We start from the raw sequence: 57,671 nt of genomic DNA on the forward strand, positions 1-57,671 counted from the left end.
GCGCCAGCGGCGACTGCCGGTCCTCGGGGAAATATTCGAGCACCCGCGCCCGCGCGCGCTTGCCGGTCTCGAGCAGCTCCGCGCTGTACTCGCCGCCAGTGCCGTCAAACAGCACTAGCGAGCGGCCGGGCGCGAGGCGCAAAACCTTGACCAGGTGGCGTGAGGCGGACTCGTCCAGTTCAACGGTGTCGCGGCCCGCCAACGGCTCGGGACAAAATATACGCGGGATGCGCATGGGTGCGAATTCCTGTGGGAAACATCGATATGAAAACGCCGACACGAGGTCGGCGTTTTCAGCGGAGCGGGATCTAGTTTAGGCCTTTTCAAGGGAAACCGGCAATTCCCCCTCGCTGCCACGCTTGCCGCGAATCTTGACCCGCAGCATTTCGACGATCTTGTACAGGTTCGGCACCAGGATCAGCGTGACCACGGTGGCGCAGAGTACGCCGAACGCCAGACTCACGACCATCGGGATCAGGAACTGCGCCTGGATAGAGCGCTCGAACATGATCGGCACCAGCCCCAGGAAGGTGGTCAGCGAGGTCAGGATGATCGGGCGGAAGCGGTCGCGGCCCGCCTGCACCACTGCATCCATTACCGCCACACCCTCGGAACGCAACTGGTTGATGCGGTCCATCAATACCAGGTTGTCGTTCACCACCACGCCCGCCGCGGCGAGGAAGCCGAGCATGGACATGATGCTGATGTCGTAACCCATCAGCAGATGACCCAGGATCGCACCGAGGAAACCGAAGGGCACTGCGGTGAGAATCAGGATCGGCTGCGAATAGGAGCGGAAGGCAATCGCCAGCAGCGCGTATATGCCGAACAGTGACAGCACGAAGAAAGCGACGAGGGAGCCACTGAACTCCTCTTCCTCCTGCATTTCACCGGCGGTTTTCAGCGAGAAGCCCTGGAACTGCTTTTCCCACTGGGGCACGTCTTTGTCGCGCAGCTGCTTGAGGATTTCATGGGCATCGGCCGCGCCCGGCGTCAGTTCCGCGGTGATCTGTACCGTGCGCTCGCGGTCGTGGCGGCGGATGGTGGTGTAGCCCGGCACGTAGACCGCGTCGGCCACCGCGCTGAACGGAATCTCGCCCTGACCGGTGCGGATTCGCATGCGGTCGATCTGGTCTTCGTTGGAGCGCTCATCTTTCGGATAGCGCACCATCACGCGTACATCCTCGCGGCCACGGGGAATACGCTGCACCTCTTCACCGTAGAAGCCCTGGCGCACCTGGCGCGCCACGTCGGCGAGGCCGATACCGAAGTTGTTCGCCTGCGGCTTCAGCTGGATCTCGATGTCGCGGCGGGCGCTGACCAGATTGTCGCGCACGTCGTAGACGCCGGCGTATTTATCCAACGCATCCTTCACCTTGTCGGCGGCACGGCGCAGCTCGTCCATATCGCCGGAGGCAGTACTCAGGTTCAGCGACATACCGTTGCCGCCGTCGTTGATGGTGTGCTGGATATCCATCTCTTCCACACTGGCCGGCAGCTCGCCGATATAGTCGCGCCAGCGGTGGGCCAGGGTCTCCGAGGTGACATCGCGCTCTTCGCCATCCGTCAGCTGCAGCAGCACGTGAATATTGCCGCGCCACAGGAACACCATGGTGTTCTTGACGAACGGCTGGCCGCCGTTTTCTGCCAGCAGTTCCTTGTCCGCCGCCAGCTTCTCGCCGGCGTGCTCGAACTGCTCCATGACCCGCTTGGACTCCTGGAAGGATTCGCCCGGGGCCATGGTGGTATCCAACTGCAGCAGGTCGGAAGGCACCTTCGGTGAGAAGGCCGTGCCGATGTAGCCGCCCTTGAACAGCACCACAGCAGCCACCAGCGCCATCACGAACATCATGATGGTGGCGCGGCTATTGGCCAGGGATTTTTCCAGCAGCGGCAGGTAGTACTTTTCGCTGGCGAGGTGCATGCCGCCGGCAAACTTGGCGCGCAGCTTCTGCAGCTTCAGTCCCAGGCCGGATTTCGCCGGCTGCTCCGGTTTCATCTTGACCAGGTGGGCCGGCAGAATCAGCAGCGACTCGATCAGGGAGAAGCCCAGGGCCAGCAGCACAACCACCGGCAGTGGCATCATCATCTGCGATGTGTAGCCCGGCAGGAACAGCATCGGGATAAAGAACACCATGGTGGAGACCACGGCGAAGATCACCGGCGCGGAGACCTGCTTCACCCCCTCCTCAGCGGCGGCGAGGCCGGTGATACCGCGGTCGTGCGCGGCGTGCACCGCCTCGCCGACAATGATCGCGTCATCCACCACGATCCCGAGGATCAACAGGAAGGCGAACAGCGACAGCATGTTCAGCGTCACCCCGGTGGTGGGCAGCAGCCAGAAGGCGCCGAGGAACGCAGTGGCGATCCCCACGGTCACCCACACTGCCAGCGCCGGGCGCAGGAACAGCATCAACAAGATGAACACCAGCAACAGACCGCCCAGGGCGTTGTTGGTGAGCAGGTTCATGCGGCCCTCATAGGCCTTGGAGAAATCGAACCAGATCTCGAACTCCATGCCCGGTGGCAGCTGTTTACGCGCCTCGGTCATGAAGTCGTTGATTCGCGCCGCTGTGTCCACCACATCCAGCGGTTCGCCCTGCATCACGCGCAGGTTCATCGCCGGCTTGCCGTTGAAGCGGATAATCGAACCGTCTTCTTCAAAGCCGTCGGTGACCTTGGCCACGTCGCCGACCAGCAACTTGGTACCGTCCTTGCGGCTGACCAGCGGGATACGCTCGAAATCCGTGGCGGTATAGGCCTGGCCGCGAGTCTGCACCTGGATATCGCCGCGCTCGGAGCGCACCATACCCGCAGGCAGGTCCAGCGACGATTCGCGCACTGCCTTGGCCACGTCGTCGAAGCTCAGGTTGTAGCGGCGCAGGTCGACTTCGGACACTTCGATAGAGACTTCGTCGGCGCGGTCGCCCCAGACGTCCACCCGGCGCACACCGGGCAGCAGCGTGAGCTTGTCGCGCAGGTCCAGTGCCGTGTCTTTGAGCTGCCGCGGCGAGACGGGACCGCCGATGGCGATCATCATCATCTGCTGCTCCCACTCCTGCAGCGCGATGATCGGGCGTTCGATATCGGCGGGGAAGGTGTTGATACTGTCCACCTGTACCTTGATATCGTTGAGCAGGCGCAGCTCATCATAACCGTCCACGGCCTGGATGTTGACGGTACTGCGACCGCGCGCCGACCAGGAGTTGACCTCCTTGATGCCCTTCACCTCGGAAATCGCCTGCTCCACCCGCTGGGTGACCTGCTGCTCGACTTCCGCCGGGCCGGCACCGCGATAGGTGATACTCACCTGCACGACGCCCGGGTTGATGGTCGGGAATACTTCGCGGCCGATATGCTTGATGCCGAAGATGCCGCCGATGATGATCATGATCATCAGCAGGTTGGCGGCTTTGCTGTTACGCGCAAACCACTGAATGATGCCCTGCATGATCAGCCCTCTCCCTGCGCCGAGGCGCTGGCACTGCTGTCGGTAGTGGCGGCCGCGCTGGCAGCCTTTTCGCCTTCGGCGGCATCGCCTTCATCGCCCAGCATCAGCCCCGACGGCTTTTCGTTCAGGGGATTCGGGGTCAGCACCATGCCCTCGCGGGAATAGCCCAGGCTGGACACGATCACGCGTTCGCCGGTGGTGAGGTCGCCGCGCACCCAGGCTTCATCGCCGGCGGTCTGCAGCAGCTGGACTTTGCGGTAATGCAGCTTGTTCTCTGCATCCAGTACCAGCAACTGGTTACCCTCGTGTAGCGCCTGGCGCGGCAGGCGGGAGATATCGTCAAATGTCTTGCCGGCAATATCCGCCTCGACGAACAGGCCGTTGATCAGCGGTGCATCGCCTTCATAGGGGTGCTGCACCTGGGCCACGGCGTAAACGAAACGGCTGTTGGGATCTACGCTGGCCTCGGTGCGTACCAGCTGGCCGCGCCACTCGCGTTGCTGGCCCGCCACCTGTGCGCGCAGGCGCACGGAGGGCCCGTTCTCGATCGACTTGCCGAGCGGCAGGTTCAGCAGGTAGAGCTGGTGATCGGTCAGCGGCAGGCGCACTTCCGCAACACCGGTGCTGTGCACCGTGGCCAGCTTGGTGCCCGGTGTGACGTACTGTCCCAGATCGGTAAAGGCTTCCACCACGCGACCGGCAAACGGCGCTTTGACCTGTGTGCGCGCCAGGTTCAGCTTGGCCTGGTCGCGGTCGGCGCGCGCGGCATCCACCGCGGCTTCGGCGGCCTGCAGCTGCGGCTTGCGCAGGAACAGCGCATTGGCGGATTCGCTGCCCAGGTCGCGCCACTCGCGCTTGGCCTGCTTGGAGCGGCCCTGCTCCTGGGCCAGGGCGGATTTTGCATTGGCCAGCTGTGACTCGGCGCGCGTCAGCTGATAGCGGTAATCCGCCGGCTCAATCTGCACCAGCGCGTCGCCATCCTTGAAGAAACCACCGGCCACGAAGGCGTCATTGACGCTCTGGATCACGCCGCCGACCCGAGCCACCAGCTCGATCTCGTGGCGGGCGTGTACCGTACCCTGACTCGGTACCAGCAGGGTGTGACGTCCCGGGGTCGCATAGACCACATCGGCCACCGGCGGCACGGTCGCCGCGGCAACTTTTTCCTCGGGTTTGGGCCTGAACAGGTAAAGCGCAGTCGCCAAAGCCACCCCAGAGACAACAACAATCACCAGAAGCTTGTTTTTATTGGACAGATTCACAATTACTTCCATTGGTTAAAAAATAACTAGCTGTGCATTCTACTGAAGTTCGACGACGAATGGAGGCGTTTGGGATGCAGACCGTCGCAATTGGATGCACTTTGCCGCAAACGCCTGTCAAACCTTTCTCGGCGCGCCCGGCTCGCGCATAATGCTCCACCGAATTGATCCCGCCGGCCGGTTCCCGAACCGCGCCCGCAGAAGATGTAGCCCGCTGAACGGATGTAGAAAATAAGATGCTGGATATCAACGTTCGAATCGCCGAAGAACTCAACGTACGCTCGCAACAGGTGGCCGCCGCGGTGGCGCTGCTGGACGAAGGCGCCACAGTGCCGTTTATCTCCCGCTACCGGAAAGAAGTGACCGGCGGCCTGGACGACACCCAGCTGCGTAACCTCGAAGACCGCCTGCGCTACCTGCGCGAGATGGAGGAGCGCCGCGCCACCATCCTCAAGAGCATCGATGAGCAGGGTAAACTTACGCCGGAACTGGCCGAGCAGATCAACGCCGCCGACACCAAGAACCGCCTCGAAGACCTCTACCTGCCGTACAAACCCAAGCGCCGCACCAAGGGCCAGATCGCCATCGAGGCCGGCCTCGAACCCCTCGCCGATGCGCTGTTCAACGATCCGGCCCTGAATCCGGAGGAAGAGGCGCAGCAATACCTCAACACTGACAACGAAGATGCCTCCCTGCACGTCAAGGACATCAAGGCCGCCCTCGACGGAGCCAAGTTCATCCTGATGGAACGCTTCGCCGAAGATGCCGAGCTGCTGGGCAAACTGCGCGACTTCCTCAAGCGCGACGGCCTGGTCAAATCCAAGCTGCTGGATGGCAAGGAAGAGGAAGGCGCCAAGTTCCGCGACTATTTCGAATACTCGGAGAGCTGGGCCAAGGTGCCGAGCCACCGCGCACTGGCGATCTTCCGCGGCCGCAACGAGGGCATCCTGGCGATCAGCATTGGCCTGGAGGGCGATGACGAGCGCCCGGCGACCGCCGGCCACCCCTGCGAGACGATGATCGCAAAACAGTTCGACATCAGCGACCAGGGCCGCGCCGCCGACAAGTGGCTGGGCGAAGTGGTGCGCTGGACTTGGCGCATCAAGCTGCTGACCACGCTGGAAACCGACCTGCTCGGCGAACTGCGCGAGAAGGCGGAAGAGGAGGCGATCAAGGTCTTCTCCCGCAACCTGAAAGACCTGCTGCTGGCGGCACCCGCCGGCCAGAAGGCCACCATCGGCCTGGACCCGGGCCTGCGCACCGGGGTGAAAGTGGCCGTCGTCGACGCCACCGGCAAAATCCTCGACCACACTGCCATCTTCCCCACCCCGCCGCAAAACCGCGCCCGCGAGGCGGCCGCAGTGATCGCCGCCCTGTGTGAAAAACACAATGTCGGCCTGATCGCCATCGGCAATGGCACCGGCAGCCGCGAGACCGATAAGTTTGTCGGCGACACCATCAAGCAGTACAAGCTGTCCGCGCAGAAAGTCATGGTCAACGAGGCCGGCGCATCGGTGTACTCGGCGTCTGAATTTGCCGCGCGGGAATTCCCCGACCTGGACGTGACCATCCGCGGCGCCATCTCCATTGCGCGCCGCCTGCAGGATCCGCTCGCCGAACTGGTGAAGATCGACCCGAAATCCATCGGTGTCGGCCAGTACCAGCACGACGTATCCCAGACCCAGCTGGCGCGCTCCCTCGACGCGGTGGTGGAAGACTGTGTGAACGGCGTTGGCGCCGAGCTGAACTCCGCCTCCGCACCGCTGCTGTCGCGTGTATCCGGCCTGAGCGCGTCCATCGCCGCCAATATCGTCAGCTATCGCGACCAGCACGGCGCCTTCAAAAATCGTGAACAGCTGAAAGACGTCTCACGCCTCGGTCCCAAGGCGTTCGAACAGGCCGCCGGCTTCCTGCGCATCACCGACGGCGAAAACCCGCTGGATAAATCCGGTGTGCACCCGGAAGCCTACGTGGTGGTGAAGCGGATCGCCGAAAAGAACGGCCGCGAGATCAACAGCCTGGTCGGCGACTCCGCTTTCCTGCGCAAGCTGAATCCGGCGGACTACACCGACGACAAGTTCGGTGTGCCGACGGTGATCGACATCATTGCCGAACTGGAAAAGCCCGGCCGCGACCCGCGCCCGGAATTCCGCACCGCCCAGTTCGAAGAGGGCGTGGAAGAAATCAAAGACCTGCGCCCGGGCATGGTGCTCGAGGGTACCGCCACCAACGTCACCAACTTCGGTGCCTTCGTCGATATCGGCGTGCACCAGGACGGCCTGGTACATATCTCAGCGCTATCGGAAAAATTCGTCAAGGATCCGCACGAAGTGATCAAGGCCGGCGATATCGTCAAGGTGAAAGTCATGGAAGTGGATGTAGCGCGCAAGCGTATCGGCCTGTCCATGCGCCTGTCCGATGAGCCGGGCGAGCAGGGCAGCGGCGGCGTCAAAAAGGGCGATCACCGCGAGAGCCGCCAGGCCCAGAGGCACAATAACCGCAGCCGTCAGCAACAAGGCGGTGGCAAGAGCCAGGGCAGTATGGGTGACCTGCTGATGGCGGCAATGAAAAATAAAAAATAACTGTGAAAAGGGCGATCAATTGATCGCCCTTTTTTCTGCCCATTCGCAAACTTTTAAGCAACAGCCAGGGCGGTCGCGATCGATCAGGTTACCCGCGTCCGGTACGCTGTCGGCGCATCGCCGAACCATTCACGAAATGCCCGGGTGAATGCCCCCGCATCGCAATAGCCGAGCATAAAAGCAATTTCCGTAACGTTGTAGCGCTCATCCCGTATGTACTGCCTGGCAAGTTTGATACGGACTTCCCTCAGCAGTTGACGAAACGAAGTTCCTTGCTGGCTCAGCTTGCGGTGTAAGGTTCGCGTTGGGAATTGGACAACTTCAGCGATCTTTTCCAGGGCCACATCTCCCGTGGGTAACTGCCGCTGAATTTCCGCCCGTACTCGCGCAACAATATCCGAGTCTTCCAGCTCCGCTCTGGCCTGGGCAAGCGTCGCGTGATGCCGTTCAAAAATTTCCGTGTGCGCCGTTGGCAAATGCCGCTCCGCAAACTCCCGACCCACAAACATAGAGTTATCGGGAGCATCAAATTGAACCGAAACACCAAAATAGTCATCCCAGATGGCGCGATTCTTTGGCACTGGTCGACGCAGCGAAACCGATAGCGGCGTAAAAGACTCGCCGAATTGAAAACGGCAGAAGCGCGCCAGCCCGCCAATTTCGCAGTCCGCATCAATTCCTGGAAACGGCGAATTGCAGTGGCGCAGGTACACCAGACCGACTCGATTCGAGTCCGCCGATAGATGCACGCACAGATCACTGTTAAGCACACTGAGACAGTCCTGCGTCATATGAAAGCCCGCAAGCAGTGTGGGAGCGGCCATCCAGGCATGACCGAAGATGTCGAGGTGGCTGGGGTGCAAGACCGAAGCCGCGCGAATTCCCACCGCCTCATCATCGATCACCTGGAGCGCTCCTGCGATAACGCCATAGTACTCATCGGCCGGGATGAAACTGCGTATCGGCTCGGCTCGTCCGGGCCGGTATAACGATTGCTGGATTAGATCACATGGATCAACCTGATAGGTTTCGAGCACCCGCCATACAAGACCGAACAGCGAGGGGTTCACAGACGAAGCATTATTATTTTTAACTGCGCGGAAATGGCCGAATTCATCAATGCCATGTCCTTTACTGCACAGCGCATCAAGGCTTTCTTTCATAGTCTCTCTCCACCGGAGTAACACAACGGCGTTCGCCCATTATTGCCGGTAAACCATTTCGTAACCAAGGAATACCACACGAATTGGGAAACTCAGGGATGACCCGATCTGGATAAAGAGTCCATTCAATAATAATGAAACCTAAACAGGAGGTCTCTGTGACCAACGCAAAACTTTGTCAGTTTCGCGGTTTCGCATTTCTTGTCTCCATCGTCATCACGATGTTGAGTATCAGTGAAGCGCATGCAAACCAAATGAAAAAACAAAATCTCCTCGAACTGATGAGGCATACCGAATCGATTATTGTCGGTACGGTGTCGAAAAAAGAGGACGGATTTCAAGACGGACTCCCCTACACCGAAATCACCATTGAAATCGGCCAGAACATCAAAGGGGATAAAGGTTCGACATATAGTTTCCGTCAATTCGGCCTCATAAAGCCCAAGCCCACTGGCGATGGTCGTATCAACCTGATGGTCACACCGGCTGGCTGGCCGACCTATAGCGTTGGCGAGAACGTCATGCTCTTCCTGAACAAGCCCGCGTCAAAAACCGGCTTCCAGACAACCGTTGGCCTGACCCAGGGCAAATTCGTTATTCGGGGCGACAAGATAAGCAACGGTCTTAACAACGACGAGCTGTTTGCGCGCATCAAATTCAATGGTCCTCTAAAGCCGACCCACCAGGACCTGGTCAGCCAGCCCAGTGGTGCCTATGCGGCGGAAGCATTCCTCTCGCTGGTAAGAACAGCAGTGCAGGAAAACTGGATTGCAAAAGGAGTGATGACCGATGATCAATAATAAAAAGATATTCCTGAAATCAGCACTGGCTGCCTGTGTGCTTGCGGGCACTTCTTCCGCACTGGCTTACGGCCCCCTGTATGTATTTGACTACGAGAAGGGCACACCCTACCGCTGGGACGTCAGCTCTCCGGTCAAGGTCTACACCGATGGCGGTAACTTCGCATCCGGCACCGTCAAACTCTATAAGAGTACTCCCGAAACCTGTAATGAAGACGGCGGCTGGGCGTGTGGTCATTATGAAGATCTCTACGTCGAGTTCACCAACGAGCAGGGCGTCGCGCGCGTCAAGGATGCATTGGCGTCTTGGACAAACGTGCCTACCTCATCCTTCCAGGCCGAGGTTGCCGGTAGCTTTGCCGATATCGGCATCGGCGGAGAAGATGGCGACATCACCGGCGCAGCGGAAGAGTTCAGTACCGATAGCACAGGGAATGTGATTCACGAAATCATCGGCACCGTTAACAATGGCGGTATTCACGTGATGTTTGACGAGACCGGTTCGGTCATGCGAGACGTGATGGGTGCTCCCGCCGGTGTACTCGGTATCGCCTCACCGGAATGGGCCGATGAAGAGACCGGCATCATTACCGAGGGCTGGGCGGTCATCGGCGGCGCCAGTACTTACTACAATGACACCGACCTGCGGCAGATAAACGGGGTGATTACCCACGAGCTGGGTCACTCTTTCAACCTCGCGCACACACAGACCAACGGTCACATCATCATGTACGGTAATTATGCTGCACTGACCGCAGGTCCCCGGGACTGCTCGGCGCATCCACTTACTGGGGGCGACTACCGCTTGCCGTTCCCGCAGGATTCTGCTCCGGCACTGTCTGATATCTCGGTCATGTATCCCTATATCAACACCAATCCGACCAGCAGCGGTGCAACCGGAGATCAACAGGCAACCGCCACAACGAAAGAGGATTACGCGGCGATTTCCTCGCTCTACCCCGCCAACAGTTTTGCCTCGCAAACGGGCACCATCAAGGGAAGTGTCACCTACGCGTTCAGCAAGGAAGGTGTCATTGGCCTGAATATTGTCGCTCGCAATATCGACGATCCCTGGCACGATGCGATCACCGCCATGACCGGTGACTGGAATGACGGCGATCCGGAGGCAATGCAGGGCACCGGCGACTTTATCCTGCAGGGCCTCACCCCCGGCGCGCAGTATGTGATCCATGTCGAAAAGATTTTTGCTGGCGGCTTTCCGACACCGCAGTTCGGAATGCCCGGGCCCTCCGAGTACTACAACGGTAGCGGCGAAAGCGACGACGCGGTGCAGGATGACGCCTGTGACTATGTTCCCGTCGTGGCAGGTGCCGGTCAGGTTGTCGAGCATATCGACATCCAGATGAACGGAATGAAAAACACCCCACAGCTGTTCACCTCGCCTGCCCCGAACGGCAGCCAGATCACCGAGAGTGGACAGACAACGGCAGGAACTATTGCCAACTCTTATGGTGACGCGCTGAGCTGGATCTATCAGGAAGGCAATGAGGAATACACCATCTTGCCGATGGGCGGCATTGCCATGAGTGACAACGGCTCCGTCATCAGTGGGCGGGTCAGTCAAAACAGTTCCTACCTGCCTGCTCGCTACACCGAAGGCCGCGGTATCGAAGTACTACCGAGTGCCGGTAACACTGGCTGTGATCAGGGCGGCGGCATCCTGGAGATGTACTCCAACTTCGCTATTTCACCGGACGGTCGCACCATGGGCGGCTTCCTGTGGAACTGCGATAACGCTGCGGAGTACAGCAACTACCGTGTTTCTGCAGTGACCTACAACGATGAAGATGGCTGGACTATCCTCGATAGCCACAAGGACGACAACAGTTCGCGAGTCAACGCACTGTCCAACACTGGTGTCGCTGTCGGCTGGGAATCTGACTCCGTCGGCTGGTGGGAGGGTCGCGTCTGGAAAGACGGCAAGGAAATCAATCTGAAGGATGCGGCTCCGTCCGATATCGACTACGTCGGTCAGGCCACGGCGGTGAGTACGAATGGTACCTGGGTTGCCGGTATCGACACCTATAACGCGCAACTCGAACCCAATCAGTACCTGTACAACACCCAGACCGGCGAATTCAAGTTGCTGGATATCAAGGAAGCCTGCCCGTGGTGGGACTGGTTCTGCTGGGGCGAAAAGCCGTTCAGGCCCTATGACATCGCCGATGACGGTACACTGGTTGGTGCAATGGGCACAGCCTCCGGCGCCGGAGCAATGATTGTCTCTGATACCCTCGGCGGCGAATACCGACTGGCTGATTTCCTCAGGGGCCAGGGTGTGATGAACGCTTCGGATCTCGAGGTTGTTTCGACCGCAACCAAGATTTCATCGAACGGTAAACACATCGTCGGCTGGACCGCACTCGAGGGCTACTTCGGTTCCTTCAGGCTCACCCTGGATCAGCTCTTTGTATGCAACAAAGATAAGACTCTGAAGGTGGGATATCCTGTCGGCGTTACTACACAGTTACGCAACGGCGCCACACTGGGTATGTGCGAAGCTGACCTTCCAAAGCAGTACAAGTAAGCCCTAGAGACTACTCTGGGTAGCAGAAAAAAGGTGGCCACTGGCCACCTTTTTTTATTGATGGGTGAGAGAACTATCGAATACCCGCAAGCCCTCCTGTGCACAATGCTATCCGTCTTATCAACTGGGCCCCCTGAGGGTACTGGTCGATGACCTTGGTAACATCCTTGACCTGCAGTATCTTACACATCTGATCACGAAGGATTCCAGGCAACATAATGACAAGTACAGGAATGAAACCGATGCGCAACCGCCGCAATTTCCTCAAAGCTGCCGCGACAATTTCTGCCACCGCGCTGTTGCCGGCCGGTACTGCTTTCGCCGGTGAACGGGAATCCTGGTTCCGGATCTCCCTGGCGCAATGGTCCCTGCACCGGGCGTTTCGCAACGGTGTCGCCAATCCGAAGAATTTTGCCCGACTGGCCCGACAACTGTTCGGCGTACAGGGTATCGAGTACGTCAATCAGTTTTATTTTGACAGCTACAGCGATGCGCTGATTCGCGACCTGAAAGGTCAGGCAGATGGCGAGGGGATTCGCAGCTTGTTGATCATGGTCGACGGCGAGGGCGACCTGGGCGCGGATACCGCGGCCGAACGCCGGGCAACGGTGACCCGGCACCACCGCTGGGCGCAGATGGCAAAGGCTTTGGGCTGTCATTCGATTCGCGTCAACGCACACAGTACCGGCACATTCGATGAGCAGATGCGCAAGGCGGCCGATGGCCTGCACCAGCTCGCCGAATACTGCGACGGCCTGAATCTCAATGTGCTCGTGGAAAACCACGGCGGCCTGTCATCCAACGGTCAGTGGCTCGCCGGTGTCATGGAGATGGCAGACCACCCCCGTGTCGGCACCCTGCCAGACTTTGGCAACTTTGTAATCGACCGAGAAAGCGGTGAGGAATACGACCGCTATCGCGGTGTCCGCGAAATGATGCCCTGGGCCAAAGCCGTCAGCGCCAAGACCCATGACTTCGATACCGACGGTGAGGTGGTGGAAACCGACTATCACCGCATGCTCAAGATCGTGCGCGAGGCCGGCTACCGCGGCTGGGTAGGTGTTGAATACGAGGGCGAACACCTCAGTGAAATCGAAGGCATCCAGCGCACGCTGCAGCTGCTACGACGCATTCAGCACGTCAGCTAGCCTATGGGACCCCACTTTCCAGAGAAGCGATCAGGCGGGCATTTTCCAGTGCTGCAGTGCGGTGCATGGCCAACTGCTGGTATTCCGAATTCTTGACCATGTCGACAAACTTCTCGATGGACGGATAGCGCACCAGCAGTATTTCATCCCACACCTCCTCCGCTGGGGCAATCAAGGCTGTCCGGGCCTCGCCGCGCCAGACCAGTTCCGCGCCGACGCGCTTCAGGTGCGCGATCGCCTGTTCGCCGTAGCGCTGGTAAGCCTCGCGGCCACTGCAGTCCGACTCGACGCCGTCGTACACAGCCCTGTCGCGAAACCTGAGCAGGTTGAGCATGACTACCGGCTGGTCGCCCGGAATCGACGCGAGCGCTTCGGCAAACTTGCCGGGATCTGGATCAATCGTTTTCATCGTGCAATTTCCACTTTTGCAAAGGAGTGCGACTAGTGGCGCTATAGCGCAAGGGCTTCCAGCGCTCGACGGATGTTTTCCGGAATCGGCACAGACCTATTGCTAGAGCGCTCGACAAAGACATGGGTGAAGCTGCCCGCGGCGCAGGCCTCGGTCTCGCTACTTTTGAAAATGGCCACGGCGTAGGTCACCGAGCTGTTGCCCAGCCGTTCAACCCGAATTCCGGCTTCAATCGCTTCCGGATAGGCGATGGGCGCACGGTAATCACAGCTGGAATTCACCACGAATCCAACCACCGGTGCCGCCTGAATATCCAGGCCACCCTCCTCGATCAGGTAGCGGTTTACCGCACTGTCAAAATAGGAGTAGTAGGTCACGTTGTTCACGTGGCCGTAAATATCGTTGTCCATCCAACGCGTGGTAATCGGATAGAAGACCCGGTAAGCGCTGCGGCTGCTCGTTGGTGCTGTACTCATTTTTTACTCTTCAGTAGGCCGCGCGGTAAATGGCCGCGGCATCCTTTTCGGTAACCGGGCGGGGATTGTTGACCAGTAGGCGCTGTTGCTCCATCGCATCGGCGGCGAGCCGCTCTATCGACGCTTCCGGTACGCCACAGTCGCGCAGTCGCAGTGGCAGGCCGACAGTTTCGGTCAGTTGCTCTATCCAGCCGATCAGGCTGTCCACTATCTCCGCATTGCTGCCCGGCGCGAAATCGCGGCCCATGATATTCGGCGCCAGCTCCGCATAGAGCCCGGCGCAGGCCGGTGCATTGAATCCCATTACATGGGGCAGCACCAGCGAGTTGCTGAGGCCGTGGGGAATATGGAAATGACCGCCGAGCGGGTAAGCCAGCGCATGCACGGCCGCCACCGGTGCATTGGCAAAGGCCTGACCGGCCAGCAAGGCGCCGAGCAACATGTTGCCGCGAGCTTGCAGATTGCTGCCCTGCTGTACCGCGGTCACGATGTTGCGTGCGAGCAGCCCCAGCGCCTCCCGGGCGAGCATATCCGATAGCGGGTTTTTCCTGTGTACCGAGGTGTAGGCCTCGATCGCATGCACCATCGCATCGATGCCGGTGGCCGCGGTGACCTTTGGCGGCAGGCCGACCGTCAGTGCCGCATCCAGCAGGGCAATGTCCGGCTGCAGAACCGGCGACACGACACCGGCCTTGGTGGTCTCGCCGGTGGTAACAATGGCGATGGGTGTCACCTCGGAACCCGTGCCCGCCGTGGTCGGGACCTGGATCAACGGCAATCGTGTACCGCGGATATTGTCGACGCCGTAGAGTTCCGCCAGTGCCTGTGTGCAGCTGCCACAAGCCAGTACTGCCACCAACTTGGCCACATCCATCGAGCTGCCACCGCCGAATCCGATCACCAGTTCCGCATCGATTTCCTGCGCTGCAGCCAGCGCCTTGAGCACGGTGTCGTCGGATGGATCGGCTTCCACCTGATCGAAAACGCCGAGGCGGATACCGGCATTCCGGAAGCCGGGCGCGACACCGTCCAGCAGCCCGGCCCCTACGATGCCGGCATCGGTGACCAGCAGCACCGAAGTCACACCCCGGTCCGCACACAGCGACCCCAGACGCTCGGCGGCGCCGGGTTCATTGATGATGGTTCTGGTGGTGGAAAAAGTAAACGCGCCCATGTTCATTTCCCATTTCGGTGGATCTTCAATATTTACCACTGGGAAAGGCGGGATACCATTACGTCGGAGTTCGTTTAATCGCAAACCCTGCGCGCACAGCGTGGATTTTCGGGGCTAATCCACCAGCTCGATATCCAGCACCTCCAACAGGCTCAGGGCCTCGTAGCGGCTAAATTTGGCGCCGGCCAGCCTGTTTTCAAAAATATCGATATGGAAATCATGGGAACCGCTAAGATCGGCGCCCTGCATGTCCGTACGCATAAACTGGCTGCCACTGAAGTCACACTGCGTCAGTTGCGCATCGACAAGAGTGGCCTCCCGGAAATCGACGCCGTGCAACTTGCATTCGTCCAGCACCAGATGACTCAGGGAGAGCCCGAAGAAGGAGCTATCGGTCAGGATACTCTTTTTGAAGGAAAGCCCGAGATCCAGATTCAGCGACGGGAAACTGGCTCTGGTCCAGTCAACGCCGACCAGTTTGCACTCGATGAACGCCACCTCGGAAAGCCGCGTGAGCGGCAGCTTCAGCAGGCTCAGGTTGCACTGGTGAAATTCGCAGTCAATGAATTTACAGCGCTCGAATGCAGTTTCGGAAAAATCACAGCCATAAAACCGGCACGCCTCGAACTCCACCTCTGCGAAATCCATCGAAGCCAGCTCCAGCTTTGTAAACGATTTATCAAAGTATTGAGTTCCGCTTTCTATCTGGACCATGCTTCGTACATCCCCCGTTTGGGTCAACACCCGGCAAGCCGCAGGGCGGCACTGGAAAATCACTGTAAGATATAGGTCTTACCCTCGCGAAATAACGCCAGGCGTTTTTCCATACCGGCAACCGTTTCTTCCGTTGCTTCCGCGGCCCGCGCCAGGTAAATCGCGTATTCCTGCGTCTGCACCGCCTTGTCGAAGGTGGATGAACGGGCATAGATGGCGGCCAGCGTATCGAGATAGGCCCAGTCACTCCAACGCGACTGCATATTGAGTCGCTGAGCCAGTTGCGCAGCCCGTTGGATATCCCGATCGGTAGCCGTGGGCCTGATTGCCAGTGCCCAGGCGAGGTTATTGATGGCACGGAGGTTGTCGGGCTCGCGCTCCAGCAGTGCTTCCAGCATGGCCTCACCCAGTGGTAAGGCACCTTTGTTGATAATCTGCTCTGCCTGATCGAGCAACTGGAAGTGTCCGATACCCGGCAATACCGCATCGCCTTCCCTCTTGTAGAAGAACGCCAGCGCGGGCAGATCCAGTCCGGGGGTCCGCATTGCCTCCATGACAATAAATCCGGAGTCCCATTCACCGATCACGCGCAGATCTTTTTCCCGCAGCAGTGCCTTGAAGTCTGCAACGGGAATGGCGGCATCAAACAGCGGCATACCCTTGACGATTGCCAGTGTCCGATCCTGGTCTTTGTCTGCGACCCCACCCTGGCGCACCGCCCGATAGGCCTGCCAGTACTGATGTTTTTCGGGACAGCCCTGCAGTTGAGCGGCGTATTCATCGCACAGCGCCAGTATCCGGTCGGGCGCCGCGGCGTTGGCCGGCACTGCTGTCTCGTATAGCTCCATGGCCTTGCCGACATCGCGCGCCACATACTTGCCATCGCGGTAGAAATCGCCAAGATTCAGGGCAGCGCTGATATTGCCCTGCTGCACGGCCTCCGCATAAAGCTTCAGCGCCCTGTCCGGATCCGCGGCGACGCCGCTCCCCTGCTCGTACAAGAGCGCAAGCTTTTCTTGTGCGCCCGCGTGTCCCGCATCGGCCGCAATCTGGTACATATTCGCGGCGGCCTCTGTTCCCTTGTCGTTGCCCATCTGGAACAGTTTGCCCAGCTCGAAGTAGCACTCCGTATCACCGCCCTCCGCGCAAAGGAAATACCAGGCCATGGCCTTGGACAGATCCCTCGGGATGCCGTTGCCTTTCAGGTACGCCGCAGCCAGAGCGCGTTGCGATCGTGGCATCAGCGAGCTGCGCCGGTAGTACTCCATGGCCTTAGCACTGTCGCTTTGGCCGAAAGCGCCGTAGGCGTAGATCCATGCCAGCATATTGTTGGCATTCTGGGACGAAAGGCTCGCCGCGGATTGCAGATATTCCATTACCTGTTCGGCGTCGTCCTTGGACCTGTGATCACTGCGCAGAATCAGGCTCGCATACGCCACCCGGGCGGGGACATATCCCCCGTCGGCCAGTTTTTTCATCGCCGGGATAATCGACGTCATGTCCGCCTGCTTACCCTCAAGCTGTCGCTGCAGCAAACGGTATTCGGCCTTGACCGAGCCCTGCTCAGCAGCCTTCGCCAGCGCCTCGTCGCGGGCCGCCGTGTTTTCCGCCCCGGCATCTCCAGCGTAGAGATCGGCGAGCTTCAGCCAGGCTTCACCCGGCGGCAGCTTGCCCGCCGCAGCCCGCATTAGCTGGTTGAATCCCTGCTCACTCTTTTCAACCCCGAGCCCCTCGCGCTGTACATAGGCGGCGCCAACCAGCGCGTCCATATAGCCATTTTCCGCGGAGGAAATCAGGAAATCCGCACAATCGGTACGGGAAAATTTTTGCAGATCGGTTTTCAGGCAGAGCAAGCCCAATCGATACTCGGCAACCTGACTGCCGTTGCCCACGGCTTCGAGATAAATGTCGGCCGCCTGCTCCGCCTTGCCGGCATCGTCGAGCAGTATGCCCTTGCCGACCTGTGCCGCCAGATCCTGATCGGACAGCGGTTCAATCACACGCTTCACATAGGCATTTGTCACGCCAGCGAAGGGAAAGCTGATACCCAGCAACTGGTGAATGGCCCGCTGATTCTGGAAGTAGATTTTTTTCTGCTGGCCACTCTCGGTGTCGTTCGCTACGACAACGTAGTACAGCCCCTGACCGGCCCCGGTCACTTTCAGGTAGGCATCGACCACCTCGTATCCAGCCAGCGTGACAATATCCCTGGCGTCGTCCCACATGGCGATTTCGTAGGCCGTGTCGTAGCTCTCGCCGTCAGCGCTGCCGAGAATACCGCTGAGCAGGTAGCGCACCGCGCCGGCCTGGAAATCTGCTGCCGCTTCGTTACCGGAGGATTCATAGCAGGCCTGGGCTGACAGGTGCGGTTCCAGCGCGGCAAAATTCTGCTCGGTCAGTGTTTGCCAGTCGACGCCTGTACAGGCCAGGTCCCCGGCATCCACTTTCGCCATTTGTTGCAGGTAAGCCTCATGCTTGCCCGCGGTATCCTCGATCTGGGAACTGGCGAGATATGCCTCCCAGAAACCTGCAAAGGGCACCGAGTCCGGCTGCTGCTTGTACTGGCGCAACAGAGCGGCGAAACGGGCATCACCAGTGGCGGCGACGTCGCTTCCTGTACTGCCCGTGGGGCCGGCCGCACATCCGCCCAGCAGGCTCCCCGCCAGTATCAGTGTGGTGATGGCTCTCACTTTGCTGACGGCTCTCACTGCGCTGATGGCTCTCACTGTGCGCCTCCCTTCTTGTTCATCAGGTTTCGCGCCAGATCCTTGAGGCGCTGCTGGCGGTTCTTCCGCGCGTCGCTTCCTACGTTCGATGAGAACCAAACCGAGTAAGCCAGTTCACTATCCAGCTGGTCGAGATCACTCAGGTATGTGGCGAAGTCTTCACCGGGTATCGATTTCGCCAGTGAGTTGTAATTGAATTCCACCTGAATTGTATTTTTTTCAGCATCGACATTGCGGGTGAACTTGAACCACTGGTTTTCCGATGCGTAGCCACTATTTTTTTCATACCACAGGATATCGTCGGGACTTTTTGCCTCGATACGCAACTTCTGGTGGATGGTGAATTCGCCCGGGAGCTGAAAGGGGTGCTTGCGCTGACGTGTCGCCGGCAGACTGAAGTTATCGGCGACATTCGACGCGACAAACTTGACGACATTTTTTCCTTTGCCGGGCTTACCGACTTTTGGCAGGAAATATTTCTCTGTCACGACCAGGCGATTGTGGCCATCGGATTCAGTCACTTCGATCGGTGCGCTGGATTCGATCGCCGGGAAATACTTGGCGTAATACTGCAGAAAATTGTTCGCTACCTCTTCACGGCTGTAGTAACCGAAATAGCTGCGCATCTGTTCGGCCTTCCAGCCGGTATAGGTGGTGCTGACATTGAAGTGCGCCGAGTCCCTGTCGTCACCCAGGGTAAAGACCTCCTCGATGTCGGTTGACGCCTGCCGCTGCCCGGGAACGGCAGGCGCAATTTCCGTAAGCCGATCCGACTTGCCGTCGACAACCAGCGCCCAGTGGAAGTCGGGCAGCGACATTTCCTCGATCGGGCCGCGCTGGCTGTTATCGGTGGGATCCACCCAGTAACGCTTGCCACCGTAGCGGAAAGTCGTGATCACGTGGTTGAAGAGCCCCGGTGACGGCAGATTTTTATCCAGGTTCAGGTTGGACTCGGTCGAGACGAGGGCCGGTTTGGCGTCGATGCCAATGGCGTGCAGCGCGGCGACCAGCAACACCGTCTTGTCCTTGCAGTCGCCGAAGCGCCGGCTCAGGGTTTCCGCGGGCGGACTCGGCATATGGGAGTTCACCCCGTGTTCGATACCGAAGTAGCGCACATTCTTCTGAATCCACTGGGTGATGCGGGCGGCCTGCACAAGCTTGTCGCCGTCGCCCTGGCTGCGCAGCACCTTCTGGAAATCCGCCGGCAATGTATCGTCGAGTTGGTACAGGCCGGCGGCCCACTGATTGACGCCGGACCAGTTGCCGTACTCGGTATATTCGACATACGGATAGATCGACAGCCAGGAAGGCGTGCCATCTTCCGACTTGATCGCCGCGGTATCGAACAGCTCAACCGAATGGCGGCGCAGATCGCCCTCTGAGGTTTCGCGGATCTGCGCATCGGAACCCTTGATGCGGAAATGGATATCCAGTTGCTGCGGCCGCAGCAGGCTGACAAACAGGTGTTCCACCGGCGCGCCCCAGCCCAGTGCCTCCCAGCCAAAGTTGCGCCCGCCGAGTACCGGGTTGGATCCGCGCACGGTGTAGCTGTACTCGACCACGTCGTTGACCCGCACATCCTTCAGGATCGACAGTGCAGTCCAACCCTCTACGTACATGTCGCTCTGCAGCTCGTTCTCCTGCTGGAACAGCTTGATGTCGTCCATATCCAGGCGACTGGTTTTGCGGCCGTTGCGGTAGACGCTGATATCGTGGATTACCAGATCTTCATAGGCGGGAAAGAAGCCGATGCTGATATTGGAAACCTGCTGCAGCCCCTGCTGGTTCAGGGGTTGTACCGCCAGGTGTACGAACCGCTGCATTTTTTTGCCGGTGAGGTTGATCTGGGTATCGGAGAGCACAAAACGGACGCTCTGGTCGCCGCCCGCGACCTTGTCCAGATCGACAGCGACAGGCTTCACCCAGTCCGGGCGCGGCGCCTGGGAGAAGTGGTCGGCTCCGTTGACCGGCGCATCCGCAGAAGACAGCGGCGAAACAACCCACATCACCAACGCAGCGGCGGCGACAATTCCCCTGGAGATTAACTGCATTATTCTTTTCTCTGTTTTTCCATTGCCCGACACCGGCCGGCAAACATGACGACAGATTTCATCATATAGATTTGGCCGCGCCGGATCTATCGAGGGAAATGAGGGATGCGGCACGCGGCCGCACCCGAATGCAATGTTCGGGGCGCCGCGACCAGAAAGCGGTTACTGGGCGGTGGCCGTTCGGGCCGAACGCTCCCCGGGCTGCCTGGCAAAGACCCGCCGCAGCAGCGGCAGCCCCTTACGCCAGCCGAGAATACTCTGCGCGGTGACCAGGCCGCCGAACATGGCACCGGCGACGCCACAGCTCATGATGTCCTGGCCAGTCAGGTAAAGGCCCTTGATGCGGCTCTTCGGTCGCAGCCAGGGCTGCTCGAAACGATTGGGATCGTGATCGAGACCATAGATTTCACCGCGGGAATAGCGGCAGAAATAGTCGGTCGACAGTGGTGTCGACAGTTCGCAGTAGTCGATCTGGCCGCGCAGTTGTGGGAAGTACCTGTACAGCTGCTCCAGTAAGCGCTGGCTCAGGTCCTCTTTGAACGCCTCGTAATCGTCGCCGCGCTTGCCCCAGGGTTTGTCGTGCCAGTCGGCAAACCATTCGTACTTGCCGGGGGCGACAATTTCGATGGTGGCGCGCCCCGGATAACGCTGCGTAAAGCTCGGATCCTTCGCGGACGGGAAAGAGATATAGACCAGCGGAACTTCCCCATCGCGGTCGTCGAGGAACCGCTGCATATCGCCGTCGTAATCGGTACTCGGATACAGCCAGTAGTTGGTTTTGGGCAGGCCGAGCTCGTCAGCGGTGCGCTGCAGGCCGATATACAGGCAGATATGCGCCATCGAGCGCCGCACCGTTTCCAGATCCCGGCTGTAACCGGCATGCTCGCTGGCACTGCCCGGTAACAGTTTTTCAAAGGTGTTGAACACACCCGCTCCGGAGATCACCAGCGGCGCCGAGATTTCGGTGCCGTCGGCCATCCGTACACCCCGGGCGCGATTGCCGTCGAGAAGAATGGTATCCACGTCCGCATAGGTGAACACCTCGCCACCGGCAGCCTGAATCTGCGGAATGATCGTTTCGGCAATTTTGCTGGCGCCGCCGACCGGGTAATAACCGCCGTACAGGTAGTGCTTCACGATCAGCGCGTGAATGATGAAGCTGCCGGTCTTCGGCGTCATGCCGTTGTCGCCCCACTGACCAGTGAGCACGGCAATCAGTTTTTCATTGTCGGTCAGTTCGCGCAGCACCTCGTAGGTGGTCTTGTTCAGGTAGGCGGGCAGGCGCCACTTTTTCAGCAGCGACACCAGTGGCGCGCACCAGCCCGGCAGCAACTTTTCCATGGTCAACAGTGGCATGGCGCGACCGACGGCAGCGACACGTTCCAGGTAGGCTTCGATGGCCGCGCGCTCGCCGGGAAAATGTCGCAACAGTTCAGCAACAAAGGCTTCGCGACCGGCGCGCAGGTCGAACTGTTCGTCGCCGATACAGATGCGATCGTAGGTCGCGTCCATCGGTGCCCACTGCAGCTGGCCCGCGGAGAGGAAATCAAACAGCTGGCGGGTCATGGTCGGGTGCTTGCCCACGTCGCCGATATAGTGCACGCCCACATCCCACTCATAGCCGTTGCGGTCGTAGGCGTGGGTAAAACCGCCGGCCGTGTAGTGCTGCTCGAGGACCAGGACTTTTTTGCCGGTGGCACTCAGCAGGGCGGCAGTGGTGAGGCCGCCGATACCGGAGCCGATCACCACGGCATCGTAGGGGCCCTCGAGCCGGTTGGCCCGGTAGCGCCGGCCGATACGCAGGCGGCTGGGTTGAGGGGCATTGCGCTTTTGCGCCGGTGCAGATGCGGTCACGGGGCGACCTCGTGTTTTTCCTGTTGTTATCAGTTCACCTTAACGCCGAGCAGCCTGCTATGCAATAAGTTGCATAGCAGGAATCAAACCTCCGTCGCGCCGCGACAGGAATATACATTTCATATATGCTTCGTATATCCTTCTTGTTCGTATAGCTCCGGAAAAGGAAGACAAAGGCCATGGGTATCCTGAAAGTATCCGACCAACTCCACGACGAGATACGCCGGGCCAGCGCCGTGATGGCGCGCTCAATCAATGCGCAGGCGGAGTTCTGGGTGCGCATCGGCATGCTCGCCGAACTGAATCCGGAGCTGACCTACAACCAACTGTGCAAAAAGCTCCTGCGCGACCCGGCGCCGACCCTCGAATCCCTCGTCAATGAATAACATTCTCCGCAAGACGCCGGCGGAACAGCGGTTGATGCGCGAGTCCGGCCAACTGCTCGCGCGGGTTTTCGCCATGCTGGACGAGTTTGTTGCACCGGGCGTATCCACCATGGACATCGATCGCCGCGTCGAGGACTTTATCGTCAACGAGCTGCGCGCGCGCCCGGCGAGCAAGGGCCAATACGACTACCCTTATTCCCTCAACACCTCGGTCAATGAAGTTGTCTGCCACGGCATGCCGCGGGATTCACAGGTATTGAAGAGCGGCGATATCGTCAACCTGGATATCACCCTGGAGAAGAACGGCTTTATCGCCGACTCCAGCAAGATGTATATGGTCGGCGACGTGTCTCCGGCGGCGCGGCAACTGGTGCAGACCACCTACGAAGCCATGTGGCGGGGCATCGAGACGGTGCGTCCCGGTGCGACCCTGGGCGATATCGGCCATGCCGTGCAGCGCCATGCGGAAGGGCGCGGTTACAGTATCGTGCGCGAATACTGCGGCCACGGTATCGGTCGCGAGATGCACGAGGAACCCAGTGTGCTGCACTACGGCCGCCCCGACAGCGGCGTGGTACTGCAAGAGGGCATGACGTTCACCATCGAACCCATGGTCAACCAGGGCAGCCGCAAGACCAAAGTGAAGAAGGACGGCTGGACAGTAATCACTCGGGACAGAAAGCTCTCGGCCCAGTGGGAACACACCATTCTGGTAACGGCGGACGGATTCGAAGTGCTGACACTGCGGCCGGAAGAGGCGCAGGGGCAGTAGACGGCGGGATGGGATGACCCCGCGGGAACCTTGCGGCTCCCGCGGGGTGGCGATCAGAAGTTATAGCGCGCTTCTGCACCAAATGTGCGCGGCTCGGAGATGGAAGTGTAGGGCGTACCGAACACATCCAGCGTGCGCCCGCTGGGAATACCGGCGCGCTCGTTGTCCAGCAGGTTGCGGCCCCACAGTGCCAGCTCGTAGGTGCCGCTGTCGCTCTGCCAGGACACGCGGCCGTTCAGGCGCTTGTCATCCACGCCGACACCATCGATGGCACTGAAGCTGGCCAGGTAGCCCGGTTCCAGCTCGTCGGTGTTCTCCGCGAAGATGTAATCCATGTGCACATTGACGGAACCGACCGGAATGACCGGCGCCCAGTCCATTGCCAGCGTATAGGCGGTGTTAGTGGAGGACTTGTCGCGGTCTTCCTGCAGCTCGCCCTGGGCATCGTAGAAGGGATCCCACTTGGAGTCCTGGTCGCGGATGGTGGTCACCAGCCCCAGACGCAGGGTGTCCAGCGGCAGCCAGTCGACGGTGACTTCAAAGCCGTTGAACTGCTGGTCGCCGTTGATCACCCGCGGCAGGGCGTTGGCTGAACCCGGCGCCTTACTCTCGACACCGCGCTGGCGATTGTCCACCGTCATATCGAAATAGCTGAGCTGTACCCGCAGGGTGTCGAGCAGATCGCCCTTCACACCCAGCTCGATATTGTCCACTTCCTCCGGCTCGATCGGGGTGTCGGCGGTCAGCAGGTTGAGGGAATCGAAGCCGCCGGATTTGTAACCGGTGGAGTAGGACAGGAAGGCCATTGCCGTTTCACTGAAGTGATACTGGCCCACCAGGCGCCCGGTGGTCGCACTCCACTCGTCGCTGGCCTCGCGCAGGCCCTCGCCCACGTTGTAGTTGTCGGCGCTGGAGAAGATCACCTCTTCAACACCCGGACGGATGTCGCGATAGCTGGTGCCCGGCGTCAGCCAGGTAAAGGATTTCTTGTCGGTGCTGTAGCGCAGGCCGGCGAGCACGTTGATCTTGTCGGTCAGCGCGTAATCCATATCGAAGTAGACGCCCCAGTTGGTGAAGTCGCCGGTATTCTCGACGCGCTCCACCCAGTTCTGGCCGGCGTAATCGGGTCCAAACAGCATGCCGGTGCCGAGCACGTTGTAGGCCAGCAGGTCGTACATATCATTGGTCTGTGGCAGCGGACCACTGCCGCCGATAGCCGGGGAGATCAGGCTGGTAAAGGTCGCCCAGTCGTCCGGTTCCCACAGGTGATCGACCGTATCCAGCGCCGCCAGCGCCTGGCCAGCAGCCATATCGCCGATACCGCCGTCTCCCGGGTAACCGCCGACCGACAGCGCCGCACCACCGGCGATCTGTTCACGCAGGGCCGGGTCGTTGACGATATCGGCAGTCACCAGCCGTGTTACCGAGCTGGCTGTCGCGGTGACATCGGTACTCTGGTAAATATTCTCGCGGGAGTAGTTCGCGCCCATCACTGCCGTCAGGCGATCGCCGGTGAAATTCACCTGCAGTTCGTGATAGCTGATATCCGAGTCAAAGATATTGTTGGTATCCAGGTAGCGGCTGACATCCGCGGTACCATCCTCCTCCTCGATATTGGAGGTTTCCCACTGGCGATAACTGGACACCCATTTCAGGCTCCAGGTGTCATTGAAGGTGTGCATCAGCTTGGCATTGACCGCAGACATGGAACGGGTTTCCTCGCCGTTCATCACGTCGTTTTCAACCTTGCCGGAGAAGGGATCGAGGTTGTAACTGTAGGGGCTGACGCCGATGGCCTGGCGCGGCGCATTGTCCACGTCGTCCCAGTCATAGGAGAGCTGTGCGGAAGTGTTGTCGCTGATATCCCACCAGGCCGACACGCGTCCGGTGAGAATGTCCTCGGAACCGGAATCCACCCCGCCGGGGTATACGTTCTCGACAAAGCCGTCGCGCTGGTAACTCATCAGGTTGCCGCGCAAAAATAAGGTATCGCTGACCGGCGCATTGACCATGGTCTCGAGCTGCTGCAGGCCATAATTGCCCACGCGCGCGGAGACAAATGCATCGAAATCCGCCTGCGGCCGGTTGGGCACCATATTGACGGTACCCGCAGCGGCGTTGCGGCCAAACAGCGTGCCCTGCGGCCCCTTCAATACCTCCACCCGCTGCATGTCGGCAAACGACATGGACGTGGCCGGGCTCGGCACATAGGCGTCGTCATAAAACACCGCCACCGACGGATCGCCGCCAGCGCTGATGCTCGAGCTCTGAATGCCACGGATACTCAGTGCCGACTGGGTAACCCCGCTGCCGGCATCGAATCCGGGAATATAGTCGGCCATATCGCTCAGTTTGAGCGCATTGGTGTTGTCCATGTCCTCGCTGGAAAAGGTGTCCACAGTCACCGGCACCTCCAGCGCATTCTGTTCGCGCTTCTGTGCGGTTACCGTGACTTCTTCCAGGGCCAGTTCTTCGGCGAACGCCGGTGCTCCCGCGCCCGCCACAATGGCAATCGCCAGCGCGAGGGGACGCCGTCCAGTCAGATGGGCTTTGTTCATCGGTCTCTCCAGAGGGTTATTTTTATTGTCCGCGCGGCACTGGGCCGCTTATGGAGAACCGCAAATAATCAATGGCCATGGATGCGTTACTGGTACGGAGACGGAAGCGTACCAATTTCCGCTGCGGCTCATTTTTATTTTCTCCGCAACACTTCCTGAATACATCAATTTGAAATTAGCACAGGCTTTTTTTTCTGGCTATACACTCGTACCAAAACCAAGCAAACTGCTTGTTCCAGTTGGCCGCCGCGTCACCAACGGATAAATATTCCTGCCAGTTACGTTAAACTGGTATGCATTCGTCAACCGTTACCCTTCAGAATTCCATGGCCAAAAATCCTTACGATGCGCTCAAGCTCGACAACCAGTTATGCTTCAGCCTGTACTCCACCTCGCTGGCCATGAGCAAACTGTACAAGCCACTGCTCGAAGAACTGGGGCTGACCTATCCGCAGTACCTGATCATGCTGGTACTGTGGGAGGACGACGGCATCACTGTCACCGAACTGAGCGGGCGACTCGCCCAGGACAAGGGCGCCCTGAGCCCGGTGATCAAACGGCTCGAAGCCCAGGCACTGATCGACCGCCGCCGCGACCCGGCAGATGAGCGCAGGGTACACCTGTGCCTTACTCCCAAGGGCAAGTCCCTGCAACGGCGCGCCGCCGATATCCCCGCTCAGGTACTGCGCGCCAGCGGGCTCGACCGCAACGCCGCCCGCGAGCTGAAGGCACAGATAGAGACAGTGCGGCACGCGCTCAACAGCCTGATTCGCGATACTGACTAACGGGCCACATTACCCCCAAAGTCCCGACAGGCACCGCCATTCCTCACCTTTGGATCGAGACTATCAAGGTCATAGCCAAATTTGATTATCGCGCTAACTGTTATCGCGCTACCTTTCTTTCCGTGCCCAGCACAGCAACTTAAACCGCTCCATCACCAATTAAGGTAAAGCGCCATGCAAGTTCTCTACACAGCAGTAGCCACAGCCACCGGCGGCCGCGACGGCCAGGCCAAATCTTCCGACGGCATTCTCGACGTCAAACTGACCACGCCGAAAGAACTGGGCGGCCCCGGCGGCGACGCCACCAACCCGGAACAGCTGTTTGCCGCAGGCTACTCCGCGTGCTTTATCGGCGCGATGAAATTTGTCGGCGGCAAGGAAAAAATCGCAGTGCCGGAAGACGCCAGCGTCCGCGGCGAAGTGGGGATCGGCCCGACCGACAACGGTTTTGGCTTGGATATCGATCTCTACATCACCCTGCCCGGACTGGAGCAGGCGGTTGCAGAGGATCTGGTGGCAAAGGCGCACCAGGTGTGCCCCTACTCCAACGCCACCCGCAACAACGTGGCAGTGCGCCTGCACGTCTCCACATGAAATGAGGCCGGGTTGATCCCAACGAATCAGAGGTAAATGTCATGAAAAAGCCATCTGTATCCAAGCTGCTGTTGTCCCTGTTCTTTGCCCTGGATACTGCCGTCGCCTTCGGCGCTGGCTCCCCGGGAGTGGAACAGCACACGCAACAGTTCCTCGAAGCGCTGGAGCAGGGCGGCGGCAAACCGCTCGAACAGTTGTCACCAGCCGATGCCCGCGCAGTGTTGACGGGCGCCCAGCAGGGCGCCCAATTACCGCCAGCGGAGGTATCGGAAAAAACCATCCAGGCTGACGGTAAGCCCCTGCAGCTCACCATTGTTAAGCCAAAGGGCACCAGAGAAACACTGCCGGCATTTATGTTTTTCCACGGCGGTGGCTGGGTACTGGGCGACTACCCGACCCACGAACGCCTGATCCGCGATCTGGTCAATCGCTCCGGTGCGGCGGCAGTCTATGTCGACTACACGCCATCGCCGGAAGCCCACTACCCGACCGCGATCAACCAGGCCTACGCTGCGACAAAATGGGTGGCAGAACACGGCAAGGAAATCGGTGTGGATGGCTCGCGCCTGGCAGTGGCGGGCAACAGCGTCGGCGGTAATATGGCGGCGGTAGTCGCCTTAATGGCAAAGGAAAAGGGCACGCCGAAAATCCGCTTCCAGCTGCTGCTGTGGCCAGTGACCGACGCCAACTTCAGCACTGCCTCCTACCGGGAATTTGCCGAAGGGCACTTCCTTACGCGCAACATGATGAAGTGGTTCTGGGATAATTACACCACCGATCCCAAACAGCGGGCTGAGATCTATGCGTCCCCCCTGCGCGCCACTAACGCACAACTCAAGGGACTGCCGCCGGCTCTGATACAGACCGCGGAAAAAGATGTGTTGCGCGATGAAGGCGAGGCCTATGCACGCAAGCTCAACGACGCAGGCGTAACCGTCACCGCCGTACGCTACAACGGCATGATTCACGACTTCGGACTACTGAATCCGCTGAGTAAAGTGGCGGCCGTTCAGGATTCGCTGGATCAGGCGGGGACAGCGCTGAAACACCATCTCCGTTAACACCATCCATCCAAGGCCCCGCTAGGGGCCTTTTTTTTTCGCCCTGAGAAATAAAAAAACACTAATCGTAAATCCGCTGCTTAGCGGTTTCTGCTCACTGCCACTCCCGCGCTTCTGCCCGCATGACAGGGCCGCAAGACGCTCCGAGGCAAGATCCACACTCCGTAAATTTGCAGCAGCCATCCCGCTTCCAACCTGTAATTCCGTTCGATATAAATCTTGCCCTCAACTGTCGCGTTTGAACCAAGAAATTCCGGGGATATACGACACCATTGCGTATTTAGACGCTATACACACTATCGATAATCCGATATAAACAATTGAATTTACGGCGCCTTATTTGCGCAGATCAGATATTGTTCAATTTAAAGTTTCGGGGATAGGCGACAAAGTGTCGCATTTAAACACGACACTTCGCCGCCTAATACACTGTTATGAGCTTTACGGATATTTTAGGAATATATGCTTACGTTCGCAGGTCTCTTGTTCACATCGATTTCTATATTTTGGGCTGTCTACACTTATAGGCGGCAAATGAATGCGCAGTTGTTTCTAGAGTATACAAGTCGATATGACCAGATAATGCAGTCATACCAAGGACGGATAACTGATCTTAATTTAGATAGTGAGCCTTTACCTGAGGAAAATCAGGAACTAAAACAATGCATTCTTCGGTACCTGAACCTATGTTCGGAAGAGTTCTATCTCTGGAAACGGGGATACCTCAACAAAGATATTTGGTTGATTTGGCAGGGAGAAATCAATCGAGCATTGCGAAGCAAGCTTTATAAGCGGGCGTGGGTTGGTTTGCAAACGGAGTTTGAAGCATTTCCGGAATTTTCGAGCTACGTGAGAGAGGTTCAGTCTGGCTCATAACAAGTAGTTGCAGTTCGTTCCGGCCCTGGCGGGCCTCCACCGGACCGGCTTTCCGTTGCACTCCAAACCGGCCGCTGAACATCGGCGTTAAAAATGGTCATATTTGCAATCGCAAGGAACCGATATCTGGAGCTTGAATCGATAATTAAGTCGGCAAACTATCCAGTTTTGGTTAGCGAAGGGGATTTAAATAAATCCGAGATGGAACAGCTGCGGGCATCTGGAGTAGAGCTGGCTAATTTCATGTATAAAATTCCACTCAATGATCGAAGCGAAATTGAAAATGCGCTGGAGGATACTTTGCTCCATCATCCTAGTGAGCGGATTCGCCAGGCACGAATCCGATCGCAGCGAAGTTATTCGACCTCTACCGCGATCTGCGCGAAGAGCGCCCCGCTGACTCGATCAAGTACGGACTCTGTGCGGTCGGCCAGTTCGCCAACATGGTCAAGCGCCACCCAGCCTACAAGCGGAAATACCCGGATCGGCCGCCGACATACGGCATGCCCTACGAGGGGATCGAAAACCTGAGGCCGATGACCAAGGAGCTCCTGCGGAGCTTCGCCCTCGGGAGACCCGGAAAGTAGACTCGTACTCTCGCAAGGGCGGTCTCAGCGGGGGCAGGCGCGAGTCGTTAAGCCAGATTGGGCTTGGGCCCTCATCTTCCGCCTCCGCACACGAGATACTGCGAACTCTCTGGACCTCAGAGACCAAACACCTTCAGAACGCCGGCCATCCAAGAAGACACTGCAGTTGACGGCCAACAGCTCATTTTGGTCGAGGTTTGGTAGCCTTCTGGCATCGGCTTGGGCCCGGATATCGATCTCTACGTCACTTTGCCCGGACCGGAGCAGTCGGGCGCAAAAGACTGGTGCTAAAGCGCACCAGATATGCCCCTACTCCAACCCCACCCGCAACAATACGGATGTGCGCCTGCACGTAGCAACCTGAGCAGTAATCATCGCTAATTCTCAATGTCAGAGGATTTGACTATCAATAAATCGATTGTCGGCAGACTGGCATCCCTTCTCCTTTTCGCAGTAGATACCGCATTGTACTTAGCGCACCGGTCGACGTGGGAGCCAGACGGCAAATGATTTCGCAAGTCCTAATGGAACAGGCGCAAGAATAGGCATAGTTTCGTTCGCAATAATGGTTAGCGTAGTAATTTCGATTCGATTGAAAATAACTGGCTCGATTAAATCACTGTTCGGCTCGCTAGTGGTGATAGTGGCTATATTCAAAGTGATTGAGACGTCATTACCCATTTCCATGTTTGCTGGCGAAGTATTGATTTCTCAACGTGCCGTGGCCATAGCGGCGCACTACTTCCATTAATTACAACCGATCTGTATTGGCGCTTTAAAAGGTCAGAAGGTTGAAACATATCAAGCGGCTGTAGTCGCCGCTGAAAATGCGGCTGGGACGACTTACGCTGTACTACAGCCGTTCCTAAACCGAGCGTTCACTTGCATTCTGCAAATATGAAAGGCAACTCGCATGAAAGCCCTGAAACAAACAGAGATCGACGACTTCAAAAATCAATTCGATGGCGATGTGCTTTTGCCCGACGACCCGGCCTATGACGAGGTACGTCAGATTTGGAACGCCATGATAGACCGCAAACCCGGAATGATCGCCCGCTGCACCTCGGCTGACGATGTCGTCAAAGCGGTCAACCTCGCCCGCGAGAATGAACTGCTCGTTTCGGTTCGTGGCGGCGGACACAATATTGCCGGCAACGCCATCTGCGACGAAGGCCTCATGATCGATCTCTCGCTCTTGAAGCAGGTCCAGGTGGACCCAAAGTCGCGACGCGCGACAGTCGAACCCGGCTGCACCCTCGCTGATCTCGATGCCGCGACCCAGAAGCATGGCCTCGCCACTCCAGTTGGCATCAACTCGACCACCGGCGTAGCCGGCCTGACGCTTGGTGGCGGCTTCGGCTGGTTGAGTCGCAAATACGGCATGACCGTCGATAACCTGCTGTCCGCGAATGTCGTCACCGCGGATGGCCGTCAGTTGCGCGCCAGCGAGACGGAAAATGCTGACCTGTTCTGGGGACTGCGCGGGGGCGGCGGAAACTTCGGCATCGTCACCCAGTTCGAGTTCCAACTCCACCCCGTCGGACCGGATGTGCTGAGCGGGCTGATCGTATTCCCATTCGACCAGGCGAAGTCGGTAATCACGCAATTCGCCCGCTTCACCGAGACGGCGCCGGAAGAGCTCAGCATCTGGATGGTGGCTCGGATGGCGCCCCCACTACCGTTCCTACCGGAGGCGGTCCACGGGCAGACAGTCGTTATCCTGGCACTGTGTTATACGGGGGATCCAACCGAAGGCGAGAAGCTCATCGAGCCGCTACGGGAGTTCGGCACGGCTCATGGCGAGCACATTGGCGTGGAGCCATTCTGCGCCTGGCAGCAAGCTTTCGATCCACTCCTTACCCCGGGAGCACGCAACTACTGGAAGTCACATAACTTCACGCAGCTCAGCGACGGAGCGATTGACACCGCAGTCGAATACTCTGGCAAGCTGCCGTCACCCCAGTCCGAGATCTTTATTGCCTCAATTGGCGGTGCTACATGCCGCCCCGCTCCCGAAGCGATGGCCTACTCGAGCCGGGACGCCAACTATGTTCTAAACGTGCACATACGATGGGATTCGGCAGATGATGACCAGCGCTGTATTGCCTGGGCGCGCGATTTCTTTGCCAAATCAAAACCTTTCGCCAGCGGCGGCGCCTATATTAACTTCCTCACGCAGGACGAAACCGATCGCATCGAGTCGGCCTACGGCCCGACCTACACGCGTCTGCTGGAGCTCAAAAAGAAATTCGACCCCACGAACCTCTTCAGGATGAATCAGAACATCAAGCCGGACTGATCAGGAGACGCCATCCAATCGGCAGATCAACATCGGACGCCGCATCAAATCCACTCAGCCCCTCCACGGCTCCAACGGAGAACCGCGTGGAGCCGTTCAAAAGCACCTCGGGCGAAACGATTGCCCGACGTTCCCTCGACGTTAAGAGAAGTCTCCAATGAAATGAATTGAAAGCGATTGACTTGAGCGTAGAGTCGATGAGGTTCCCTACTACATTTGGGATCCAATTGGGGTTAATAATGAGATTTGGGGTCGCGGTGAATACCGGGGCTACGTAGCGGGTGTCCGAAAACTCATAAAGAATGGCTACTCCGAATCGGCTATAGCAGATTACCTATATGAAATTGATATTTCTAAAATGTGCTTGTCATCGACCATGAAACGAGCCATTTTAGCTGCCAAGGCTCTGAAGCTACACGAAGAGGCACTTGATAAAGGTGCCGCTTAATAAGTGCAGCCATCCGCACCCCGTTCATCTAAAGGATCAGAGTTATGAACAGTGAACTTCTTTACTTGACGCTCGTTACCGCTTTTACGGCAGTACTATGGGTACCGTACATTCTGGATCGGATTGCTGTCTGGGGCTTATCCGACGCCGTCGGATATCCCGCCAATCCCAAGCCCCAGTCACCTTGGGCCGTCCGTTTGATAAAGGCGCATTCCAATGCCGTCGAGAACCTGGTGGTCTTTGCAACTCTGGTTCTGATCGCGCAGTTCTCCGGCATCAGCAATTCGACAACCGTTAGCGCATGCGTTGTCTATTTCTGGTCCCGAGTGGTACATGCCATTGCGTATACTTTCGCGATTCCGTGGCTCCGTACCTTGGCTTTCGCAGTTGGATTTTTCGCTCAGGTGGCGATTGCATGGCAGCTACTTGCATCAACTTCGGTTTCTGCCTGATCATTCAAGCCGAAACCTCCTCACGAAGTGGCTTAATTTACGCGCCACGTGAACTGAAAAACCATAGCCAGGAGAAGAAATATGTACAGCATTATCGAAAGCAAAAAATCATTCGAAGTTGCCTCTAATGATCTTGAGGCGGCGGTGAAGAACAATGGTTTTGGTGTTCTGCATATCCACGACCTCGGCGAGACACTGAGAAGTAAAGGCATCGACTACGGCGAAGAATGCAGGGTTTTTGAAGTTTGCAATCCCCAGCAAGCGGCGAAAGTGTTGGCGATTGATGTACGACTGAATATGGCCTTACCTTGCAGAATTTCCGTCTACACGGAACAGGGGGCGGTGAAGATTGGCTATATAAAGCCGGCTGAAATGCTGAGCGCATTATCCAGCGACCCAGCACTGGCTGCGATTGCGAGTGAAGTGGAATCATCCATGATTGACATCATGAACGGAGCCAAGTGAAGACTCAGATAGCAATTGGATTGAATCCGCCCTGATTCTTCAAACCTCTACGGACTTTAAGCTACAGGGAATGTATCCGTGAGAGAACGACTTAAGAAAAATAGTATATTCGCCTGGATGGGCCTCGGAACCTGCTTACTACTGCTGGCCCCTCTAATAGCCATGCAAGTCACTACGGAGGTTCACTGGATGGCCATTGATTTTATAGCGATGGGCACCCTGATCATGCTTTCAGGCGGCCTGTTCGTTATTCTGGCCAGAAAGATCCCTTCAAGGTATTTAGCCCCTCTGGCAGTCATTATTTTAGTGGGCTTTCTCACCGTTTGGGCCGAGCTTTCTGTAGGGATCTTTTTCTCACTGGGCAGTTAGCGCGGTTGCCTGTAGTGAATCTGCACCGGCTTTCAGCGTTTCACTTTTTCGCCAAGTCATTCATATCTCAGCTATTACATGCTGCGAAAGGAATCACCCTGCTACTGATGATTTTATCCAGCCCTGCTATAGCCAACGTCGACCTGGTCAGAGTGGCCAAGTCGAAGAACCGGATGTATCTGCTAGATGGTGAGCAGGTCGTTAAGTCCTACCATGTCGTATTTGGAAGGAGTCCGGAGGGGCACAAGCAGCAGGAAGGCGATCAGAAAACGCCGGAAGGGCGCTATGTGCTGGATTATAAAAAGGAGGACTCGGCCTTTTATCGATCGATGCACATCTCCTATCCCAATGAAGAAGACAAAAGGAATGCGGCCAAGCTGGGCGTGTCCCCCGGTGGATTCGTCATGGTGCATGGGCAGCGCAACCGCTTGGGCTGGCTCGCACCGATCATGCAACGATTCAACTGGACCAGCGGCTGTATCGCGCTGACCAACCGGGAGATGGATGAATTCATGAATCTGGTTGCAGTCGGCACGCCCATCTTGATCGACCCTTAGTCCACCGCCGCTGTCCGCTGGCCAACCCTTATTTCTCATCTCCCAGTTCCAGTAACCGCTGGTTATTAAAATCTGATACCTAAGGTAAAAGTGCAGGAAACGGCAAGTTTCGTGGAGATTCCGATTACGCCATCGGTGGCGCGTAGTTACACAATAGTGCCGATCCGAATGGCGCCCGCACACTAGAGACGCCGCGGAGATTTCCGCTTCAGAGGTATTTGGAACAGCGGCATGAATCCACGCAGTAAATCGACGGTGGCCACGCGGCAGCACCGAAACTCCCACAGACTATTTTCCACCTTAAAACATTTTTTAATCCTTCAGTGGCCTGCCCTGCTGATGCTGGTCGCGACGGTAATATTCCTCACTACACCGGCATCCGCCAGCGAGCAGAAAGCGGCAGCGGAGTACGATGCTTCCCTGCAGGCGATCATTCTTCGCGTCGACAACGACCTCTTCGCCGGCAGTGACCGCGGCTACTCAAACGGGGTGGAAATCGGTTTTCTTTCGCAGACCGTGGACGACTGGCAGGATACCCGGCTACCCACGGGTTACCGAAGTATCAACCACTGGACCGGCTGGCTGCGACCGCAGGGATACCGGGACTACAACATGAGCGTCACTATCAGCCACGACATTTACACGCCGGGCGACTGGCGGCGGCGCGATATCATCGCGGACGACCAGCCCTATGCAGGTGTTTTCTTATTGGGACTGCAATACAACGGCCGCGACGCAGACACGATGCACAGCACCAGTCTCTACCTGGGTATGGTCGGGCCCTCGGCTCGAGCCGCGGAAATACAGCGGGGAGTGCACAAATTGGTGGGCTCTGACCGGTTCCACGGCTGGGACAATCAGCTTGCGGACGAACCGGTATTCCGCCTGCATTCGGAATGGTTTTCTCGCTATTCGCTGGTGCGCACCGGGCACGACCGCTGGCAACAGGACCTGGTTCTGCACGGCGGCGGCAGCCTCGGTAACCTCCAAACCGGCGCCAATGCCGGCGTCGAGTGGCGCTTCGGCCCGACACTACCGGACAACTTCGGCAGCGCACCACTACTGCAAGCGGCGACGGGGCCCGCCCCTGAGCCCAGCCACAATTTCTCCCCACAGTGGAAAATGCACGGGTTTGTGATTCTGGACCTTGCAGCGGTGGTGCAGGATATCACCCTGGATGGCAATACCTGGAAAGACAGTCACAGTGTTGACCGCCGGCCTCTGCGTGCCGGTGTTGGAGCGGGCATCGCCGCCGACTATGGCAAATGGCGCTTCGCATTTGCCCGCTACCTGGGTACTCGGGAATTCGAGGGTCAGCTCAGCCCACCCGAATTCGGTCGTCTGACCGTGCGACGGGATTTTTAGACCGATACTGTGGCAGATGCACCGCACTGTTCATCAGCTCGCCAAGCCTTCGCGCGGAAATTGATTAAACGTTGCCGGGAGGGGCTATGGAGACAATTCCCAGACCGCGACCGTTCAGATGATACTGAAAAACGGTTCTGACCTGTTCGCAGCGCATCGCCATAATTACCGCAACGTATTTATAGTTGCCCAGCGCATCTACGCCGTAGGGCACAGAGCATCCCGCCCTGCCCCTAAGCATTTATATGCTGAAATCACACCGCCAAAGAGTTATATCTGGCGGGCCGCCGTGGCGCCATTGGCAATCTGAAAGGCCACCCGCGCCGCCGTGCGCGCCGCGTGATCCTCGATATCGAAGTAGGGGTTGAACTCGGCGATATCCGCCATGCAGACCTTGCCGGACTCCAGCACGGTATCGAGCATTGGTTCAAACAGTTCCAGCGGCACACCGCGCCCGGCGGGGGCGCTGACGGCCGGCATTACGGCGGCCGGAAATACGTCCAGGCATACGGTCAGGTAGACGAAATCCACTCCGTCGATATATTCGCGCATCTGCTGCTTTACCCGGTCCAGATTCCACGGCGTGATCTCGCGGTCCCGAATTACCTGCGCACCCAGTTCATCGGCACGGTTGTACAGCGCCGGTGTGTTGGCGTTATCGGCGGCACCGACGCACAGGTAGTGAAAGTCGCGGCCGTTGATCTCGCACTGTTCGGCGATCTGGTAAAAGGGTGTGCCGGATGAACCCTTGGGATTCGGGATGCGCAGATCCAGATGCGCATCAAAATTGATGATGCCGAGAGTTTTGTCCCGGTGCAGTTCGCGCATCCAGCGGGCAATGCCCTGGTAGCTACCGTAGGCGATCTCGTGGCCGCCGCCCAGCACCAGCGGGAAGTGGCCGCCGCTCAACAGTTCGGTAATGCGCGCACCCAGCAGGGACTGGCCGGACTCGAGATCTTCCTTTTCCACCTTCACGTTGCCGGCATCGTATATCGGCGCGTCAAAAGTGGCGGGCAGATTGGCCATGGCCAGGCGCAGGATACGCGGCCCCTTGGCGGCACCGATACGCCCCTTGTTACGGCGCACCCCCTCATCGGAGGAAAAGCCGAGGATCGCGAGCCCGGGGGCACTGTCGAGCTGCAGCGGAGTAATGCGCTGGTGCCAGCGCTCGCCGGCTTTGCCGTCTTCACTATCGGTGCGGCCACTCCACAGGCGCATATCAGCCAGCTGTAACATTTCTGCCTCCTACTGTGTTACCGGCGAAGAAAATCTGCGCCGGTTTCAGCGCGCCCACTTCGTAAGCCAGCTGATCGGGAGTATCCATCGGCCACAGCACCATGTCGGCGCGCAGCCCCGGGCGCAGTACGCCGCGGGAACAGCACAAGCCCAGTGCGCGCGCTGCGGAACGCGTCACCCCGGCCAGCGCTTCCGCCGGCGTCAGGCCGAACAGGTTGCAGCCCATGTTCATCATCAGACGCAGCGAGGCCATGGGGCAGCTGCCGGGATTCAGGTCGGTGGACAGCGCCATGGAAACACCGGAGGCGCGCAGCTTGTCCACCGGCGGGACGCGGGTTTCCCGCAGTGTGTAGAAGGCGCCGGGCAGCAGTACCGCAACGGTGCCGCTATCGGCCATCGCCGCCACATCGCCATCGGTAATGTATTCGATATGGTCCACGGACAGTGCGCTGGCCTTTGCCGCCATGGCGGTCGCGCCGGTGTGGGCGAGCTGTTCCGCGTGCACTTTTACCGGCAGGTCGAATTTCCTCGCACAGTCGATCACACGCTGGCACTGGTCCACGGAAAAGGCGATGGATTCGCAGAACATATCCACAGCATCGGCCAGCTGTTCCCTGGCTACGGCGGGCAGTATCTGCTCACACACCAGGTCGATATATTCGTCCGGACGGCCGTCGTATTCAGGCGGCAGCGCGTGGGCCGCCAGACAGGTGGTGGTGATTTCCACCGGGTAGTGCTGGGCCAGCCGGCGCGCAGTGCGCAGCTGCTTCAGTTCGGTGTCGAGGTCGAGCCCGTAACCGGATTTCACTTCCAGTGTGGTGACACCCTCGGAAAGAAGCGCGCGCAGGCGCGGTTCGGCGGCGCGATACAGCTGTTCGGCAGTGGCTGCGCGGGTAGCGCGCACAGTCGACAGGATGCCACCGCCGGAGCGAGCCACCTCTTCGTAGCTTTCACCGCCGAGTCGGCGGGCAAATTCGGACGCCCGGTGACCGCCGTAAACCAAGTGGGTGTGGCAATCGATCAGGCCCGGCGTCAGCCACTGGCCTTCGCCATCCACCATCTGGTCGGCGGCGGCTTCCGGTAGTTCCTGGCGCGGCCCGAGCCACACGATCTTGCCGCCGGTCACGGCAATAGCGGCATCTTCCACGGCGCCATAACCACCAGGAATGGACGGATCCATGGTGGCGGCATTGACGTTGGTAATCAGCAGGTCGCAGCGTTCTGTCATAGGCTCTCTTTTTTACCAGCTTTCTCGCACAGGGCGCTTGTAGGCATCCGGGCGGCGCGGTTTTCCTTTTCTAACCATAGTCGCTCTGCCCTTGGGGGCGAGCGGTTTTGCAAATACCGGGGCCCGGGGGCCGGCGGGCTTGACTCTTTTGGGCTGGGCCACCATAGTAGCCACGATCTTGTATATACAACCATATACAAGTAAGGACAGCACTGTACCTGAGTCTATGAATACTGCAAGAGAGCCCTCAGCGGCTGACAAAGAGCCCTCAGCGGCTGGCAAAGAGCCCTCAGCGCCGGGTAAAAAGCCCTCAGCTATGACGAATGAACCCCGTTACGCCGCCATCAAGCGCCATATCCGCCAGCAGATAGAGTCCGGCAACTGGCCGGTGCACTTCCAGGTGCCGTCAGAGAACCAGCTGGCGCAGGATTTCGGCGTCAGTCGCATGACCGCGCGCCGCGCGCTGTCCGAGCTGACCGACGAGGGCGTGCTGATGCGCTCCCAGGGGCTCGGTACCTTCGTGGCCGAACCGGTGCCGGCGGGCTCACTGCTGGAAATCCGCAATATCGCCGACGAAGTTTCCGCCCGCGGTCACAGTTATAGCAGCGAAATCCTACAACTGGAGGAAGTCGCCGCGCCGGCAGAGGTGGCGCGCGCTCTGGCCATGCCGGAAGAGGCACGCGTGTTCCATTCGATCATCGTGCACCGGGACAACGAGCTGCCGATCCAGTGGGAAGAGCGCTTTACCAATCCGTCGCTGGCGCCGGACTACCTGCAGCAGGACTTCAGTACCACGACACCGAACGCCTACCTGTCCCGGGTCGCACCGTTGACCGAGGCCGACACTACCGTTGAGGCGATCGCGGCCGAGCCCGACGTGGCCGCAGCACTGAATATCGAGCCGAACAGCGCCTGCCTGCAGATCTGGCGGCGCACCAAAAGCAGTGCCGGCACGGTGAGTTTTGCACGCCTGGTACACCCGGGTAAGCGCTACCGGCTCGGTGCACAACTCCGTTTTTAACGATTTTCACCGGCAGGCGCGACCGCTGGCGCACCTGCCTAAATTATTTGAACGCTTTGAAGAAAAAACTTCTGCGAGGTAACCATGACCGATAAACGCCACGATCCCAGCCGCAAGATTGCCGCGCCTACCGGCACCACCCTGAACGCCAAGAGCTGGCTCACCGAAGCGCCGCTGCGCATGCTGATGAACAACCTGCATCCCGACGTCGCCGAACGCCCGGAAGACCTGGTGGTTTACGGCGGTATCGGCCGCGCCGCGCGCGACTGGGAGTGCTACGACAAGATCGTTGAAGTCCTGAAGCGCCTCGAAGAGGACGAAACGTTGTTGGTCCAGTCCGGCAAGCCCGTCGGTGTGTTCAAGACCCACGCCGACGCGCCGCGCGTACTGATCGCCAACTCCAACCTGGTCCCCCACTGGGCCAACTGGGAACACTTCAACGAGCTGGATAAAAAAGGCCTGGCCATGTACGGCCAGATGACCGCCGGCTCCTGGATCTACATCGGTTCCCAGGGCATCGTGCAGGGCACCTACGAGACCTTCGCCGCGGTAGCGCGCAAGCACTTCGACGGCGTTGCCAAGGGCAAGTGGATCCTGACCGGCGGCCTCGGCGGTATGGGCGGCGCCCAGCCCCTGGCGGCCACCATGGCCGGCTTCTGCATGATTGCAGTGGAGTGCGACGAAACCCGTATCGACTTCCGCCTGCGCACCGGTTATGTGGACAAGAAAGCCACCAGCCTCGACGAAGCGCTGGCGATGATTAACGAAGCGATGGAAAAAGGCGAAGCCGTTTCCGTCGGCCTGCTCGGCAATGCCGCCGACGTCTTCCCGGAAATCGTCGAGCGCGGCATCCAGCCGGACGTCGTCACCGACCAGACCTCCGCCCACGACCCGTTGAACGGCTACCTGCCGAAAGGCTGGACCATGGAGCAGGCCGCCGAGATGCGCAAGGCCGACGAAGCGCTGGTGGTCAAGGAAGCGAAAAAATCCATGGCCATCCAGGTACAGGCAATGCTGGACCTGCAGGCACACGGCGCGGCGACCCTCGACTACGGCAACAATATCCGCCAGATGGCCTTCGAGGAAGGCGTCGAGAACGCATTCGATTTCCCCGGCTTTGTGCCCGCCTACATCCGCCCGCTGTTCTGCGAGGGCATCGGCCCGTTCCGCTGGGCAGCACTGTCCGGCAACCCGGAAGATATCTACAAGACCGACGCCAAGGTTAAGGAACTGATTCCGGACAATCCCCAGCTGCACAACTGGCTGGATATGGCCCGCGAGCGCATCCAGTTCCAGGGCCTGCCGGCGCGTATCTGCTGGGTCGGCCTGAAGGACCGCGCGCGCCTGGCGCAGGCGTTCAACGAAATGGTCGCCAACGGCGAGCTGGAAGCGCCGGTCGTGATCGGCCGCGATCACCTCGATTCCGGCTCCGTGGCCAGCCCCAACCGCGAAACCGAATCCATGCTGGACGGCAGTGACGCAGTATCCGACTGGCCGCTGCTGAACGCGCTGCTGAACACCGCCTCCGGCGCGACCTGGGTGTCCCTGCACCACGGCGGTGGCGTCGGCATGGGCTTCTCCCAGCACTCCGGCGTGGTCATCGTCTGTGACGGCACCGAGGCCGCCGGCAAGCGCATCGGCCGCGTACTGTGGAACGACCCGGCCACCGGCGTAATGCGTCACGCGGATGCGGGTTACGACATCGCCAAGAAATGCGCGAAGGAGCAGGGGCTGGACCTGCCGATGCTGAAGGACTAATGGAAGCCGTCCCACGACTACTGCGCGTGCGCCTGGCAGTATTCGGCGGTGCTCATAATGCTCACGTACTACCAGTACGTTGCGCTTATTGCGCTCCGGCGAATACCCCCAGCCACCCGCTCGCTACGTCGTGAAACGACTTCCGATCTGAACTTAAGAATTTATTTTCGGTGAATAATTTTATGTACAAACTGGAAATCACCCCCGGCCAACTGAGCATGGAACAACTGCGTCGTGTTGCCCGTGAGCCAGTACAACTGAGCCTCGCCAAAGACGCCTACCCGGCCATCGAGGCTTCCGCCAGAACCGTAGCGGAAGTACTGGAGCAGGGCCGCACCGTATACGGCATCAATACCGGTTTCGGCCTGCTGGCCAACACCCGCATTGAAAAGAAAGACCTGGAAACCCTGCAGCGCGCCATCGTACTGAGCCACGCCGCCGGTACCGGCAACTTCATGGATGAGGCTACCGTGCGCCTGCTGATGGTGTTGAAGATCAACTCTTTGTCCCGCGGTTTTTCCGGAGTGCGCCCGCAGGTGATCGAGGCGCTGATCAAACTGGTCAATGCCGGCGTATTCCCGGCGATTCCGGAAAAGGGCTCCGTGGGCGCCTCCGGCGACCTGGCACCGCTGGCACATATGAGCGTGGTGCTGCTGGGCGAGGGCGAGTGCTTTATTGACGGCAAGCGCAAAGCAGCTGCGGAGGGCCTGAAGAGAGCCGGGCTGGAACCCATCACGCTGGCACCGAAGGAAGGCTTGGCACTGCTGAACGGCACCCAGGCTTCCACCGCCTTTGCCTTGCTGGGACTGTTCGCCGCAGAAGATCTGTTCGCCGGCGGCCTGGTCACCGGTGCACTGACACTGGAAGCGGCCAAGGGCTCGCGCCGCCCGTTCGACGATCGCATCCACGCGGTGCGCGGCCAACAGGCCCAGCGCGACGTAGCGGGTATTTTCCGCGACCTGCTGGGTGAGAAAAGTGAAATCGGCGAGTCGCACGAAAACTGCGAAAAGGTGCAGGATCCCTATTCCCTGCGCTGCCAGCCGCAGGTCATGGGCGCCTGCCTGCAGCAGATCCGCTTCGCCTCCGAAGTACTGCTGGCGGAAGCCAACGGCGTTTCCGACAACCCGCTGGTGTTTACCGACGAACAGGATCCGGCCAACTCCGACATCATTTCCGGTGGCAACTTCCACGCGGAACCGGTGGCGATGGTGGCCGACAACCTGGCGCTGGCTCTGGCGGAAATCGGCGCGCTGTCCGAGCGCCGCATGGCCCTGCTGATCGATTCCAACCTGTCCGGCCTGCCGCCGTTCCTGGTCGACAACGGCGGGGTGAACTCCGGCTTTATGATTGCCCAGGTCACCGGCGCGGCACTGGCCAGTGAAAACAAATCCCTGGCCCACCCGGCCAGTGTGGATTCCCTGCCGACTTCCGCCAACCAGGAAGACCATGTGTCCATGGCCACTTTCGCCGGCCGCCGCCTGCGCGATATGGCCGACAACACCTGCGGCATTCTCGCCGTGGAATTGCTGGCCGCCTGTCAGGGCCTGGACTTCCGCGCCCCGCTGAAAACCACGGAAAAACTGGAAACAGCCAAGGCCGCACTGCGCGAGCGCGTGCCGTTCTACGACAAGGACCGCTACTTCGCGCCGGACATTGAAGAGGCCAAGCAATTGCTGGCCGGCGGTCAATACAATCACTTTGCGGCAGAACAGCTGTTACCGAGTATTGCCTGACCGTCCTTCATCGCGGCCCCGCTTACCGGGGCCGCGATATTTCTGCCCGCCCACGGCAAGCCATTCCGGCACCACGCCAGCCGCCTGCACCTGACGGGATTTAACTATCTGGATAGGCAACGGGCCCTGCTGAACGATGGTCGCAAAAGATATTCGCACCTTAATGGCCTGAGCACGGAAAACCGCGTTTAATTCCGGCAACCATACAACCTCACTGCTTACGGATTGAATCGCTCCGACTCTTCTTTCCTGCGTCCCCCCACACTATCGTGTTCACTTCATTGATGTGCAAATTCAGGACACCTTGAGGAATTTTGCGAGGAAATTTGCGCCAGGCCTGCTAGGCTGATTAATAGACGTTTTACCCGCCACCCGGTGCGGAGGTCTAAATGAAATTGCTGCCCCGGAAGCTGCTGCTTTCCAGTGCCGGCTACGCGCTGGTGTCGGCAGCATCGCTGTCCTTACCGGCCTGCACTGACACGGGCACGGTGACCGGTAGTTCGGACCATTCCAGCGCATATCTTTATCAACGCGCCAACAGCCGCTACTACCACTGCCATCCCAACGGGGTGTGTCACAACGCCCGCGACACCAGCTACTACACGCGCGGCTACTACCGTTCGCCCCGTTCACACTATCGACCACCCAGCGCGCGACCGTATCCGTTACCGGCAGCACCGCCGCCGCGCCCACGACCGCGCTGATGCAACTTCGGATTATTACAATCTTTCAGATCGAGCCGACAACCAATCGACTGGCGAGCGACACAGCGGTGCCGCAGGGAATGCCGTAACCAACGGGTTTTTCCCAAATTAGGAGATTGCGTTATGAAGAGAGTCATCAAAACCGGGCTGATAGCCGTCACGGTGTGCACGGCACTGACCCTCGGTGCCTGTGCAACAGACGGCTACTACGGTGGTAGCTACTACTCCAACGGCTACTATTCTCCCTATTACTATCCGTCCAGTAGTATTTCCCTCTACTACTCATCGCCGCGCTATTATCGTTACCATCGCTATTATGGCCGGCCCTACTACCGCGGCCACTATCGCTATCGCGGACACAACTATTACCGCGGCCACCGCTATTACAATCGCCCCGGTTATCGTCCCGGCCGCCCGAGCTATCACCGTCCCAGCGGCAGCTATCATCGCCCCTCCAGTGGCCATGTCCATGGACGCCGCCGTTAGGCAACTCTGAGCCTGGGGCCGGTCCTCGCACCGGCCCCGGATACTGAGGCCCTGGTCGCACTCCCACCAAGTCCCGTCGCAACTGGCACCGCAGCCAGCAGGTAGGGTTACTGCGATATCGCGTCGAGCGGAAGCCAAATGATGAATAGCATTTTCAGGCGAGGCGGAATGCTCGCAGTAGTTCTCACCACAATTGTTTTGGGTGCCTGCGCGAGCGGCAACTATTACTATGCGGCCACTCCGCTCCCGGCCGGCCAGCTCTCCTCCGGGCCCTATTACTATCCATCCACAGGAAGCACGTACAACCGCGGTGGTTACGCCGAAGACGCGCTTCCCTATGTTTATCCGTCCGGCGGCAGCTACCTCTATTACTCCACTCGGGAATACTACCTGCCCTATTATTACCCCTATTACCCGAACCGCTATTACGGTCGACTCCACCGCTACCACCCCTACAAGCGCTACCGTCCTTACCGCGGTCATTACTCCTATCGCCACCATCGCCCGCAACAGGTTTACCGTAGCACCGGTCGCGCGCACCGCAGCTATCGAATAGATGGTCGAAGACTGGATGGCAACCGGCAACGGATAAACGGGGGACTTCGAGCGCACGACAACCGGCACATTGGCAGAGTGTACCGATCCGGCAGCGAGCACCGGGCGGGCAGGGTGTACCCATTGCAAGGCCAGCCGCGGGCACGCGGCAGGCAGAACATACATTCCCGCCAACGGCTGCGCGGCAGTCGCCCTCCGCAAAGTGGGCATCACCGGTACAGAGTGCAGCGCCATCCCGGAAGTTATCACCTGCGCGGCGACGGACAGGGCCGCGAGCGTGGACAGCAGCTCCAGCGCGGCCGGCGCTGATGCCGGAAGCGCTGCTCTCATACCTTGGTCATACAGACCCCCTCCCGCACCGCTGTTAAGATTTTTACCAACTTAAGCAGGATGGCATCGGTACCCGCCGCACCGGCGGTTAGCCTATGCTCCAGACAGCCGCGGGAGTTTTTCAGTGCAGCGGAATAAAAATAAACCAGTTCTAATCACCGGCTCCACCAGCGGAATCGGACTCGCTATCGCCCACACCATGGCCGGGGAAGGCTATCCGGTCATGCTGCATGGACTGGTCTCTGCCGAAGAGGGACAGAGCCTGCTGCAACAGTTTCGCGCGGACTATGGGGTGAATTGCGGTTTCAGTAACGCCGATATCGCCAGCGAAGCCGGCTGCGCACAGTTAGTTACCGAAACCCGCGAGGCGCTGGGTAATCCGGGAGTACTGGTCAATAATGCTGGCGTGCAGTACACGGCACCGGCACATGAATTCCCCGACGAGCAGTGGCAGAAAATCATCGCCATCAATCTCAGCGCCGCGTTTTATCTCTCCCGCGACCTGTTGCCGGCCATGCGCGCCGACAACTGGGGGCGCATCGTGAATATCGCATCGGTGCACGGCCTGGTAGCCTCGGAGCACAAGGCTGCCTACTGCGCCGCGAAACACGGCCTGGTGGGCCTCACCAAGGTGCTGGCACTGGAAAATGCCAACTGCGGCGTGACCGCCAATGCCATCTGCCCCGGCTGGGTGGAGACACCGCTGATTCAGCCGCAGATTGAATCCATTGCGCAGGAACAGGAGATCGACCTGGACGCCGCGCAGGCACAATTGATCGGCGCCAAGCAGCCGATGGTCAAGGCCACCAGCCCGGAGGCCATCGGGGCCCTGGCGCTCTACCTGTGTGGCGACTTTGCCAGCACCATCACCGGCACAACAATGCCGGTGGACGGAGGCTGGACCGCACAGTAGTATCTTCCACACCCTATAAAAACAATGTATCGGGTGTGACGTGAATTACCGATTGCTGATTGCTGATGACCATCCCCTCTACCGCGACGCGCTAGTCACCACGCTGTCGCGCCAGTTCCCGGATTGCGAGCTATTGCAGAGTGAAGACCTGCAATCCACTCTCGCGCACCTCCGGGATACCGATATCGACCTCCTCCTGCTCGACCTGAATATGCCCGGCAGCGAGGGCTTCAACGGCCTCGCACAGATCCGCAACGATTTTCCGGCGGTCCCGGTCGTCGTGGTCTCCGGCAGCGACAAAAATCCGGTGGTCCAGCAGGCGGCGGGCTTTGGGGCCAGCGGCTTCCTGTCGAAAACCGCCCGGCCCGATGAGATCGTCGAGTGTATCGAAAGTATTTTTGCCGGTGGGCAGTGGTTCAATCCGGAGGCAATGGCGGAAGCGGAAGAGGTATCCCTGGCCGAGCGGCTGTCGCGACTGACTACACAGCAGCTGCGTATTTTCCAGATGATCGCGCAGGGCATGCTCAACAAGCAGATCGCCTACGAACTGGACATCACCGAACCCACGGTAAAAAGTCATGTAACGGCCATTCTGCGCAAGCTGGAGCTGCGCGACCGCAAGCAGCTGATCCGCAAAGCACAGTCGCTGACCCAATTGTCCTGACCCGCACACTCTGCGACATTTCCATCTCTCATTTGCGGATGGGAGGCGGGAAGACGCCGCCATCCCAACTCCCAATTTGAATCAGCGGATACCGCGTACGTACTCGCCTACGTGGCGGTAAAACTTCGCGCAGGCTTCGGGCACCAGCTTTTCCAGATTGACGAACGCGTGAATCATATCGTCGAAATGCAGCGCCTCTACGTCGACACCTGCACCGCGCAATTTTTCCACATAGGCCAGGCCCTCGTCCCGTAGCGCGCAGAACTCCGCGGTAATCACCAATGATGCCGGCAGTTTCGCAGTGAACTCACCGTGCAGTGGTGATGCCTGCCACGGGTTTTCCGCGTTCTGGAAATAATTATCGAAGTACCAGAGGATTTTTTCTTTCTCGAGCAGGTAACCGCTACCGTTTTCCTCGATGGACGGTTGCAGCATCGTGTAGTCGAGACTGGGGTAGATCAGCACCTGTGCGGCGATAGAACTCTCAGCGCCCTGGGCTAAGTTGTGTGGGCGGTGCTGCAGCAGCCGACTGGCGCTGGCACAGAGGGCGCCACCGCCGGAATCCCCCATCAGGATCCAGCGGTTGTCGTGCGCTACCTGCTTTTTATCCAGCGCCGCACCGAGCCCGCGCACCACACTCATCAGGTCGTTGAGGCCGGCGGGGTAGGGGTTTTCCGGGGCGAGTCGATATTCCAGCGAGACCAGCGTGCGCCCGCAAGCTTCCGCCAGCCGCCGGCAGATCGGATCGTACACGCTGACACTGCCAGCCATATGACCACCGCCGTGACAGTAGATGATCGCCGGGCCCGGCTCGATGTTTTCCGGCCGGTAAATCCTTACCGGAACCGCGTACTCGCCACCGTGCACCAGGGTTTCGCAGACGGCCATGTCCGGCCCCGGCTCGACGAAAGTGCGCGTCAGGTTGGCGAGACTTTCCCGCGCGGTAATCGGTGTCGGCTCGAAACCCGCCGCCTTCAACTGCGCCACCTGGGCATTGACGGCCTGCAACCACTCGGCCAGTTGCGGATTAAGCTGTCGCGCTTTCTGTGCCATTGTCGGCCTCCGTTACTGTTGCTTTTCTGCCGCTTTCCGGCAATACAAATGAAACCAGGAACAGCGATGCAGAACAGGCCACGGCGAAATAGGCAGCCATCGCCGGCTGGCCACTGCTGTCGGCGAGTACGCCGGCGCCGTACATCAATGCGGTTTCAACGGTGTAGGAGATAGACCAGAACATGGCGAAGGTCACCGTAATCCGCGCTGGAGTCATTCCCGGCAGTTCCTGCGGCAGGGTCACCAGTGCGGTCATCGGCAGGAACATAAAGAAACCGGCCAGCGCCGCTGCGGCATAGGCGATGAACGGATTGCGGCTGACCAGCATCAGCGCGGCGAAAATCACCAGTGCCAGTCCAGCGTAGCGCAGCACCGGCAGGCGCAGCGGATAGCGTTTGGTGACAACAATGCCCGCGGCAGTACCCACCATGCCCGCGGCAATCATCACTGCGGACAGGTGATTGCTGGCCACGGCAAAACCGTCAATCAGCGGGAACAGTGCAAACACGGCGATATAGCAGAAAAGCACACCGCAATAGGCCAGCGGCAACCACCAGTTAAAGGCTTCGCGCATGCCTTCAAGCAGACCGTACTTTTCCGCCGGCCTGTTGCCACCGCCGGACAGGGAGAAATCTTCCGCGGATAGCCACCACAATACCGCCAGCGCAACCAGCATCACGCCGTAGAGCGCCACCACCGACTGCCAGTTGCCGAGCCACGCGGTCAGCGCGCCGGTAGACAGCAACGCGAGCAGATTACCGGTATTGAAGGCGGCCGCGTTGATACCGTTGATTAGCGGCCGCTCTGCGGCAGAGAAATAGTGCAGCACCACCGGGTTGAAATAGACAATCGCCAGCGCGCCGCCAAGGCCCAGCGCCAGCCGCGACAGCAGCCAGCCATTGTAGTCGCCCGCCAGGGCTCCAAGCCCGCCGACGGCGATCAAGACCATGGCGAGGGTAAAGGCGCGCTTGGCACCGAGTCGCACCAGCAGCATTGCCGCCGCCAGGTTGCCCGCGACTTTTGCCAGGGTAATCACGTTGCTACCCCAAGTGGCATTGGCGAAGCCCTCCTCGCCAAAAGAGGACTGGATGTCCGGCGTCAGAATGGCGCCGCTGACCCAGGAGGCAGCGAACAGTGCGTAGGCACTGAACATCAGTATTTCGAGCAGATATTTTTTCATGGTTGTCACATCTTCATCATCGCATTCCGGATAGGGTGCGCCGGGCACCCCCACCCCGCTATACGACCTTGGTCGCAGGCCGCGCCATCAGTTTCTGCTGGGCCTGCAGCAGGGCCCGCAGCGCCGCCGGGCGCAGGGGCTTCTGCAGGAACTGCCAGCCGGCGCGCTGGGCGCGGTTCTTCACCAGGTCGGTATTCTCCGCGGAGATAATCACGCAGGGCACATTGCCGTCCCAGTGGCCCATCAACTGGCGCGCGAGGGCGATGCCGTCGACGGCCTGGTCGTCCAGGTGGAAATCCATCAGCAACAGGTCCGGCTGGGCGAGGGCCAGCGCCTCGCGCCGGTTGCGCGCGCATTCGACCTCGCAGCCCCAGCCGCTGAGCAGTGCATCCATCGCCTCGAGGATCGACGGTTCGTTATCCACACAGACCACCCGCAGTTGCAGGTCGGAATACACCGGCGGCAATGATGCCGGCGCCTGTACCGGGCGCGCCGCAGAAGCCACCTGCGGCAGCTGCACGCGGAATACGCTGCCGCGGCCGGGTAGCGAGCGCAGGCTGATTGGGGAATCCAGCAGGCGACACAGGCGCTCCACCGTGGCAAGCCCGAGGCCATAGCCGTGCTCCCGCTCGATCCCCCCTTCGGGAATATCCAGCCGGCAGAACTCGCGGAATATGTTTTCTTGCTGCGACATGTCGATCCCGCAACCGGTATCCCAGACTTCGAGCGAAACACCGTCGCCGCGGTGGCGAGCAGCCAGCAGCACACCGCCGCTGCGCGTGTACTTCACCGCGTTGTCGAGCAGGTTCTGCACTACGCGGCGTAGCATTTTCTCATCGCTCATTACCCACAGATCGCTGGGGCGATAGCGCAGCTCGATACCGCGCGCACCGGCGGCGACACGCGCCTGATCCGCCACCTCGGCGAGAATGCGGTCCAGCGCAGTGGGCTGCAGCTTCGGGTGGATATCACCGGCGTCCATGCGCGCAATCTGCAGCATATCGGTAATCAGCTGCTCCGCCGCCGCCAGCGCGCGGTCGGCGCGATTCAGCAGTTTGCGGCTGTCGTCTTCCAGCTGGCGCGCGGTGAGCGCATCGAGGAACAGGCGGCTGGCATTCAGCGGCTGCACCAGATCGTGACTGGCAGCGGCGAGGAAGCGGGTCTTGCCGGCACTGGCCGCATGCAGCTCACTGTTGAGCTTCTGCAGTTCCGCGGTGCGCGCGGCAACCTTCTGCTCCAGCGAATCTTTCACCTCGGTCAACTCGCCGAGGGCGCGCTGATAGTCGGAGACATCGGTATAGGTCGTCACGAAGCCGCCACCGGGGAGGGGGTTGCCGCGGATTTCCAGCACGGTACCGTCGGTGCGGTGGCGCTGCACCCGGTAGGCAGTACCGGCCTTCAGGTGTTCCACGCGTTTCTCCACGTGCACTTCCACATCACCGGGGCCGCACTCACCGCGCTTGGCGTTGTAGCGCACCAGTTCCGCAACCGGCTGGCCGACATAGATCATCGACGCCGGGTAGGCGAACAGCTGCACATAGCGACGGTTCCACGCCACCAGATTGAGGTTGGCATCCACTACGGAAATGCCCTGGTCAATATTGTCGATACTGCTCTGCAACAGGCCGCGACCGAACTGATAGATCGCCGACGCCTGTTCCAGCGTCTGGGCGCTGGCGCCGGCACCGCTGTATTGGCGCACCAGGCGGCGAGCACTGGTAGAACCGACGATACCGGCAAGTACCTTTTCCACCACCACCCGGTAGTCCCGCGGGGAGCGTTCGCCCGTGTCTGCCCCCTGCAGGTTTTCGAAGGTGCGCGCAGCTGCATCATCGCCGACAAAGCGCGCGAGCAGTTCGCGCAGCTGGGCCTTGTTCACCGGTGCCTCATCAACACCGCGGCTGTGGGGCTGCCACATATCCAGCAGCGCAGAACCCGCCAGCAATGTCGCCGCATTCAGGCCCAGCCCGAACACGCAACAGATCGACAGGGCGCTCCATTCCAGGCGCAGAAAATTCGCAAGCAGGTCCGGCTTGCCGAGCGCAGCGGGCAGCGCCGACAGTGCCCACACGGAGGCGCCCACCGCAAGGCCGCCAATGACTGCGGCGGAGCGCAGGCGCAGCCAGCGACTGGGCCAGCTCACCGCGACAATCATCGCCGGTGCCAGCTGCGCCACCAGTGCCAGTGACAGCAGACCGAAAGTGCCGAGCCGCACCCCCGGCCCGATCCACTCGTTGACGATAAACGCAGCCAGCATAATCAGGGCGATGATGGCGCGGCGCACCCTGCGCAGGTCCGAACCCAGCGCCTGGCTGGCAGGGCGCGCCTGCAGTCGCTGCAGCCACCAGGGCACCACCATGGTGTTGGCAATCATCGTCGATAGCGCAATGGTGGCGATAATGACCATGCTGGAGCCGGCGGAGAGGCCACCAATAAACGCCAGCAGGGATAGCAGCGAGGAACCGCTCTGCAGCGGAATACCCAGCACGAAGCGCTCCGGGTTACCGTAACTTTCCGGCAGCCACAGCAATCCGCCGTAGCCGACCACCAGGATCGCCCCGGCGAGGATGCCCAGGTACAGCGGGATCAGTTTGCGTACCGGGCCGATATCCTGTTCGCCGTCACTTTCGATCATCAGCAGGTGGAACTGGCGCGGCAGGCAAAACATCGCCGCCATGCCCAGCACCACCACCGCCCAGAAACCGGTATCCGCCGGACGCGCCTCGCGCAGTTCAGCCACCCGCTCACTAGCCAGCGCCGCCCGTGCCAGATCGGCGCCGCCGTCGAAGGCCCCATTCAGCACGAACCAGGCCACGGCGACAAAGGCACCGATTTTGATCAGCGCCTCGAACGCGACCGCCAGTAACATGCCGTTGCGGTGAACCGAGCTGTCGATATGGCGCGTGCCGAACAGCAGCGCAAACAGACCCAGGGTTGCACTGACGATCGCGGTGACCGTCGAGGAACTGATTTCTCCCCGGCTCGTTAATAAGAGGAAGCTGTCCGCAACAGCGCGCAGCTGCAGGGCCAAATAGGGAAGTATGGCAACCAGCGCGAGCACGGCGACGACTGCCGCCAGCCACTGGGAACCGCCGAATTGCGCGCTGATAAAATCTGCAATCGAGGTAGAGCCCTGCCGCTTGCACAGCCGCACAAAGCGGGTCAGCAGCGGTGCACCGATGACCAGCATCAGGGTGGCACCGACGAAAGTGGGCGGCAGCAACCAGCCCTCTTCCACTGCCTGCGCCGGCGTGCCGAAAAACATCCAGGCACTGGTATAGGTACCGGCGAGTGCCAGCAACACCGGCTTGATCGGGCGGATGCGTTCTGCCGGTAGACGATCGCCCCAGAAGGCGATGGCAAACAACAGCAGCAGGTAGGCGAGGCCAACGGCGGCCAGCGAAGTCAGGCTAAACAAAAGGCTGCACCTAATTTATTCTTGTATTTCGATGGGCGCCGGCCGGCATCATGACCAGACCCAAAATCCCGGCCACGAGTCAATCAACAACCGGAATACAGAACATACCCCAGCGGCTGATTTTTGTCCTCCATCCCGGACCCGGTAAACGTCATACCTTGGTCTAGCAGGCAACTCGCTTTCTAGTAGCTACAGTGGCACTACCGGATAGATACAAATACCAAAAATAACCATAAATTTGGTGATTGGAGAGAGCCATGAAGAAGACAATAAAGTTTCACCCCATTGCCGCCGGCGTCCTGCTCGCCTGTGGTGCGAGTTTTACTTATGCCGACACCGGCATCGAAGAAGTCACCGTAACCGCGCAGAAGCGCGAGCAGTCCCTGCAGGAAGTACCGGTGGCGGTAACCGCCTTCAATCAGGATGCGCTGACCGAGAACGGTGTCACCGACCTGACCGACATCCAGAAACTCACCCCCAACACCACGCTGCAGGTTAGCCGCGGCACCAACTCCACGCTGACTGCCTTTATCCGCGGCATCGGCCAGCAGGATCCGCTGTGGGGCTTTGAACCCGGCGTGGGCATCTATGTGGACGACGTCTATGTAGCCCGTCCCCAGGGCGCGGTGATGGATGTCTACGACGTGGATCGTATCGAAGTGCTGCGCGGCCCGCAGGGCACCCTGTACGGCAAGAACACCATCGGCGGCGCGGTGAAATATGTCACCAAAAAACTAACCGGTGATACCGAACTGAAGATCAAGGGTGGTATCGGCTCGTACAACCAGCGCGACCTGGTGATCGCCGGTCAGACCGGCCTGTCCGAAACCGCCAATATCGGCTTTGCCATAGCCAGCTCCCAGCACGACGGTTACGGTGAAAACACCGTGACCGGTGCGGAAAACTACAACAAGGACGTACTCAGCGGGCGCGTGTCGCTGGAACTGAACCCTTCCGATGCCCTGTGGATCCGCCTGGCTGCAGACAGCACCCAGGACGACTCCAACGCGCGCTTCGGCTACCTGATGGTCGACACCCCCTGGGGACCGGAAACTCCCCCCAGCAGCGTCTACGACCACAGCTCCAACATGCCTTCTGACAACTCGGTGAAAAACAGCGGTATGTCCCTGACCGCCGACTGGACCATCTCCGACAGCCTGAGCCTCAAGTCCATCACTTCTTCGCGCAAGGGCGACACCGACACCAATATCGATTTCGACAGCACCAACCGTCCGGATTTCGACGTGCCGGCCTACTACAAGGATGACCAGTTCACTCAGGAATTCCAGCTCACCTGGAACGGCGACAACGCCCACCTGGTATCCGGCATCTACTATTACGACGGTCACGCCGAGGGCGGCTTCGACGCGGTACTGGATATCTACAAATACATCCTGCCCACAGTGTTCCCGAACGGCCTGACGCAGAACGTGAGCGGCGCGGTGGATACCACCAGTATCGCTGCCTACGCCAACTTCGAATATGCGCTGAATGACAGCTGGAACCTGACTCTGGGTGGCCGCTACACCCGCGACGAAAAATCCGCGAGTGTATTCAAGGCCAACTACGACGGGCTCTACTCACCGATGTTCGCCGACCACTACGACGGCACCCCGGCCGCTGCCGATCCGATGGGCATCCTGACCGATTACAGCAACGACGACACCTGGGGCCAGTTCTCACCGAAGGTGGGTGTGGATTACCAGATAAACGAAGAGGCCATGGTCTACGCCAGCTACAGCACCGGCTTCAAGAGCGGCGGCTTCGATATGCGCGGCGACGCTTCGGTAATGCCGGAAACCGTCAACGGTTACGATCCGGAAACAGCCAAGACTTTCGAACTGGGTATCAAGAGCCAGCTGTTCAACAACCGCATACGCCTGAATGCCGACGTTTTCCACACCAACTACGACGACATGCAGGTCACCGTGCAGGACTTCTCCCCGGCAACCCAGGGTTTTGCCAGCGCGGTGATCAACGCGGGTAGCTCTGAAATCCAGGGTCTCGAGCTGGAGATGCTGGCCAGCATTACCGACCGCCTGAATGCGAACTTCGTCTACGGCTATACCGACACCGACTACATCGAGGTGATGAGCGGTGGTGTGAACGTGGCCGACCAGTGGGGCGCCTTCCAGTACAGCCCGACCCAGACGGCCCTGGCACAGCTCAACTACACCATGCCGGTGGCCGGCGGCGATCTGGTGCTGAATGCGTCCACCTCCTACCGCGGCGCCATGCAGATCTACGCTGCACCGAGCCTGCTGGATACCGATGGCGTGACGCTGGTCGATGCCGGTGCCACCTTCTTCAGCGGCGACGGCCAGTGGCAAATGTCCCTGCAGGGCAAGAACCTGCGGGACGAGGAGTACCGCAACGCCGGGTACAACTCTGCCGGTCTGGTGACCGGTTACTACGGTGCACCGCGCACCATCGCCCTGACCGGTAGCTACAACTTCTGAACCCAACAGCGCAGATTGCGCGTTTTCTCCAGGGGGCCGTCCTCGCCCCCAGCTCAGTGAGCTAAGTCTTGCCGCCGTTAGTTTTAACGGCGGCTTTTTTCTTTACGGGTTATCCACCGCAGCTGCGCGCTCCTCCGCCGCTTCCTGCAACTGGTCCTCGACCTTTTTCGCCTTTTCCAGCGCATCGAGCTGGTACTGTGGAATCACGCCGCCCGGTTTCTCCGTCTCCTGCTGCGCTTGGCCTTCCTCCGCGGCGCTTTGCGTTTGCGGCGGCTCGTCGGCTCCGCAACCCGCCAGCAGTACCATTGCAGAAAAGAAAAAATATCCTGCCTTCATGGGTTCCCCTCTGTCGTCATAACTATCGAAAGGCCATTTTAGGCAAGGACGGATACGTGTGATAGCGCGCGGTTCACACGATAGACTGACGTGGCTTTGCACATTTTGGCGGGTAATACCTCACTGTGACGGCTGCTTCCTCTAGGCTGACAGAACAGGCGGGCGGAAATAGCGCCTGCCATTAACCCGGAAATCAAATATTTCAGGGCCGAAGGCGCCGCGAGAGCGGCCGGACCGAAATATTTGATTGTTAGGTAAAAAGTCACGAGGTATCTGCGGTGCAGAAATTCCGCTGTATTCTGCTAGCAGTGGCCATGGCGACAGGAGTTGCCGGTTGTTCGACAACCGCGCCCGATGGGAGCCCCAAAGCACTGACCATGAATGGTCAGCAATTCAATTGCGTCGAGCAGGAGCTGGAGACCAAGATCCTGGTGCGCTGCGTGCCGGCGGGAAGTTAGGACTAATCAATACGCACGATGCGCAGTGTATCGGTGCTGCCGCCGATATCCTGGTGATAGCCGCGCGAAACCAGTACGAAATCACCGCTCTCGAGCAGTCCGCGCTGTTTCAGGTGGGCGATGGCCCTGGTATCGCGGGTGATGCCATCGAGGCCTTCCACTTCCATCAGCACCGGGTCGACGCCGCGGTAGAGCGCAACGCGGTTGCAGCTGGCGCTGTGACGGCAGAAGGCGAAAATCGGGATATCGGAGCGTACCCGCGACATCAGTAGCGCGGTGTTACCGGTTTCGGTCTGGCAGATGATTGCCTTGATCTCGCGGCAGTGGTTGGCGATGGTCATCGCCGCCATCGCGATGCAGGCATCGCCGGCGGGGTAATTGTCCTGCATCACCCGCGGTGGGCGGCGGAAGGCGCGGTGCTTTTCCGCCCCGATGATGACTTCGGCCATGTGCATGACCGTTTCCACCGGGTAATCGCCGGCGGCGGTCTCGGCCGACAACATCACAGCATCGCTGCCGTCGAGCACGGCGTTGGCGACATCGCAGACTTCCGCGCGGGTCGGCACCGGACTGGAAATCATTGACTCCATCATCTGGGTGGCGGTGATGACCACACGGCTTAAGTGGCGCGCGCGGCGGATCAGGTGTTTCTGCACCCCCATCAGTTCGGCATCACCGATTTCCACCGCAAGGTCGCCGCGCGCCACCATGATGACGTCGCTGGCCAGGATCAAGCGGTCGAGATGTTCGTCGCTGGCGACCGCTTCGGCGCGCTCGATCTTGGCGACGATATGCGCGCTGCCGCCGGCGGTGGCCAGGAGCTTGCGCGCCTTGTCGACATCGGCGGCATCCCGCGGGAAGGAGACCGCCAGGTAGTCCAGCCCCAGCTGCGCGGCGACCTTGATATCCTGGCGATCCTTTTGCGTCAGCGCCGGCGCTGTAAGGCCACCGCCCAGTTTGTTGATGCCCTTGTTATTGGACAACCATCCACCCACTTCGACGCGAGTCCGCACCCGGCGGCCGTCGACCTCGAGCACCGTCAGCCGCAGGCGGCCATCATCCAGCAGCAGGGTATCGCCGACGGTACAGTCGTCCGCCAGCTCGGTGTAGTCCACCGAAACACCGTGGACATTGCCACCGCCCGCCGACCAGTCCGGGTCCAGCACAAATTCCGCGCCGCGCTCCAGTTGCGCGCGCCCCTCACTGAATTTACCCACCCGAATCTTGGGCCCCTGCAGGTCGCCGAGTATGGCGACGTGGCGGCCCTGGCGCGTCGCTTCGGCCCGAACCTGTTCGGCGCGGCGGCGGTGGTCGTCGGCAATGCCATGGGAGAAATTGAGTCGTACCGTGTCCACACCCGCCGCGATCAGCTGTGCGAGAATATCCGCATTGTCGGTGGCCGGGCCCAAGGTGGCGACGATTTTGGTGCGCCTGAACATGTGTGCAACTTCCCTGTGAACAGCGGCCGCAGTGCTGCTGCGGCCATACAGCAAGCATAGCTTGTCGCCGCAGGCCTCCCCTCGGCAATTCACAGCAACTAAGCTTTCACCTGTACGGACAGGGAGCGAGACGCAAATGAGCAAGGTAGTACAACTGTGGCTGGTGGGACTGGCTGTCGTCGTGGCGGGGTGTATCGACATGGGCACCAAGGAGCCACAAATCACACAGACTGCCGGTAATATCAGTGCAGTTTGTGGGCACAAATGGCAATTGAAGCGCCTGCGAGTCAATGGAGAGGCCGTCTCCGTCGACGACAACACGCGCTTTACCTTCGTCTGCAACGAAGAGGGTAACGTGATGGGCAAGAGCGGCATCAATACCTATCGCGGCTCCGTGCAGATCACTGACAATGGCCAGATGCTCTGGGATACTTCCAGTTTCGCCTCCACCAAGATGGCCGGGCCGGAACCGCTGATGCAGCAGGAGAACGGCTACCTGCGCGCCCTGGCCGGTACCCGCCAGGCCTTTACCAAGTCCGGCGGTGGCCGTTTGATCCTGCGCGACCCCGCCGGAGATATCTATATCGAATATATCAAGGTGGGGCCTTGAACCCGGCCACAGACGTGCCGGCCATTCTGGTGTTAAATGTCACAAAAATAACGAGACAAGCACCATGTTACGAATCTGCGGCAAGCTGCCTTCGCTATTGACCACCGTATTGCTCGCCAGCCTCAGTGGCTGCGGAATGTTCGGTGCGTCAGAGCCGG

Annotated in this window: 46 protein-coding genes (2 of these 46 cut by a window edge); 27 read left to right on the forward strand and 19 right to left on the reverse strand. The window is 59.5% G+C overall.

Going from position 1 to position 57,671, the window contains the following annotated elements:
- The 3 genes from IG168_RS05600 to IG168_RS05610 form a co-directional block, all read right to left on the reverse strand.
- Positions 1–235 carry the start of a 16S rRNA (uracil(1498)-N(3))-methyltransferase gene (locus IG168_RS05600; protein WP_193162701.1) on the reverse strand. It extends 512 nt beyond the left edge of the window, so 235 of the gene's 747 nt are visible here — the first part of the coding sequence; the start codon lies at positions 233–235; its stop codon lies off the left edge, out of view.
- A gap of 78 nt (positions 236–313) precedes the next feature.
- Complete coding sequence (locus IG168_RS05605) at positions 314–3,451, reverse strand: efflux RND transporter permease subunit (RefSeq protein WP_193162703.1); 3,138 nt, start codon at positions 3,449–3,451, stop codon at positions 314–316.
- Positions 3,452–3,453: 2 nt separating this feature from the next.
- Positions 3,454–4,713, reverse strand: a complete 1,260-nt coding sequence (locus IG168_RS05610) for an efflux RND transporter periplasmic adaptor subunit (RefSeq protein ID WP_319024667.1) — start codon at positions 4,711–4,713, stop codon at positions 3,454–3,456.
- A 236-nt stretch (positions 4,714–4,949) separates the two neighbouring features.
- Between IG168_RS05610 and IG168_RS05615 the strand changes: the two genes are divergently transcribed.
- Positions 4,950–7,295, forward strand: coding sequence for a Tex family protein (locus IG168_RS05615; RefSeq protein ID WP_193162705.1), 2,346 nt, complete (start codon positions 4,950–4,952; stop codon positions 7,293–7,295).
- Between the two features lie 83 nt (positions 7,296–7,378).
- Here the strand turns inward: IG168_RS05615 and IG168_RS05620 are convergent, their stop codons facing one another.
- On the reverse strand, positions 7,379–8,458 hold the full coding sequence (locus IG168_RS05620; RefSeq protein WP_193162707.1) for an AraC family transcriptional regulator: 1,080 nt from the start codon (positions 8,456–8,458) through the stop codon (positions 7,379–7,381).
- A gap of 158 nt (positions 8,459–8,616) precedes the next feature.
- Between IG168_RS05620 and IG168_RS05625 the strand changes: the two genes are divergently transcribed.
- From IG168_RS05625 to IG168_RS05635, 3 genes are all read left to right on the forward strand, one after another.
- Positions 8,617–9,258 (forward strand): hypothetical protein, encoded by a 642-nt coding sequence (locus tag IG168_RS05625; RefSeq protein ID WP_193162709.1) that lies wholly within the window; start codon positions 8,617–8,619, stop codon positions 9,256–9,258.
- The gene (locus IG168_RS05630; protein ID WP_193162711.1) at positions 9,248–11,806 is read left to right on the forward strand and encodes a matrixin family metalloprotease; all 2,559 of its coding nucleotides are present in this window, start codon (positions 9,248–9,250) and stop codon (positions 11,804–11,806) included. Before IG168_RS05625 ends, IG168_RS05630 begins: the two co-directional genes overlap by 11 nt.
- Before the next feature lie 218 nt (positions 11,807–12,024).
- Positions 12,025–12,954: a sugar phosphate isomerase/epimerase family protein gene (locus IG168_RS05635; protein WP_226876565.1), complete on the forward strand. Its 930-nt coding sequence runs from the start codon at positions 12,025–12,027 to the stop codon at positions 12,952–12,954.
- Position 12,955: 1 nt separating this feature from the next.
- On the opposite strand, the gene IG168_RS05640 is transcribed toward IG168_RS05635, so the two are convergent.
- The 7 genes from IG168_RS05640 to IG168_RS05670 form a co-directional block, all read right to left on the reverse strand.
- Entirely contained in the window at positions 12,956–13,363 is a 408-nt protein-coding gene (locus tag IG168_RS05640) for a DUF1330 domain-containing protein (RefSeq protein WP_193162713.1), read from the reverse strand.
- A gap of 41 nt (positions 13,364–13,404) precedes the next feature.
- Positions 13,405–13,839, reverse strand: a complete 435-nt coding sequence (locus tag IG168_RS05645) for an acyl-CoA thioesterase (protein WP_193162715.1) — start codon at positions 13,837–13,839, stop codon at positions 13,405–13,407.
- A 10-nt stretch (positions 13,840–13,849) separates the two neighbouring features.
- Positions 13,850–15,013, reverse strand: a complete 1,164-nt coding sequence (locus IG168_RS05650; RefSeq protein ID WP_193162717.1) for an iron-containing alcohol dehydrogenase — start codon at positions 15,011–15,013, stop codon at positions 13,850–13,852.
- A 114-nt stretch (positions 15,014–15,127) separates the two neighbouring features.
- Positions 15,128–15,727, reverse strand: a complete 600-nt coding sequence (locus IG168_RS05655; RefSeq protein WP_193162719.1) for a pentapeptide repeat-containing protein — start codon at positions 15,725–15,727, stop codon at positions 15,128–15,130.
- Positions 15,728–15,786: 59 nt separating this feature from the next.
- Positions 15,787–18,453, reverse strand: coding sequence for an SEL1-like repeat protein (locus tag IG168_RS20905; RefSeq protein ID WP_193162721.1), 2,667 nt, complete (start codon positions 18,451–18,453; stop codon positions 15,787–15,789).
- Positions 18,450–20,504 (reverse strand): DUF3857 domain-containing transglutaminase family protein, encoded by a 2,055-nt coding sequence (locus IG168_RS05665; RefSeq protein WP_193162723.1) that lies wholly within the window; start codon positions 20,502–20,504, stop codon positions 18,450–18,452. Before IG168_RS05665 ends, IG168_RS20905 begins: the two co-directional genes overlap by 4 nt.
- 162 nt (positions 20,505–20,666) lie before the next feature.
- On the reverse strand, positions 20,667–22,358 hold the full coding sequence (locus IG168_RS05670; RefSeq protein WP_193162725.1) for a phytoene desaturase family protein: 1,692 nt from the start codon (positions 22,356–22,358) through the stop codon (positions 20,667–20,669).
- Between the two features lie 179 nt (positions 22,359–22,537).
- Here IG168_RS05670 and IG168_RS05675 point away from each other — a divergent pair, with 179 nt between their 5' ends.
- Positions 22,538–22,744 (forward strand): ParD-like family protein, encoded by a 207-nt coding sequence (locus tag IG168_RS05675; protein WP_193162727.1) that lies wholly within the window; start codon positions 22,538–22,540, stop codon positions 22,742–22,744.
- On the forward strand, positions 22,737–23,516 hold the full coding sequence (map, locus tag IG168_RS05680; protein WP_193162729.1) for a type I methionyl aminopeptidase: 780 nt from the start codon (positions 22,737–22,739) through the stop codon (positions 23,514–23,516). Before IG168_RS05675 ends, map begins: the two co-directional genes overlap by 8 nt.
- 53 nt (positions 23,517–23,569) lie before the next feature.
- Here the strand turns inward: map and IG168_RS05685 are convergent, their stop codons facing one another.
- Positions 23,570–26,074, reverse strand: a complete 2,505-nt coding sequence (locus IG168_RS05685) for a TonB-dependent receptor (protein ID WP_193162731.1) — start codon at positions 26,072–26,074, stop codon at positions 23,570–23,572.
- 326 nt (positions 26,075–26,400) lie between these two features.
- On the opposite strand from IG168_RS05685, the gene IG168_RS05690 reads away from it, so the two are divergent.
- From IG168_RS05690 to IG168_RS05730, 9 genes are all read left to right on the forward strand, one after another.
- Positions 26,401–26,859: a MarR family winged helix-turn-helix transcriptional regulator gene (locus IG168_RS05690; RefSeq protein WP_193162733.1), complete on the forward strand. Its 459-nt coding sequence runs from the start codon at positions 26,401–26,403 to the stop codon at positions 26,857–26,859.
- A gap of 174 nt (positions 26,860–27,033) precedes the next feature.
- Positions 27,034–27,453, forward strand: a complete 420-nt coding sequence (locus tag IG168_RS05695) for an organic hydroperoxide resistance protein (RefSeq protein WP_193162735.1) — start codon at positions 27,034–27,036, stop codon at positions 27,451–27,453.
- A 41-nt stretch (positions 27,454–27,494) separates the two neighbouring features.
- The gene (locus IG168_RS05700; RefSeq protein ID WP_193162737.1) at positions 27,495–28,514 is read left to right on the forward strand and encodes an alpha/beta hydrolase; all 1,020 of its coding nucleotides are present in this window, start codon (positions 27,495–27,497) and stop codon (positions 28,512–28,514) included.
- A 2,376-nt stretch (positions 28,515–30,890) separates the two neighbouring features.
- Positions 30,891–32,276 (forward strand): FAD-binding oxidoreductase, encoded by a 1,386-nt coding sequence (locus tag IG168_RS05705; protein ID WP_193162739.1) that lies wholly within the window; start codon positions 30,891–30,893, stop codon positions 32,274–32,276.
- Positions 32,277–32,768: 492 nt separating this feature from the next.
- On the forward strand, positions 32,769–33,176 hold the full coding sequence (locus tag IG168_RS05710; RefSeq protein WP_193162741.1) for an MAPEG family protein: 408 nt from the start codon (positions 32,769–32,771) through the stop codon (positions 33,174–33,176).
- 81 nt (positions 33,177–33,257) lie between these two features.
- Entirely contained in the window at positions 33,258–33,641 is a 384-nt protein-coding gene (locus IG168_RS05715) for a DUF302 domain-containing protein (RefSeq protein ID WP_193162743.1), read from the forward strand.
- Positions 33,642–33,830: 189 nt separating this feature from the next.
- Positions 33,831–34,010 carry a hypothetical protein gene (locus IG168_RS05720; RefSeq protein WP_226876567.1) on the forward strand — a complete coding sequence of 60 codons (180 nt, stop codon included), beginning with the start codon at positions 33,831–33,833 and terminating at the stop codon, positions 34,008–34,010.
- Between the two features lie 107 nt (positions 34,011–34,117).
- The gene (locus tag IG168_RS05725; RefSeq protein WP_193162745.1) at positions 34,118–34,567 is read left to right on the forward strand and encodes a L,D-transpeptidase family protein; all 450 of its coding nucleotides are present in this window, start codon (positions 34,118–34,120) and stop codon (positions 34,565–34,567) included.
- A gap of 339 nt (positions 34,568–34,906) precedes the next feature.
- On the forward strand, positions 34,907–35,932 hold the full coding sequence (locus IG168_RS05730; RefSeq protein ID WP_193162747.1) for a lipid A deacylase LpxR family protein: 1,026 nt from the start codon (positions 34,907–34,909) through the stop codon (positions 35,930–35,932).
- Between the two features lie 270 nt (positions 35,933–36,202).
- Here IG168_RS05730 and hutG read toward each other — a convergent pair whose 3' ends face one another.
- Together hutG and hutI are read right to left on the reverse strand one after the other, a co-directional pair.
- Complete coding sequence (gene hutG, locus IG168_RS05735; RefSeq protein ID WP_193162749.1) at positions 36,203–37,168, reverse strand: formimidoylglutamase; 966 nt, start codon at positions 37,166–37,168, stop codon at positions 36,203–36,205.
- Positions 37,152–38,396 (reverse strand): imidazolonepropionase, encoded by a 1,245-nt coding sequence (gene hutI, locus IG168_RS05740; RefSeq protein ID WP_193162751.1) that lies wholly within the window; start codon positions 38,394–38,396, stop codon positions 37,152–37,154. The genes hutG and hutI overlap by 17 nt, the downstream gene beginning before the upstream one ends.
- Positions 38,397–38,712: 316 nt before the next feature.
- On the opposite strand from hutI, the gene hutC reads away from it, so the two are divergent.
- The 8 genes from hutC to IG168_RS05780 all read left to right on the forward strand — a co-directional run bounded on the left by hutC (position 38,713) and on the right by IG168_RS05780 (position 46,560).
- Positions 38,713–39,417: a histidine utilization repressor gene (gene hutC / locus IG168_RS05745; RefSeq protein ID WP_193162753.1), complete on the forward strand. Its 705-nt coding sequence runs from the start codon at positions 38,713–38,715 to the stop codon at positions 39,415–39,417.
- Between the two features lie 84 nt (positions 39,418–39,501).
- Entirely contained in the window at positions 39,502–41,175 is a 1,674-nt protein-coding gene (gene hutU, locus IG168_RS05750) for a urocanate hydratase (RefSeq protein ID WP_193162755.1), read from the forward strand.
- Between the two features lie 182 nt (positions 41,176–41,357).
- Positions 41,358–42,908 carry a histidine ammonia-lyase gene (hutH, locus tag IG168_RS05755; protein ID WP_193162758.1) on the forward strand — a complete coding sequence of 517 codons (1,551 nt, stop codon included), beginning with the start codon at positions 41,358–41,360 and terminating at the stop codon, positions 42,906–42,908.
- A 389-nt stretch (positions 42,909–43,297) separates the two neighbouring features.
- Positions 43,298–43,612, forward strand: coding sequence for a hypothetical protein (locus IG168_RS05760; RefSeq protein WP_193162760.1), 315 nt, complete (start codon positions 43,298–43,300; stop codon positions 43,610–43,612).
- 123 nt (positions 43,613–43,735) lie between these two features.
- Positions 43,736–44,098: a hypothetical protein gene (locus IG168_RS05765; RefSeq protein ID WP_193162762.1), complete on the forward strand. Its 363-nt coding sequence runs from the start codon at positions 43,736–43,738 to the stop codon at positions 44,096–44,098.
- Between the two features lie 168 nt (positions 44,099–44,266).
- The gene (locus tag IG168_RS05770; protein ID WP_193162764.1) at positions 44,267–44,962 is read left to right on the forward strand and encodes a hypothetical protein; all 696 of its coding nucleotides are present in this window, start codon (positions 44,267–44,269) and stop codon (positions 44,960–44,962) included.
- Positions 44,963–45,107: 145 nt separating this feature from the next.
- Positions 45,108–45,896, forward strand: a complete 789-nt coding sequence (locus tag IG168_RS05775) for a 3-hydroxybutyrate dehydrogenase (RefSeq protein ID WP_193162766.1) — start codon at positions 45,108–45,110, stop codon at positions 45,894–45,896.
- 52 nt (positions 45,897–45,948) lie between these two features.
- Complete coding sequence (locus tag IG168_RS05780; RefSeq protein WP_193162768.1) at positions 45,949–46,560, forward strand: response regulator; 612 nt, start codon at positions 45,949–45,951, stop codon at positions 46,558–46,560.
- 81 nt (positions 46,561–46,641) lie between these two features.
- Here the strand turns inward: IG168_RS05780 and IG168_RS05785 are convergent, their stop codons facing one another.
- From IG168_RS05785 to IG168_RS05795, 3 genes are read right to left on the reverse strand one after another with little or no spacing between them, the layout of a single operon-like run.
- Positions 46,642–47,613, reverse strand: coding sequence for an alpha/beta hydrolase (locus tag IG168_RS05785; protein WP_193162770.1), 972 nt, complete (start codon positions 47,611–47,613; stop codon positions 46,642–46,644).
- Entirely contained in the window at positions 47,588–48,793 is a 1,206-nt protein-coding gene (locus IG168_RS05790) for an MFS transporter (RefSeq protein ID WP_193162772.1), read from the reverse strand. Before IG168_RS05790 ends, IG168_RS05785 begins: the two co-directional genes overlap by 26 nt.
- Positions 48,794–48,851: 58 nt before the next feature.
- Positions 48,852–52,211, reverse strand: coding sequence for a hybrid sensor histidine kinase/response regulator (locus tag IG168_RS05795; RefSeq protein ID WP_193162783.1), 3,360 nt, complete (start codon positions 52,209–52,211; stop codon positions 48,852–48,854).
- A gap of 257 nt (positions 52,212–52,468) precedes the next feature.
- Between IG168_RS05795 and IG168_RS05800 the strand changes: the two genes are divergently transcribed.
- Positions 52,469–54,670, forward strand: a complete 2,202-nt coding sequence (locus IG168_RS05800) for a TonB-dependent receptor (protein ID WP_193162785.1) — start codon at positions 52,469–52,471, stop codon at positions 54,668–54,670.
- 102 nt (positions 54,671–54,772) lie between these two features.
- Here the strand turns inward: IG168_RS05800 and IG168_RS05805 are convergent, their stop codons facing one another.
- Positions 54,773–55,006, reverse strand: a complete 234-nt coding sequence (locus tag IG168_RS05805) for a hypothetical protein (protein ID WP_193162787.1) — start codon at positions 55,004–55,006, stop codon at positions 54,773–54,775.
- Between the two features lie 314 nt (positions 55,007–55,320).
- Here IG168_RS05805 and IG168_RS05810 point away from each other — a divergent pair, with 314 nt between their 5' ends.
- A complete protein-coding gene (locus IG168_RS05810) occupies positions 55,321–55,464 on the forward strand; it encodes a hypothetical protein (RefSeq protein ID WP_193162789.1) in 144 nt (47 codons plus the stop codon).
- A 2-nt stretch (positions 55,465–55,466) separates the two neighbouring features.
- Here IG168_RS05810 and pyk read toward each other — a convergent pair whose 3' ends face one another.
- Entirely contained in the window at positions 55,467–56,903 is a 1,437-nt protein-coding gene (pyk, locus tag IG168_RS05815; RefSeq protein WP_193162791.1) for a pyruvate kinase, read from the reverse strand.
- Between the two features lie 136 nt (positions 56,904–57,039).
- Between pyk and IG168_RS05820 the strand changes: the two genes are divergently transcribed.
- Positions 57,040–57,513: an META domain-containing protein gene (locus tag IG168_RS05820; RefSeq protein WP_193162793.1), complete on the forward strand. Its 474-nt coding sequence runs from the start codon at positions 57,040–57,042 to the stop codon at positions 57,511–57,513.
- Between the two features lie 64 nt (positions 57,514–57,577).
- Positions 57,578–57,671: the 5' portion of an META domain-containing protein gene (locus IG168_RS05825; RefSeq protein ID WP_193162795.1), read on the forward strand. Its footprint extends 413 nt past the window's final position; only the first 94 of its 507 coding nucleotides appear in the window; its start codon is at positions 57,578–57,580; its stop codon lies off the right edge, out of view.

This window comes from Microbulbifer hainanensis (genome assembly GCF_014904735.1).
Classification (GTDB): Bacteria; Pseudomonadota; Gammaproteobacteria; order Pseudomonadales; family Cellvibrionaceae; genus Microbulbifer; species Microbulbifer hainanensis.

What these genes read in the sequence shown, in the direction of transcription:
- IG168_RS05605 (WP_193162703.1), bottom strand. Translation starts at nt 3,451, where the DNA reads ATGCAGGGCATCATTCAGTGGTTTGCGCGTAACAGCAAAGCCGCCAAC.
- IG168_RS05615 (WP_193162705.1), top strand. Translation starts at nt 4,950, where the DNA reads ATGCTGGATATCAACGTTCGAATCGCCGAAGAACTCAACGTACGCTCG.
- IG168_RS05620 (WP_193162707.1), bottom strand. Translation starts at nt 8,458, where the DNA reads ATGAAAGAAAGCCTTGATGCGCTGTGCAGTAAAGGACATGGCATTGAT.
- IG168_RS05630 (WP_193162711.1), top strand. Translation starts at nt 9,248, where the DNA reads ATGATCAATAATAAAAAGATATTCCTGAAATCAGCACTGGCTGCCTGT.
- IG168_RS05635 (WP_226876565.1), top strand. Translation starts at nt 12,025, where the DNA reads ATGACAAGTACAGGAATGAAACCGATGCGCAACCGCCGCAATTTCCTC.
- IG168_RS05640 (WP_193162713.1), bottom strand. Translation starts at nt 13,363, where the DNA reads ATGAAAACGATTGATCCAGATCCCGGCAAGTTTGCCGAAGCGCTCGCG.
- IG168_RS05645 (WP_193162715.1), bottom strand. Translation starts at nt 13,839, where the DNA reads ATGAGTACAGCACCAACGAGCAGCCGCAGCGCTTACCGGGTCTTCTAT.
- IG168_RS05650 (WP_193162717.1), bottom strand. Translation starts at nt 15,013, where the DNA reads ATGGGCGCGTTTACTTTTTCCACCACCAGAACCATCATCAATGAACCC.
- IG168_RS05655 (WP_193162719.1), bottom strand. Translation starts at nt 15,727, where the DNA reads ATGGTCCAGATAGAAAGCGGAACTCAATACTTTGATAAATCGTTTACA.
- IG168_RS05665 (WP_193162723.1), bottom strand. Translation starts at nt 20,504, where the DNA reads ATGCAGTTAATCTCCAGGGGAATTGTCGCCGCCGCTGCGTTGGTGATG.
- IG168_RS05675 (WP_193162727.1), top strand. Translation starts at nt 22,538, where the DNA reads ATGGGTATCCTGAAAGTATCCGACCAACTCCACGACGAGATACGCCGG.
- map (WP_193162729.1), top strand. Translation starts at nt 22,737, where the DNA reads ATGAATAACATTCTCCGCAAGACGCCGGCGGAACAGCGGTTGATGCGC.
- IG168_RS05685 (WP_193162731.1), bottom strand. Translation starts at nt 26,074, where the DNA reads ATGAACAAAGCCCATCTGACTGGACGGCGTCCCCTCGCGCTGGCGATT.
- IG168_RS05690 (WP_193162733.1), top strand. Translation starts at nt 26,401, where the DNA reads ATGGCCAAAAATCCTTACGATGCGCTCAAGCTCGACAACCAGTTATGC.
- IG168_RS05695 (WP_193162735.1), top strand. Translation starts at nt 27,034, where the DNA reads ATGCAAGTTCTCTACACAGCAGTAGCCACAGCCACCGGCGGCCGCGAC.
- IG168_RS05700 (WP_193162737.1), top strand. Translation starts at nt 27,495, where the DNA reads ATGAAAAAGCCATCTGTATCCAAGCTGCTGTTGTCCCTGTTCTTTGCC.
- IG168_RS05705 (WP_193162739.1), top strand. Translation starts at nt 30,891, where the DNA reads ATGAAAGCCCTGAAACAAACAGAGATCGACGACTTCAAAAATCAATTC.
- IG168_RS05710 (WP_193162741.1), top strand. Translation starts at nt 32,769, where the DNA reads ATGAACAGTGAACTTCTTTACTTGACGCTCGTTACCGCTTTTACGGCA.
- IG168_RS05715 (WP_193162743.1), top strand. Translation starts at nt 33,258, where the DNA reads ATGTACAGCATTATCGAAAGCAAAAAATCATTCGAAGTTGCCTCTAAT.
- IG168_RS05720 (WP_226876567.1), top strand. Translation starts at nt 33,831, where the DNA reads ATGGCCATTGATTTTATAGCGATGGGCACCCTGATCATGCTTTCAGGC.
- IG168_RS05725 (WP_193162745.1), top strand. Translation starts at nt 34,118, where the DNA reads ATGATTTTATCCAGCCCTGCTATAGCCAACGTCGACCTGGTCAGAGTG.
- IG168_RS05730 (WP_193162747.1), top strand. Translation starts at nt 34,907, where the DNA reads ATGCTGGTCGCGACGGTAATATTCCTCACTACACCGGCATCCGCCAGC.
- hutG (WP_193162749.1), bottom strand. Translation starts at nt 37,168, where the DNA reads ATGTTACAGCTGGCTGATATGCGCCTGTGGAGTGGCCGCACCGATAGT.
- hutI (WP_193162751.1), bottom strand. Translation starts at nt 38,396, where the DNA reads ATGACAGAACGCTGCGACCTGCTGATTACCAACGTCAATGCCGCCACC.
- hutC (WP_193162753.1), top strand. Translation starts at nt 38,713, where the DNA reads ATGACGAATGAACCCCGTTACGCCGCCATCAAGCGCCATATCCGCCAG.
- hutU (WP_193162755.1), top strand. Translation starts at nt 39,502, where the DNA reads ATGACCGATAAACGCCACGATCCCAGCCGCAAGATTGCCGCGCCTACC.
- hutH (WP_193162758.1), top strand. Translation starts at nt 41,358, where the DNA reads ATGTACAAACTGGAAATCACCCCCGGCCAACTGAGCATGGAACAACTG.
- IG168_RS05760 (WP_193162760.1), top strand. Translation starts at nt 43,298, where the DNA reads ATGAAATTGCTGCCCCGGAAGCTGCTGCTTTCCAGTGCCGGCTACGCG.
- IG168_RS05765 (WP_193162762.1), top strand. Translation starts at nt 43,736, where the DNA reads ATGAAGAGAGTCATCAAAACCGGGCTGATAGCCGTCACGGTGTGCACG.
- IG168_RS05770 (WP_193162764.1), top strand. Translation starts at nt 44,267, where the DNA reads ATGCTCGCAGTAGTTCTCACCACAATTGTTTTGGGTGCCTGCGCGAGC.
- IG168_RS05785 (WP_193162770.1), bottom strand. Translation starts at nt 47,613, where the DNA reads ATGGCACAGAAAGCGCGACAGCTTAATCCGCAACTGGCCGAGTGGTTG.
- IG168_RS05790 (WP_193162772.1), bottom strand. Translation starts at nt 48,793, where the DNA reads ATGAAAAAATATCTGCTCGAAATACTGATGTTCAGTGCCTACGCACTG.
- IG168_RS05800 (WP_193162785.1), top strand. Translation starts at nt 52,469, where the DNA reads ATGAAGAAGACAATAAAGTTTCACCCCATTGCCGCCGGCGTCCTGCTC.
- IG168_RS05805 (WP_193162787.1), bottom strand. Translation starts at nt 55,006, where the DNA reads ATGAAGGCAGGATATTTTTTCTTTTCTGCAATGGTACTGCTGGCGGGT.
- IG168_RS05810 (WP_193162789.1), top strand. Translation starts at nt 55,321, where the DNA reads ATGGCGACAGGAGTTGCCGGTTGTTCGACAACCGCGCCCGATGGGAGC.
- pyk (WP_193162791.1), bottom strand. Translation starts at nt 56,903, where the DNA reads ATGTTCAGGCGCACCAAAATCGTCGCCACCTTGGGCCCGGCCACCGAC.
- IG168_RS05820 (WP_193162793.1), top strand. Translation starts at nt 57,040, where the DNA reads ATGAGCAAGGTAGTACAACTGTGGCTGGTGGGACTGGCTGTCGTCGTG.